This window comes from Streptomyces nymphaeiformis, from assembly GCF_014203895.1.
Taxonomy (GTDB): domain Bacteria; phylum Actinomycetota; class Actinomycetes; order Streptomycetales; family Streptomycetaceae; genus Streptomyces; species Streptomyces nymphaeiformis.
This window is the reverse complement of record NZ_JACHJY010000001.1, coordinates 1,138,686-1,194,433: the sequence shown is the minus strand read 5'-3', so window position 1 is coordinate 1,194,433 and position 55,748 is coordinate 1,138,686. Positions and strand designations below refer to the sequence as shown.

At 73.3% G+C, this 55,748-nt stretch carries 49 protein-coding genes and 1 pseudogene (2 of these 50 cut by a window edge); 20 read left to right on the top strand and 30 right to left on the bottom strand.

What is annotated here, in order from left to right; translation table 11 throughout:
* The 3 genes in view from GGE06_RS05320 to uvrC are tightly spaced (each overlapping or abutting the next) and all read right to left on the bottom strand, a layout consistent with a single transcriptional unit that may run on beyond the window.
* Nucleotides 1-820, bottom strand: partial view of a gluconeogenesis factor YvcK family protein gene (locus GGE06_RS05320; protein ID WP_116161604.1) — the 5' portion only. 206 nt of this gene lie to the left of the window's left edge; the window shows 820 of its 1,026 coding nt (coding positions 1-820); the start codon lies at nucleotides 818-820; the stop codon falls past the left edge of the window.
* Nucleotides 817-1,779: an RNase adapter RapZ gene (rapZ, locus tag GGE06_RS05315; RefSeq protein WP_116161603.1), complete on the bottom strand. Its 963-nt coding sequence runs from the start codon at nucleotides 1,777-1,779 to the stop codon at nucleotides 817-819. The genes GGE06_RS05320 and rapZ overlap by 4 nt, the downstream gene beginning before the upstream one ends.
* Nucleotides 1,776-3,764, bottom strand: coding sequence for an excinuclease ABC subunit UvrC (uvrC, locus tag GGE06_RS05310; RefSeq protein ID WP_116161602.1), 1,989 nt, complete (start codon nucleotides 3,762-3,764; stop codon nucleotides 1,776-1,778). The genes rapZ and uvrC overlap by 4 nt, the downstream gene beginning before the upstream one ends.
* A gap of 58 nt (nucleotides 3,765-3,822) precedes the next feature.
* Between uvrC and GGE06_RS05305 the strand changes: the two genes are divergently transcribed.
* On the top strand, nucleotides 3,823-4,575 hold the full coding sequence (locus GGE06_RS05305; RefSeq protein ID WP_116161601.1) for an SDR family NAD(P)-dependent oxidoreductase: 753 nt from the start codon (nucleotides 3,823-3,825) through the stop codon (nucleotides 4,573-4,575).
* Nucleotides 4,576-4,875: 300 nt separating this feature from the next.
* Here the strand turns inward: GGE06_RS05305 and GGE06_RS05300 are convergent, their stop codons facing one another.
* A complete protein-coding gene (locus tag GGE06_RS05300) occupies nucleotides 4,876-5,613 on the bottom strand; it encodes a hypothetical protein (protein ID WP_221517849.1) in 738 nt (245 codons plus the stop codon).
* A gap of 5 nt (nucleotides 5,614-5,618) precedes the next feature.
* Nucleotides 5,619-6,212, bottom strand: coding sequence for a papain-like cysteine protease family protein (locus GGE06_RS05295; RefSeq protein WP_184930107.1), 594 nt, complete (start codon nucleotides 6,210-6,212; stop codon nucleotides 5,619-5,621).
* Nucleotides 6,213-6,442: 230 nt separating this feature from the next.
* Here GGE06_RS05295 and GGE06_RS05290 point away from each other — a divergent pair, with 230 nt between their 5' ends.
* Nucleotides 6,443-7,372: a hypothetical protein gene (locus tag GGE06_RS05290; RefSeq protein WP_184930106.1), complete on the top strand. Its 930-nt coding sequence runs from the start codon at nucleotides 6,443-6,445 to the stop codon at nucleotides 7,370-7,372.
* 4 nt (nucleotides 7,373-7,376) lie between these two features.
* Here GGE06_RS05290 and GGE06_RS05285 read toward each other — a convergent pair whose 3' ends face one another.
* Together GGE06_RS05285 and uvrA are read right to left on the bottom strand one after the other, a co-directional pair.
* Nucleotides 7,377-7,814, bottom strand: coding sequence for a Rieske (2Fe-2S) protein (locus tag GGE06_RS05285; RefSeq protein WP_184930105.1), 438 nt, complete (start codon nucleotides 7,812-7,814; stop codon nucleotides 7,377-7,379).
* Nucleotides 7,815-7,964: 150 nt separating this feature from the next.
* Nucleotides 7,965-11,015, bottom strand: coding sequence for an excinuclease ABC subunit UvrA (gene uvrA / locus GGE06_RS05280; protein WP_184930104.1), 3,051 nt, complete (start codon nucleotides 11,013-11,015; stop codon nucleotides 7,965-7,967).
* A 213-nt stretch (nucleotides 11,016-11,228) separates the two neighbouring features.
* Between uvrA and GGE06_RS05275 the strand changes: the two genes are divergently transcribed.
* From GGE06_RS05275 to GGE06_RS05265, 3 genes are all read left to right on the top strand, one after another.
* On the top strand, nucleotides 11,229-11,918 hold the full coding sequence (locus GGE06_RS05275) for a maleylpyruvate isomerase family mycothiol-dependent enzyme (RefSeq protein WP_184930103.1): 690 nt from the start codon (nucleotides 11,229-11,231) through the stop codon (nucleotides 11,916-11,918).
* Nucleotides 11,919-11,953: 35 nt separating this feature from the next.
* Entirely contained in the window at nucleotides 11,954-12,610 is a 657-nt protein-coding gene (locus GGE06_RS05270; protein WP_116161594.1) for an MBL fold metallo-hydrolase, read from the top strand.
* A gap of 118 nt (nucleotides 12,611-12,728) precedes the next feature.
* Nucleotides 12,729-14,015 (top strand): MFS transporter, encoded by a 1,287-nt coding sequence (locus GGE06_RS05265; protein ID WP_184930102.1) that lies wholly within the window; start codon nucleotides 12,729-12,731, stop codon nucleotides 14,013-14,015.
* Nucleotides 14,016-14,087: 72 nt separating this feature from the next.
* Here the strand turns inward: GGE06_RS05265 and GGE06_RS05260 are convergent, their stop codons facing one another.
* From GGE06_RS05260 to GGE06_RS05240, 5 genes are all read right to left on the bottom strand, one after another.
* The gene (locus GGE06_RS05260) at nucleotides 14,088-15,092 is read right to left on the bottom strand and encodes a TerC/Alx family metal homeostasis membrane protein (protein ID WP_184930101.1); all 1,005 of its coding nucleotides are present in this window, start codon (nucleotides 15,090-15,092) and stop codon (nucleotides 14,088-14,090) included.
* 245 nt (nucleotides 15,093-15,337) lie between these two features.
* Nucleotides 15,338-17,218 carry a TerD family protein gene (locus GGE06_RS05255; RefSeq protein ID WP_184930182.1) on the bottom strand — a complete coding sequence of 627 codons (1,881 nt, stop codon included), beginning with the start codon at nucleotides 17,216-17,218 and terminating at the stop codon, nucleotides 15,338-15,340.
* Between the two features lie 159 nt (nucleotides 17,219-17,377).
* On the bottom strand, nucleotides 17,378-17,956 hold the full coding sequence (locus GGE06_RS05250) for a TerD family protein (RefSeq protein WP_041128672.1): 579 nt from the start codon (nucleotides 17,954-17,956) through the stop codon (nucleotides 17,378-17,380).
* Between the two features lie 152 nt (nucleotides 17,957-18,108).
* Entirely contained in the window at nucleotides 18,109-20,247 is a 2,139-nt protein-coding gene (gene uvrB / locus GGE06_RS05245) for an excinuclease ABC subunit UvrB (protein WP_184930100.1), read from the bottom strand.
* Nucleotides 20,248-20,318: 71 nt separating this feature from the next.
* A complete protein-coding gene (locus GGE06_RS05240; protein ID WP_184930099.1) occupies nucleotides 20,319-21,230 on the bottom strand; it encodes an MHYT domain-containing protein in 912 nt (303 codons plus the stop codon).
* A gap of 234 nt (nucleotides 21,231-21,464) precedes the next feature.
* On the opposite strand from GGE06_RS05240, the gene GGE06_RS05235 reads away from it, so the two are divergent.
* A complete protein-coding gene (locus GGE06_RS05235) occupies nucleotides 21,465-22,043 on the top strand; it encodes a methylated-DNA--[protein]-cysteine S-methyltransferase (protein WP_116161588.1) in 579 nt (192 codons plus the stop codon).
* Nucleotides 22,044-22,109: 66 nt separating this feature from the next.
* Nucleotides 22,110-23,414 carry an MFS transporter gene (locus GGE06_RS05230; protein ID WP_116161587.1) on the top strand — a complete coding sequence of 435 codons (1,305 nt, stop codon included), beginning with the start codon at nucleotides 22,110-22,112 and terminating at the stop codon, nucleotides 23,412-23,414.
* 26 nt (nucleotides 23,415-23,440) lie between these two features.
* Here the strand turns inward: GGE06_RS05230 and GGE06_RS05225 are convergent, their stop codons facing one another.
* From GGE06_RS05225 to GGE06_RS05210, 4 genes are all read right to left on the bottom strand, one after another.
* Entirely contained in the window at nucleotides 23,441-24,421 is a 981-nt protein-coding gene (locus tag GGE06_RS05225; protein ID WP_184930098.1) for a TolB family protein, read from the bottom strand.
* Nucleotides 24,418-25,749: an MFS transporter gene (locus GGE06_RS05220; protein WP_184930097.1), complete on the bottom strand. Its 1,332-nt coding sequence runs from the start codon at nucleotides 25,747-25,749 to the stop codon at nucleotides 24,418-24,420. Before GGE06_RS05220 ends, GGE06_RS05225 begins: the two co-directional genes overlap by 4 nt.
* Nucleotides 25,749-27,089 (bottom strand): discoidin domain-containing protein, encoded by a 1,341-nt coding sequence (locus GGE06_RS05215; RefSeq protein WP_116161584.1) that lies wholly within the window; start codon nucleotides 27,087-27,089, stop codon nucleotides 25,749-25,751. The genes GGE06_RS05220 and GGE06_RS05215 overlap by 1 nt, the downstream gene beginning before the upstream one ends.
* Nucleotides 27,090-27,401: 312 nt before the next feature.
* The gene (locus GGE06_RS05210; protein WP_116161583.1) at nucleotides 27,402-27,758 is read right to left on the bottom strand and encodes a cupin domain-containing protein; all 357 of its coding nucleotides are present in this window, start codon (nucleotides 27,756-27,758) and stop codon (nucleotides 27,402-27,404) included.
* A 274-nt stretch (nucleotides 27,759-28,032) separates the two neighbouring features.
* Between GGE06_RS05210 and GGE06_RS05205 the strand changes: the two genes are divergently transcribed.
* Together GGE06_RS05205 and GGE06_RS05200 are read left to right on the top strand one after the other, a co-directional pair.
* Nucleotides 28,033-29,043: a pseudouridine-5'-phosphate glycosidase gene (locus tag GGE06_RS05205; protein WP_184930096.1), complete on the top strand. Its 1,011-nt coding sequence runs from the start codon at nucleotides 28,033-28,035 to the stop codon at nucleotides 29,041-29,043.
* Nucleotides 29,040-29,951, top strand: coding sequence for a carbohydrate kinase family protein (locus tag GGE06_RS05200; RefSeq protein WP_116161581.1), 912 nt, complete (start codon nucleotides 29,040-29,042; stop codon nucleotides 29,949-29,951). Before GGE06_RS05205 ends, GGE06_RS05200 begins: the two co-directional genes overlap by 4 nt.
* A 12-nt stretch (nucleotides 29,952-29,963) precedes the next feature.
* On the opposite strand, the gene GGE06_RS05195 is transcribed toward GGE06_RS05200, so the two are convergent.
* A complete protein-coding gene (locus GGE06_RS05195; protein ID WP_184930095.1) occupies nucleotides 29,964-30,599 on the bottom strand; it encodes a nucleoside/nucleotide kinase family protein in 636 nt (211 codons plus the stop codon).
* Between the two features lie 114 nt (nucleotides 30,600-30,713).
* On the opposite strand from GGE06_RS05195, the gene GGE06_RS05190 reads away from it, so the two are divergent.
* From GGE06_RS05190 to GGE06_RS05180, 3 genes are read left to right on the top strand one after another with little or no spacing between them, the layout of a single operon-like run.
* Nucleotides 30,714-31,130 (top strand): VOC family protein, encoded by a 417-nt coding sequence (locus tag GGE06_RS05190; protein WP_181924665.1) that lies wholly within the window; start codon nucleotides 30,714-30,716, stop codon nucleotides 31,128-31,130.
* 47 nt (nucleotides 31,131-31,177) lie between these two features.
* Nucleotides 31,178-31,930 carry an SDR family NAD(P)-dependent oxidoreductase gene (locus tag GGE06_RS05185; protein WP_116161579.1) on the top strand — a complete coding sequence of 251 codons (753 nt, stop codon included), beginning with the start codon at nucleotides 31,178-31,180 and terminating at the stop codon, nucleotides 31,928-31,930.
* Nucleotides 31,931-31,956: 26 nt separating this feature from the next.
* Nucleotides 31,957-32,304, top strand: a complete 348-nt coding sequence (locus GGE06_RS05180; protein ID WP_184930094.1) for a MerR family transcriptional regulator — start codon at nucleotides 31,957-31,959, stop codon at nucleotides 32,302-32,304.
* Between the two features lie 7 nt (nucleotides 32,305-32,311).
* On the opposite strand, the gene GGE06_RS05175 is transcribed toward GGE06_RS05180, so the two are convergent.
* Nucleotides 32,312-32,941: a winged helix-turn-helix transcriptional regulator gene (locus GGE06_RS05175; protein WP_184930093.1), complete on the bottom strand. Its 630-nt coding sequence runs from the start codon at nucleotides 32,939-32,941 to the stop codon at nucleotides 32,312-32,314.
* A gap of 84 nt (nucleotides 32,942-33,025) precedes the next feature.
* Between GGE06_RS05175 and GGE06_RS05170 the strand changes: the two genes are divergently transcribed.
* The 3 genes from GGE06_RS05170 (at nucleotide 33,026) to GGE06_RS05160 (ending at nucleotide 35,477) form a co-directional block, all read left to right on the top strand.
* Nucleotides 33,026-34,237, top strand: coding sequence for a pyridoxal phosphate-dependent aminotransferase (locus GGE06_RS05170; protein ID WP_116161576.1), 1,212 nt, complete (start codon nucleotides 33,026-33,028; stop codon nucleotides 34,235-34,237).
* 78 nt (nucleotides 34,238-34,315) lie between these two features.
* Entirely contained in the window at nucleotides 34,316-34,774 is a 459-nt protein-coding gene (gene kilB / locus GGE06_RS05165) for a plasmid transfer protein KilB (protein ID WP_116161575.1), read from the top strand.
* Between the two features lie 13 nt (nucleotides 34,775-34,787).
* Nucleotides 34,788-35,477, top strand: a complete 690-nt coding sequence (locus tag GGE06_RS05160) for a DUF2293 domain-containing protein (RefSeq protein WP_116161574.1) — start codon at nucleotides 34,788-34,790, stop codon at nucleotides 35,475-35,477.
* A 47-nt stretch (nucleotides 35,478-35,524) separates the two neighbouring features.
* Here the strand turns inward: GGE06_RS05160 and GGE06_RS05155 are convergent, their stop codons facing one another.
* The 3 genes from GGE06_RS05155 to GGE06_RS05145 form a co-directional block, all read right to left on the bottom strand.
* On the bottom strand, nucleotides 35,525-36,349 hold the full coding sequence (locus tag GGE06_RS05155) for a chaplin (protein ID WP_116161573.1): 825 nt from the start codon (nucleotides 36,347-36,349) through the stop codon (nucleotides 35,525-35,527).
* A 208-nt stretch (nucleotides 36,350-36,557) separates the two neighbouring features.
* Nucleotides 36,558-37,838, bottom strand: a complete 1,281-nt coding sequence (locus tag GGE06_RS05150; protein WP_116161572.1) for an SWIM zinc finger family protein — start codon at nucleotides 37,836-37,838, stop codon at nucleotides 36,558-36,560.
* Nucleotides 37,835-40,693, bottom strand: a complete 2,859-nt coding sequence (locus GGE06_RS05145; RefSeq protein WP_116161571.1) for an SCO1167/SCO6262 family helicase — start codon at nucleotides 40,691-40,693, stop codon at nucleotides 37,835-37,837. The genes GGE06_RS05150 and GGE06_RS05145 overlap by 4 nt, the downstream gene beginning before the upstream one ends.
* 171 nt (nucleotides 40,694-40,864) lie before the next feature.
* Between GGE06_RS05145 and GGE06_RS05140 the strand changes: the two genes are divergently transcribed.
* Both GGE06_RS05140 and GGE06_RS05135 read left to right on the top strand, forming a co-directional pair.
* Nucleotides 40,865-41,200: a hypothetical protein gene (locus tag GGE06_RS05140; protein ID WP_116161570.1), complete on the top strand. Its 336-nt coding sequence runs from the start codon at nucleotides 40,865-40,867 to the stop codon at nucleotides 41,198-41,200.
* Between the two features lie 92 nt (nucleotides 41,201-41,292).
* On the top strand, nucleotides 41,293-41,562 hold the full coding sequence (locus GGE06_RS05135) for a DUF6343 family protein (RefSeq protein WP_116161569.1): 270 nt from the start codon (nucleotides 41,293-41,295) through the stop codon (nucleotides 41,560-41,562).
* 13 nt (nucleotides 41,563-41,575) lie between these two features.
* On the opposite strand, the gene GGE06_RS05130 is transcribed toward GGE06_RS05135, so the two are convergent.
* The 4 genes from GGE06_RS05130 to rpsA all read right to left on the bottom strand — a co-directional run bounded on the left by GGE06_RS05130 (nucleotide 41,576) and on the right by rpsA (nucleotide 45,260).
* Nucleotides 41,576-41,944, bottom strand: coding sequence for a tetratricopeptide repeat protein (locus GGE06_RS05130; RefSeq protein WP_116165601.1), 369 nt, complete (start codon nucleotides 41,942-41,944; stop codon nucleotides 41,576-41,578).
* 63 nt (nucleotides 41,945-42,007) lie between these two features.
* Nucleotides 42,008-42,619 (bottom strand): dephospho-CoA kinase, encoded by a 612-nt coding sequence (gene coaE / locus GGE06_RS05125; protein ID WP_116161568.1) that lies wholly within the window; start codon nucleotides 42,617-42,619, stop codon nucleotides 42,008-42,010.
* Between the two features lie 31 nt (nucleotides 42,620-42,650).
* Complete coding sequence (locus GGE06_RS05120) at nucleotides 42,651-43,589, bottom strand: PAC2 family protein (RefSeq protein WP_116161567.1); 939 nt, start codon at nucleotides 43,587-43,589, stop codon at nucleotides 42,651-42,653.
* A gap of 165 nt (nucleotides 43,590-43,754) precedes the next feature.
* Complete coding sequence (rpsA, locus tag GGE06_RS05115; RefSeq protein WP_030692649.1) at nucleotides 43,755-45,260, bottom strand: 30S ribosomal protein S1; 1,506 nt, start codon at nucleotides 45,258-45,260, stop codon at nucleotides 43,755-43,757.
* 346 nt (nucleotides 45,261-45,606) lie between these two features.
* Between rpsA and GGE06_RS05110 the strand changes: the two genes are divergently transcribed.
* Nucleotides 45,607-46,446, top strand: coding sequence for a class I SAM-dependent methyltransferase (locus tag GGE06_RS05110; RefSeq protein WP_184930092.1), 840 nt, complete (start codon nucleotides 45,607-45,609; stop codon nucleotides 46,444-46,446).
* Between the two features lie 81 nt (nucleotides 46,447-46,527).
* The gene (gene hrpB, locus GGE06_RS05105) at nucleotides 46,528-49,116 is read left to right on the top strand and encodes an ATP-dependent helicase HrpB (protein WP_184930091.1); all 2,589 of its coding nucleotides are present in this window, start codon (nucleotides 46,528-46,530) and stop codon (nucleotides 49,114-49,116) included.
* Here the strand turns inward: hrpB and pgfA are convergent.
* From pgfA to GGE06_RS05090, 3 genes are all read right to left on the bottom strand, one after another.
* A complete protein-coding gene (pgfA, locus tag GGE06_RS05100) occupies nucleotides 49,100-50,095 on the bottom strand; it encodes a cell envelope lipid trafficking protein PgfA (RefSeq protein ID WP_184930090.1) in 996 nt (331 codons plus the stop codon). The genes hrpB and pgfA overlap by 17 nt on opposite strands.
* A gap of 10 nt (nucleotides 50,096-50,105) precedes the next feature.
* Nucleotides 50,106-50,246 carry an SPW_0924 family protein gene (locus tag GGE06_RS05095; protein ID WP_116161564.1) on the bottom strand — a complete coding sequence of 47 codons (141 nt, stop codon included), beginning with the start codon at nucleotides 50,244-50,246 and terminating at the stop codon, nucleotides 50,106-50,108.
* A gap of 181 nt (nucleotides 50,247-50,427) precedes the next feature.
* Entirely contained in the window at nucleotides 50,428-52,236 is a 1,809-nt protein-coding gene (locus GGE06_RS05090; RefSeq protein ID WP_116161563.1) for a lytic transglycosylase domain-containing protein, read from the bottom strand.
* A gap of 241 nt (nucleotides 52,237-52,477) precedes the next feature.
* On the opposite strand from GGE06_RS05090, the gene GGE06_RS05085 reads away from it, so the two are divergent.
* Nucleotides 52,478-53,374: a DUF4184 family protein gene (locus GGE06_RS05085; RefSeq protein WP_184930089.1), complete on the top strand. Its 897-nt coding sequence runs from the start codon at nucleotides 52,478-52,480 to the stop codon at nucleotides 53,372-53,374.
* A 343-nt stretch (nucleotides 53,375-53,717) separates the two neighbouring features.
* On the opposite strand, the pseudogene GGE06_RS42235 reads toward GGE06_RS05085, so the two are convergent.
* Together GGE06_RS42235 and polA are read right to left on the bottom strand one after the other, a co-directional pair.
* A pseudogene (locus tag GGE06_RS42235) lies at nucleotides 53,718-54,014 on the bottom strand (serine hydrolase); the annotation flags it as partial.
* Between the two features lie 528 nt (nucleotides 54,015-54,542).
* On the bottom strand, nucleotides 54,543-55,748 hold the final stretch of the coding sequence (polA, locus tag GGE06_RS05080; RefSeq protein ID WP_184930088.1) for a DNA polymerase I. The gene runs 1,509 nt beyond the window's last position; the window shows 1,206 of its 2,715 coding nt (coding positions 1,510-2,715); its start codon lies beyond the right edge, outside the window — the gene reads right to left on this strand; its stop codon occupies nucleotides 54,543-54,545.

Here is a 55,748-nt window from a genome sequence, read left to right as displayed (position 1 = left end):
TAGGGGCGTGTCGTCCCAAAACCTCCAAATGACGCTGCGGGGAGAAGCCCTCGGTTTCTCCGGGCTGCGGCGCGAGGTTCAGCGAGAGCACCTTCCGGGCCTTCGTCTCGGCCAGGGCGTCGAGGAGCTCGGGGACCAGCAGGTGCGGGATCACCGAGGAGAACCAGGAGCCGGGACCGAGCACCACCCAGTCCGCGTCCAGGACCGCCGCGACCGCCTCGGGCACGGCCGGCGGGTCGTTCGGCACGAGGTGCACGGACTGCACCTCGCCGGGCGTGAGCGCCACGGTCGCCTGACCGCGGACGGTGTCCACGTCGTCGGGCCGCTCCGGGTCGTGGCCCCTGACCAGGGCCTGGAGCTCCAGGGGCACGGCGGACATGGGCAGCACCCGGCCCTGGGCGCCGAGCAGTCGGCCGACCAGGTCGAGGGCCTGCACGGGGTCGCCGAGCTGCTCCCAGAGGGCGACGATCAGCAGGTTGCCGACGGCGTGGCCGCCCATCTCGCCCTTGGACTGGAAGCGGTGCTGGATGACCCGGGCCCAGGTCTGGCCCCAGTCGTCGTCGCCGCACAGGGCGGCGAGCGCCTTGCGCAGGTCGCCCGGGGGCAGCACGCCGAGCTCCTCCCGGAGCCGGCCGCTGGAGCCCCCGTCGTCGGCGACGGTGACGACGGCGGTGAGGTCGCCGGTGATCCGGCGGAGCGCGGCGAGGGAGGCCGACAGGCCCATGCCGCCGCCGAGCGCGACCACCTTGGGCTGGGCGCCGCGCCTGCGGAGCGTACGCCGCACCGAGAGGGTGGAGGCACGCCGACGGTACGGCTTCACTCGCGCCCCATGTCCCGGTGGACGACGACGGTCTCGACGCCTTCGGCGGCGAGGCGGGCGGCGAGGCGCTCGGCGGTGGCCACGGAGCGGTGCTTGCCTCCGGTGCAGCCCACGGCGATGGTCACGTACCGCTTGCCCTCGCGGCGGTAGCCCGCGGCGATCAGCTGGAGGAGCTCCGTGTAGCGGTCGAGGAACTCCTTGGCGCCGGGCTGGTTGTAGACGTAGTTCGACACCTCCTCGTTGAGGCCGGTGAAGGGGCGCAGCTCGGGGACCCAGTGCGGGTTCGGCAGGAAGCGCATGTCGACGACGAGGTCGGCGTCGACCGGCAGGCCGTACTTGAAGCCGAAGGACATCACGGTGGCCCGGAGCTCGGGCTCCTCGTCGCCGGCGAACTGGGCGTCCATCTTGGCGCGCAGCTCGTGCACGTTGAGGCTGGAGGTGTCGATCACCAGGTCGGCGTCGCCGCGCAGCTCGCGCAGCAGGTCGCGCTCGGCGGCGATGCCGTCGGTGATGCGGCCGTCGCCCTGGAGGGGGTGCGGCCTGCGGACCGACTCGAAGCGCCGGACGAGGGCCTCGTCGGAGGACTCGAGGAAGACGATCCGCCGGGTGACCTGCTTGGCGTCCAGGTCGGCGAGGGACTCCCTGAGGTTGTCGAAGAACTGCCGGCCGCGGACGTCCACGACGACGGCGATCCGGGCGACGTTGCCCTGGGAGCGGGCGCCGAGCTCCACCATGGTGGGGATCAGCGCGGGCGGCAGGTTGTCGACGACGAACCAGCCGAGGTCCTCCAGACACTTCGCCGCGGTGGACCGGCCGGCTCCGGACATGCCGGAGATGATCACCAGCTCGGGAATGGCCGCCTCGGCGCCGTTGTCGCCGGGGGTCTCCTTCGTGCCCGTACTCACGTGTCCTGCTCCGTCTTCTCGGTCGTGCTCGTGGTGCGTGTGGCGCTCGGTCATGCGGTGGTGCCCCCGTCGTCTTCCATGATCTCTCCTGTGGCCGTGTTCACGGCGGGTGCGGCGGGGGCCGCCTGGGCCAGGGCCACGGCGACCGCCTCCGCGGTCTTCCGGCCGAAACCGGGGACCTCACAGATCTGCTCGATTGTCGCCTGCTTCAGCCGCTTCACCGAGCCGAAATGCTTGATCAAGGCCTGCTTGCGCGACTCCCCGAGGCCGGGGACGGCGTCGAGAGGGCTGGTCCGGATGCGTTTCGTCCGCTTGGACCGCTGGTAGCGGATGGCGAAGTCGTGAGCCGTGTCACGCACCCGCTGGAGCAGATAGAGGCCCTCGCTGGAGCGGGGCAGCACCACCGGGTCGTCGTCGCCCGGCAGCCAGACCTCCTCCAGGCGCTTGGCGAGGCCGCAGACCGCGACGTCGTCGATGCCGAGCTCGTCGAGGGCGCGGCGGGCGGCGGCGACCTGCGGCTGCCCGCCGTCGACGACGACGAGCTGCGGCGGGTACGCGAACCGCTTGGGCCGCCCGTCGTCCTCGGGGGTCTCCGCCGGGACCTCGCCCTCCGCGACCGGTTCCCACTCCCCCGTACGGTCCTTCTCGGCCAGGTAGCGCTTGAAGCGGCGGCTGATCACCTCGTGCATGGACCGGACGTCGTCCTGGCCCTCGAAGCCCTTGATCTGGAAGCGGCGGTACTCGCTCTTGCGGGGCAGCCCGTCCTCGAAGACGACCATGGACGCGACGACGTCCTCGCCCTGGAGGTGCGAGATGTCGAAGCACTCGATGCGCAGCGGCGCCGAGTCCAGGTCCAGGGCCTCGGCGATCTCCTCCAGGGCCCGGGAGCGGGTGGTCAGGTCGCTGGCGCGCTTGGTCTTGTGCAGCACGAGCGCCTGCTGCGCGTTGCGCGCGACCGTCTCCATCAGGTCCTTCTTGTCGCCGCGCTGCGGGACGCGCAGCGAGACGAGGGACCCGCGGCGGCCGGACAGCCAGGCGGAGACGGACTCCGCGTCCTCGGGGAGCGCGGGGACCAGGACCTCCTTGGGGACCGCTTCGCCGCTCTCCTCGCCGTACAGCTGCTGGAGCGCGTGCTCCACGAGCCCCGCCGTGTCGACGGCCTCGACCTTGTCCGTGACCCAGCCGCGCTGGCCGCGGACGCGTCCGCCGCGCACGTGGAAGATCTGGACGGCGGCCTCCAGCTCGTCCTCGGCGAGGGCGATCAGATCGGCGTCGGTGGCGTCGGCGAGGACGACGGCGCTCTTCTCCATGGCCCGGCGCAGGGCCTCTATGTCGTCACGGAGCCGGGCGGCCTTCTCGTACTCCATGTCCTCGGCCGCGATCATCATCTGCTTCTCGAGCCGGCGGATGTACGTGCCGGTGCGGCCGGCCATGAAGTCGCAGAAGTCGTCGGCCAGTTCGCGGTGCTCCTCCGGCGTGACCCGGCCGACGCAGGGCGCGGAGCACTTCCCGATGTAGCCGAGGAGGCAAGGCCGACCGGCCGACGCGGCGTTCCGGAAGACGCCCGCCGAACAGGTCCGCACCGGGAACACCCGCAGCATCAGGTCGACGGTCTCGCGGATCGCCCACGCGTGCGCGTACGGCCCGAAGTAGCGCACGCCCTTCTTCTTGTGCCCGCGCATGACCTGGACGCGCGGAAACTCCTCGTTCATGGTGACGGCGAGGTACGGATAGCTCTTGTCGTCCCGGTACTTCACGTTGAACCGGGGATCGAACTCCTTGATCCAGGAGTACTCCAGCTGCAGCGCCTCGACCTCGGTGGACACCACGGTCCACTCCACGGACGCGGCCGTCGTCACCATGGTGGCCGTGCGCGGGTGCAGGCTCGTGAGCGGCTGGAAGTAGTTCGCCAGCCGCTGACGCAGGGACTTCGCCTTCCCCACGTAGATCACCCGGCGGTGCTCGTCGCGGAACTTGTAGACCCCCGGGGAGTCGGGGATCTGCCCCGGCTTGGGGCGGTAGCTGGAGGGGTCTGCCATGCTCCCCACCCTACTGGCGGGGACCGACACTCAGGGCGGGCGCGCTCGTTGGCCTGACATGGCTCAGGACACTTCAGGACGGCTGGCGGACCGGGTGTGCGTGATCACCGGCGCGGCGAGCGGAATCGGGCGGGCGACGGCGGAGCGCTTCCTCAGGGAGGGGGCGCGGGTGGTGGCGGCGGACGTGGACGGCGACCGCCTCGCGACGCTGAAGGGGGTGATCCCGGTGGTCGGCGACGTCTCCGTCGAACAGGACGCCCGCCGGATGATCGACACGGCCGTGGAACGCTTCGGGTGGCTGGACGTCCTGGTGGCGAACGCGGGAGTGATCCCGCTGCTCTCCGTCACCGAGGCGGAGGCCGCGGACTTCGACCAGGTGATGGCCGTCGACGGCCGGGGCATGTTCCTGACCTGCAAGTACGCGATCGAGGCCATGCTCGTCTCGGGCGGCGGGGCCATCGTGTGCACCTCGTCGATCTCCGGCCTGGCCGGCCAGGCGAGGCAGGCGGTGTACGGCCCGGCGAAGTTCGTCGCGACCGGCCTGACGAAGCACCTGGCGGTGGAGTGGGCGGAGCACGGCATCCGCGTCAACGCGGTCGCCCCCGGCACCATCGAGACCGAACGCGTCGCCGCGGCGCGCGTGGAGCCGGGCGGCCCGGAGTACCTCACGGAGATCGTCCGCGCCCACCCGATGGGCCGCTTCGGCGCACCGGAGGAGGTGGCGTCGGCGATCCTGTTCCTGGCGTCGGACGAGGCGTCGTTCATCACGGGCGCGATCCTCCCGGTGGACGGCGGCTACCTGGCCCGCTGACCCGCGCCCGTGTGGGCCCGCGCCCCGCGCCGTGTGGGCAATCGTCCCGCAGGGCGAGGGGGTCCCCCCTGCTCGAGCGAAGCCGAGAGCTCGGGGGAGGGTGGGCACACGGGACGGCGCCCTCAGCGGCGCCTCCGCGTTCCGCGCCTGGACCCGCACCACCAGTGCGGCGCACCACGCGGTGCGGGTCCAGGCTCGGGAGCCTCTGGCGCCGGCAAGGGCGCCGTTCCGTTGTGCCCACCCGTTCCGCCCCGTCGGAACGATTGCCCACAACGGGCGGGGCGCGGGCCCACAACAGGTTCAGGGGCGTCGGGTCCCGCGTCGGCGGCGGAGCGTCAGCGCGGCCGTCAGGGCGAGGGCCAGCCCCGCACCAACACCCACCGCCGCGACCGCCGGCGTCTCCCGGGGCGCGGGCTCGTCGTAGCCCCCCGCCACCCCCCGCCGCGCGTAAGACGACCCCGGCAGCTTGTCGCCGTACGCCCGTACCACCCGCTCCCGATAGGCCGCGAGGCTCGTCCCGCCCCGCCCCACGGCCCGTACCGCGTCCTCGTCCAGCGGCAGCACCTTCGCACCCCGAAGGACGTACCACGCGTCGATCTGCGGCTCGCGGAAGACGAAGCCGTGGCCGAGTTCGGCGTAGCGGATCTCGTCGTCGCCGGTGGCGATGTTGACCACCTGCCAGCCGCCGCCCGGCTGCTTCACTGTCCACAGCGAGGCCTTCTGCCCGTCCGACGCCACGGCCCTGCTGGCGCGGAACTCGACGCGGGCGACGGGAGCGCCGGGCTTCCCGGCGACGAAGTCCGGGGAGAGGACGCGCACGGGGACGGAGGCGCCGTCGACGCGCGGCGCGGCCGCGCCGCGGGTGAGGGCCCCGTCGCGGGCGAAGAACCGGGACAGGGTGTCCAGCGTCCCCGGCGCGGAGGCTGCCTGTTCGGGGGTCGGCGCGGACGGCAGGCCCTCGGCGGCGTCCGCCGGGACCACCCCGAGGACCGTGAACGCCACCGCGAGGAGACCCGCGGCCGTGGCTCGTGCGTTCATCGTCGTCACGCCCCGATCCGGTAGAGCGAGTGGGTCCAGGAGAAGGACCCGTTGTCGACGTACCAGGCGTGGGAGGCCCAGTTGTAGCGGTCGCTGGAGGGCCAGGGGTCGCCCCAGTAGACCCAGCTGTTCGCGTCGTCGTAGCCGTAGATCACGTGCATGTGGCCGCCGCCGCTCGACCATTGGATCCGCGTCTCGACGGGCCGGTTCGCGTTGATCTCGGTCTGGACGGTGGAGTAGCGCAGCCAGCCGTCGACGTACGAGCCGGGGCTGATGCCGGCCCAGCTCAGTCCGGTCTGGACGTTGCCGAGCGTGGCCTGCCAGTTGGGGCAGTCGTAGCCCTGCTGACGGTTGAAGGCGGCGTTGCAGAACTGGTTCTGGCTGTAGTTCCGCCCGTACCAGGTGGCGATGGTGTTGCCGCTCCCCGCCCAGCACCAGTTGGTCTTCTGCTGGGCCTGCATGGTGATGTTCAGGCGCTTGGAGCCGAGGACGGAGACGTCCTCACCGACCGGCGCGGGCGCGGCGGACGCCGACGTGGCGGGGACGAGGAAGACGGCGGCCGCGGCGAGCACCGCGAGGTTCAGCTTTCTTCTGCGCATCGCGTTCCTCCCAGGAGCTGGGGATGAGGGGGGTGGAGGAGCGCGTCCGGACGCTGGTCAGGAGCATCTTCCGTTGTCCGGACCGGGTCAACACGCTTCAATGCGGGGTGACATCGGACTGTGAACGGTGTGACCCGGGTGTGAACGGACTCCCACGGCCCACCAGCCCGCCCACCCCTCGCGGCGCGACGGTCCGTGCCCCCGTCGTGAACGTTCACCGAGGAGTCCTCGTGAGCCACACCGAGGCGGATCTGACGCAGCTGCTGCAGACCGGCCCCTTCCATCTGGCGCTGCGCACCGCGCTGGCCGTGCGCGGGCTGCCGCTCCAGCGGGTCCAGCACCATCTGGCGCACCGGGGCGTCAGGGTCGGGGTGACGAGTCTGAGCTACTGGCAGCAGGGCGCCAGGCGTCCGCAGCGGCCGGAGTCCCTGAAGGCCGTCCGGGCCCTGGAGGACGTGCTCCAGCTGCCGGGGAACTCACTGCTGCGGCTCCTGACGGGGGACGCGGCCGCCCGCTCCGAGGTGGAGCGCCCGGCGGCCCGCTCGTACCGCTCGCTGGTGGAGGCCTCGGGCTCGGTCGAGGAGCTGCTCGCGGAGCTCGAGTCCCCGACGGACGGCGGGCTGCACACGGTGGGGCACCAGGAGCGGGTACGGATCGGGGCGGCGCGGGAGCTGGTGGGGCGCGAGTCGCAGCACGTGGTGCGGGCGCACCGGGACGGCGTGGACCGCTACCTCGCCATCCACCACGGCGACCCCGGCTGCGACCCGTCCCGGGTGGAGGTGCGGGCGGTGGAGAACTGCCGGACGGGGCGGGTGCGGTGGCACGCGGGGACGGGCGTGCTGGTCGCGGAGCTGCTCTTCGACGCGCGGCTGCGGGCCGGGGACACGTACCTGTTCTCGTACGGCTTCGAGGACGGTACGGCGGGCCCGAGCGGGGAGTACGTGCGCGGGTTCAGCTTCGCCGGCGGGCTGTACGCGCTCCAGGTCCGCTTCGACGAGGCGGCGCTCCCGGTGCGGTGCCGGAGGTTCGCGCAGGCCTCGGCGGGCGCGCCGCGGGGCGGCCGTGCGGAGCTGACCCTGAGCGGCCGGCACCGCACGGTGCACCTCGTGGAGCAGGGGGTGCGCCCGGGGATCCTGGGGATCGACTGGGACTGGGCGTGAGGCCTCAGGCCTTGGGGGCGGCCTCGGGTCCGGCGACCAGCTTGCCGTTCTCGACGCGGATCGGGACCGCGGGGAGCGGGACGGTGGCGGGGCCGCGGACGGCCTTGCCGGTCGTCACGTCGAAGCGGCTGCCGTGGCAGGGGCAGTTGCCCTCGTTGTCCTCGACCTTGTCGAGGACGCAGCCGGCGTGGGTGCACTGGGCGCTGAAGGCCTTGTACTGGCCCTTGGCCGGGCAGCTCACCACGAGCCGCTGCTCGCGGTAGAGCTTGGAGCCGCCGACCGGCACCTCGTCCGGGGCGCCGAGCGGGACGGGAGCGGTCGGGGTCGGGGTCTCGGCGTGGCCGAGCTTGGAGTCGGTGGAGCAGGCGGCGACGCCCAGCCCGGCGGCTCCGGCGAGGGCCGCGCCTTTCAGTACGGTGCGGCGGCTGGACTGGCCGGACATGAGCGCTCCACGGTGAGATCGGGGACAAGACACCCCGGGGGTGACCGAACCGACGATACCGGCGCCCGTCTGGAGGCCGTCGCCCGGGCCTGACGTGCAAGGCGGGGCCCCGATCGGGACCCCGCCTCCGTCACTGCACGTGCCCGGCCGTCACGCCTTGCGCGTCCTGGCCGTCGCCTTCTTGGCGGTGGCCTTGGTGGCCGTCGCCTTCTTGGCGGTGGCCTTGGTGGCCGTCGCCTTGGTGGCCGTGGCCTTGGTGGCGGCCGTCTTCTTCGCGGCAGCCTTGGCCGGAGCCTTCGCCGCCGTCTTCCTCGCCCCGCGCGCCGCCGGGATCTTCCCGCCCGCGTCGCTGATCCGGTCGGTGTCGAGGATGTCCCGGAGGAACTTGCCGGTGTGGCTCTCGGGGACCGAGGCGACCTCCTCCGGCGTGCCCTCGGCGACCACCAGGCCGCCGCCGCTGCCGCCCTCGGGGCCCATGTCGATGACCCAGTCCGCGGTCTTGATGACATCGAGGTTGTGCTCGATGACGATCACCGAGTTGCCCTTGTCGACCAGGCCGGACAGGACCTTGATCAGCTTCGAGATGTCCTCGAAGTGCAGACCGGTGGTCGGCTCGTCGAGGACGTAGACCGTGCGGCCCGTCGAGCGCTTCTGGAGCTCGGAGGCGAGCTTGACGCGCTGCGCCTCGCCGCCGGAGAGCGTCGGCGCGGACTGGCCGAGCCGGACGTACCCGAGGCCGACCTCGTTGAGCGTGCGCAGGTGGCGGGAGATGGTCGGGACGGCCTCGAAGAAGTCGAGGGCCTCCTCGATCGGCATGTTCAGGACTTCGGCGATGGACTTGCCCTTGTAGTGGACCTCCAGGGTCTCCCGGTTGTACCGGTCGCCGTGGCAGACCTCGCACGGGACGTAGACGTCCGGGAGGAAGTTCATCTCGATCTTGATCGTGCCGTCGCCGGAGCAGTTCTCGCAGCGGCCGCCCTTGACGTTGAAGGAGAAGCGGCCGGGCAGGTAGCCCCGGACCTTGGCCTCCATCGTCTCGGCGAAGAGCTTGCGGACGTGGTCGAAGACGCCGGTGTACGTCGCCGGGTTCGACCGCGGGGTGCGGCCGATCGGCGACTGGTCGACGTGCACGACCTTGTCGACGAGGTCGTCGCCGTCCACGCGCGTGTGCCGTCCGGGCACCGACTTGGCGCCGTTCAGCTCGCGCGCCAGGTGGGTGTAGAGGATGTCGTTGACCAGGGTCGACTTGCCGGAGCCCGAGACGCCGGTGACGGCGGTGAGGACGCCCAGCGGGAAGGAGACGTCGATGTCCCGCAGGTTGTTCTCGCGGGCGCCGTGCACCGTGAGCCGGCGTCCGGGGTCGACCGGGCGGCGGAGGTCCGGGGTGGTGATCGCCCGGCGGCCGGACAGGTACTGCCCGGTCATCGACTCCTCGTTGGCGAGGAGCTCCTTCAGGGAGCCGGAGTGGACGACCTTGCCGCCGTGCTCGCCGGCGCCGGGGCCGATGTCGACGACCCAGTCGGCGACCTTGATCGTGTCCTCGTCGTGCTCGACGACGATGAGCGTGTTGCCCATGTCCCGGAGCCGGACGAGGGTCTCGATCAGGCGGTGGTTGTCGCGCTGGTGGAGGCCGATGGACGGCTCGTCGAGCACGTAGAGCACGCCGACCAGGCCGGAGCCGATCTGGGTGGCGAGCCGGATGCGCTGGGCCTCTCCGCCGGAGAGCGTGCCGGCCGCCCGGTTGAGGGAGAGGTAGTCGAGGCCGACGTCGACGAGGAAGCGGAGCCGCTCGTTGACCTCCTTGAGGACCCGCTCGGCGATCTTCTTGTCGCGGGCGTTGAGCGTGAGCCGGGAGAGGAACTCGGCGCAGTCGCTGATGGACATCGCGGAGACCTCGGCGATGGACCGGTCCATGACCGTGACCGCGAGGACGATCGGCTTGAGGCGGGTGCCCTCACAGGTGGGGCAGGGCACCTCGCGCATGTAGCCCTCGAAGCGCTCGCGGCTGGAGTCGCTCTCGGCCTCGGTGTGGCGCCGCTTGACGAAGGAGACGGCGCCTTCGAAGGCCGGGGTGGTGTACGCCCGCTCGCGCCCGTACCGGTTGCGGTAGCGGACCTCGACCTGGGTCTTGTGGCCGTGCATCAGGGCCTTCTTGGCGCGCTGCGGCAGCCCGGCGTACGGGATGTCCGTGCGGAAGCCGAGGGCCTGGGAGAGGCCGCCGATGAGCCGGCCGAAGTACTCCTTGGTGTGGCCGTGCGACCAGGGGTGGATGGCGCCCTCGTCGAGGGACTTCTCCTCGTCCGGGACGATCAGCTCCGGGTCGACCTCCATGCGGGTGCCGATGCCGGTGCAGTCCGGGCAGGCGCCGAAGGGCGAGTTGAAGGAGAAGGAGCGGGGCTCCAGCTCCTCGAAGGACAGGTCGTCGTACGGGCAGTAGAGGTGCTCCGAGTACATCTTCTCGCGCTCGGGGTCGTCCTCCGCGAGGTCGACGAAGTCGAGCACGACCATGCCGCCGGAGAGTCCGAGCGCGGTCTCGACGGAGTCGGTGAGCCGGCGCTTGGCGCTGTCCTTCACCGTGAGGCGGTCGACGACCACCTCGATCGTGTGCTTCTCCTGCTTCTTCAGCGTCGGCGGCTCGCTGAGCTGGATGGTCTGGCCGTCGACCCGGGCGCGGCTGTAGCCCTTGGTCTGGAGGTCGGCGAAGAGGTCGACGAACTCGCCCTTGCGCTCGCGCACGAGCGGGGAGAGCACCTGGAAGCGGCTGCCCTCGGGGAGCTCCAGGACCTTGTCGACGATGGCCTGCGGCGACTGGCGGGAGATGGGGCGGCGGCACTCGGGACAGTGCGGCTTGCCGATGCGGGCGAAGAGCAGGCGGAGGTAGTCGTAGACCTCGGTGATGGTGCCGACCGTCGAGCGCGGGTTGCGCGAGGTCGACTTCTGGTCGATGGAGACGGCGGGCGAGAGACCTTCGATGAAGTCGACGTCCGGCTTGTCCATCTGCCCGAGGAACTGCCTGGCGTACGAGGAGAGCGACTCGACGTACCGGCGCTGCCCCTCGGCGAAGATCGTGTCGAACGCGAGGGAGGACTTGCCCGACCCCGAGAGCCCGGTGAAGACGATGAGGGAGTCACGCGGGAGGTCGAGCGAGACGTTCTTGAGGTTGTGCTCGCGAGCGCCACGGACGATGAGACGGTCGGCCACGCCGGTCCGCACCTTTCTTGAGAGAGCGGATGTCCTGACACACCCAACAACCAAGGATGCCGGATGCTTCCGTCGAGCCTATAGCACGCACATTCGATTTCCGGCCGCGTGGAGACCTCTTCACCCGAACGAGTGGCGACGCCGGGGGTGCGTTGACGGTCGGGCGTGATCGGCCCTGGCCCGACCGGCACGGCACCCCCTAGGGTCGGCGCCATGATCGACCACGAACTCGACCTTGCCTCCGTCCGCGAAGCGACCGACCGGCTGATCGCCGCGGTCGCCTCCTGGGACAACGCCACGACGGCCGAGCCGTCACGGCTTCCCGGCTGGACCCGCGGCCACGTCCTCGCCCACGTGTCCCGCAACGCCGACGCCCTGGTGAACGTCCTCCAGGGCCGTCCCATGTACGCCGACGCCGCCACCCGGGACGCCGACATCGAGCGCGACGCCGACCGCCCGCTCGACGTCCACCTCGCCGACCTGCGCGAGACCGCCGACCGCTTCCAGGCCGCCGGCGACGAGCCCGCCGACTGGAACCGCACGGTCGAGCTCCGCAACGGCGTCACCGACAGCGCCTCCCGGATCCCCTTCCGCCGCTGGGTCGAGGTGGCCCTGCACCACGTCGACCTGGGCGTCGGCTACGAGCTGGAGGACCTGCCGGAGGAGTTCGTCCAGCGGGAGATCGACTTCCTGACGGAACGGTTCACCGGCAACGCGTCCGTCCCGCCGACCCGGGTCCTGGCCGAGGACGGCTCGGGCAGCTGGACCACCGGCTCCGCGGAGGGCTCCGCCGTCACCGTGAGCGGCTCCCCCGCCGAGCTCCTCGGCTGGCTCGCCGGCCGCCGCGACGGCTCCGCCCTGAAGACCGAGGGCGGCTCCCTGCCGGAACTGCCCCCGCTGTAGGCGCCGCTGTCACTCTCCGGGGCTAGTCTGAGGCCATGACGTACAGCGGAGTGGTGAAGGTCGGCGGCGCGGCGGACGTGCACGAGCTCACGGACCTGATGATCTCGAAGGTCGCGGTCGGCCCGATGGACAACAACGCGTATCTGCTGCGCTGCCGGGCCACCGGCGAGCAGCTGCTGATCGACGCGGCGAACGAGGCCTCGACGCTGCTCACGCTGATCGGTGACGACGGCATCACGGCCGTCGTCACCACGCACCGGCACGGCGACCACTGGCAGGCGCTCGCGGAGGTCGTCGCCGCGACCGGTGCCCGGACGTACGCGGGCGCGTACGACGCGGAGGGCATCCCGGTCGGGACCGACGAGCTGGTGGAGGACGGCGACACGATCCGGGTGGGCCGGGTCGAGCTGACCGCGCGCCGCCTCGTCGGGCACACGCCGGGCTCGATCGCCCTGGTCTACGACGACCCGCACGGCCACCCCCACGTCTTCACCGGCGACTGTCTCTTCCCCGGCGGCGTGGGCAACACGTGGAAGGACCCGGAGGCCTTCGCGAGCCTGCTCCACGACGTGGAGACCAAGCTCTTCGCGGTCCTGCCCGACGAGTCCTGGATCTACCCCGGCCACGGCCGTGACACCACCCTCGGTGACGAGCGCCCGCACCTCGCGGAATGGCGCGAGCGCGGCTGGTGACGCCGGGCGCGCGGCCCCGGAGCTGCGCACCTCCGCACGCCCCCATAACCCGGACGGCGGCGGGGTAGTTGGCGCGACATGCGCCAAAGTCACTCCGTCGCCGTCCCGGCCGCCCTCGATGGTCCGGCTCGCCGCCGCCTCGCTCGTCGGCACCGCCATCGAGTTCTTCGACTTCTTCGTCTACGGGACCGCCGCCGCCCTCGTCCTGGGGCCGCTCTTCTTCCCCACGTTCTCGCCCCTGGCCGGGACCCTCGCCGCGTTCGGCACCTTCGCCGCGGGCTTCCTCGCCCGTCCGCTCGGCTCGATGCTCTTCGGGCACGTCGGCGACCGGTACGGCCGGCGGCCGGTCCTGTTCGCCTCGCTGCTCCTGACCGGCTGCGCCACGGTCGCGGTCGGCTTCGTCCCGACGTACGCGACGCTCGGCATCGCCGCCCCGGCGCTGCTCCTCACCCTCCGCTTCCTCCAGGGTCTCGGCCTGGGCGGCGAGTGGGGCGGCGCGGTCCTGCTCACCGCCGAGCACGCCCCCGCGCACCGGCGCGCGCTGTGGTCGAGCTTCCCGCAGATCGGCCCGTCGATCGGCTTCCTCCTCGCGAACGGGGTGATGCTGGCGCTCACCGCGGGGCTGAGCGACGCCGAGTTCCGCGCCTGGGGCTGGCGGGTGCCGTTCTGGGCGGCGGGGCTGCTCGCGGCCGGCGGCCTGCTGCTGCGGTCCTCCCTCGCGGAGACCCCGCAGTTCGAGGAGCTGTCCGCGTCCGGGCGGCGCGCGGGCACTCCGCTCGCGGAGGTCTTCCGCGACCACTGGCGGCTCGTACTGCTCACGGCCGGGGCGCTCGCGGTCGGGTACGCCGTCTTCTACTCGGTCTCGACCTGGGCGCTGGCGTACGGCACCGAGCGGCTCGGGGTGAGCAGCACGGTGATGCTGAGCTGTGTCATGGCGGCGGTGGCGGTCATGGGCGCGCTCACCCCGCTCGTGGCCCTGCTCGGCGACCGCTGGGGCCGCCGGCCGCTCTGTCTGGCGGGGTGCGCGGCCTCCGCGCTGTGGACGTTCCCGATGGTGGCGCTGCTGCACACGGCGCGGCCGCTGCTGATGTTCCTCGGCTTCCTGGGCTCGCTGCTGGCCTTCATCACCATGTTCGCGGTGATCGCCGCGTACCTCCCGGAGCTGTACGAGCCCCGCGTGCGCTGCACCGGCGCGGCCGTCGGCTACAACCTGGCGGGCGTCCTGGGCGGCGCGCTGACGCCCGTGGTCGCGACCACCCTCTCCGACGGCGGCTCCGGCCCGCCCTGGGGCGTCGCGGCCTACCTGACACTGCTCGCCCTGGTGAGCCTCGGCTGCTTCGCACTCCTCCCGGAGACCCTCCCGGACCGCGCCGGGCGTCCGGCGCCGGAGCCGGCGGCCGCCTGAGCTCGCGGCACCGCACGGCGACGGCCGACCGGAAGGGGATCCCGGTCGGCCGTCGCCGTGTGCGGAAGGACGTCAGGCCTCGACGCTGTCCTTCGAGGTGTCCTCGGGGAGGGTCGGCGACGCGGCGGCCTCCGCGGCCTCGCGCTGTGCCTGCTTCCTGGAGGCGATCAGGCTGGTGATGGTCGTGACGACCAGGACACCGCCGATGACCGCCAGCGAGAACGGGATGGTGATCTCGGGGACGTGCACCCCGGACTCGTGCAGCGCGTGCAGCACGAGCTTGACTCCGATGAAGCCGAGGATCACCGACAGGCCGTAGCTCAGGTGGACCAGCTTCTTGAGCAGGCCGCCGATGAGGAAGTACAGCTGCCGCAGGCCCATGAGGGCGAAGGCGTTGGCGGTGAAGACGATGTACGGGTCCTGGGTGAGACCGAAGATCGCCGGGATGGAGTCGAGGGCGAAGAGGATGTCGGTGGTGCCGATGGCGAGCATGACGACCATCAGCGGGGTCAGCACCCGCTTGCCGTTGTTGACGATGAAGAGCTTGGTGCCGTGGTACCGGTCGGCGACGCCGAACTTCTTCTCGACGGTCTTGAGGAGACGGTTCTCCTCCCAGTCGTCCTCCTCCTCGTCGGAGCGCGCCTCCTGGATGAGCTTCCAGGCGGTGTAGATCAGGAACGCGCCGAAGAGGTAGAAGACCCAGGAGAAGCTCGCGATGATCGCGGCGCCCGCGGCGATGAAGATCGCGCGGAGCACCAGGGCGATCAGCACGCCCACGAGCAGCACCCGCTGCTGGAGGTGGGAGGGGACCGAGAACTTCGCCATGATCAGGACGAAGACGAAGAGGTTGTCGACGCTGAGCGACTTCTCGGTGACGTAGCCCGCGAAGAACTCTCCGGACGCCTGGCTGTTGCCGAAGACCAGCAGGCCGAGCCCGAAGAGCGCGGCGAGCACGATCCAGACGACGGTCCAGATTCCGGCTTCCTTGACCGACACGTCATGGGGCTTGCGCCCGATGAAGAAGTCGGCACCGATGAGGGCACCCAGACCGAGAATGGTCAGCACCCACAGGGTCATTGAAACGTCCACTGCGCCTCCGGCGTCGTACGGCAACTGATCAGCGTCGTCGCTGCCGGAGGTCTCTTCCACCCGGGCGGCGGACGGGCCGCGCCGGGCCGACGCCCCGGGATCGGATCGATGTCGATCCGTCCGTATTGACGGGTGCGCCGCGCAATGGGGAGTACTCCCCTCCGCAGGAAGAAGAGTACCCGAAAGACCAAGAGAAGGTAAAGGGGTGGGTAAAGAAGGACCAAGTGGCCAGGTCAGGCCTGCTTTCCATGGCGAGCGGACGCCACCTGCGTCAGGACCTGACGCAGGATCGAACTGCCCGGCGGGACGAGCGGCGGCTCGTACGACCAGGCGTGACCGACCCACGGATCGGCCAGGTGGTCGTCGGGCACGGGGGTGAGGCGCAGCAGCGAGCGCCACAACGGGTCGAGCAGCGGCCCGTACGCGGCCGCGTCCTCCCGGGCCGCGACCATCAGCAGATGCACACCGACCGAGGGGCCCTCGTCGGCGAGGTACCGCAGCCGGGTGACCGCCCGGTCGTCGAAGCCGTGCGGGAAGTCGTGCACGATCAGCAGCTGCCGGGCCGTGTCCAGGCCGGGCGGCAGCGCGTCCGTCGCCCCGCTCCGCAGCGCCATCTGGAGCAGGTCGACCCGCTCCGTGAGCTGCTCCAGGGCCGCCGAGACCCCGGCCGCGCCCCGGGCGGGCGGGGCGGCCGCGCCCGTCTCCACGAGGGGCGCGAGGGCCGCGGCGCCCGCGCCCGCCGGGTCGATCAGATGGACGGCGAACTCTCCGGCCGGGTGCGCCGCGAGGAGCCGCGCCGCGTGCGCCACCGCGCAGTCCAGGGCGAGCCGCCGCAGCTCGGCCTCGTCGAGGAGCCCGGCCGCCTCGGAGTGGCCGCGGCCGGAGTCCACCCACAGCCCGCGCTCGAGGGGCAGCCGGACGAGCATGGGGATCCTCAGGTCGGTGCGCTCGGGGAGGTGGAGGTCGCCGAGGCGGACGGCCATCGGCTCCTCGGCCGGGACGCGGTAGGCGTGCCAGACGGGGTTGTCCCAGCGGGCGTAGGCGATGGGCAGCGCCGGCTCGACGACCTCGGACTCGGCGGCGAGCTGGGCGAGGTCACGGTCGAGCACCTCCCGGGCGCGCTCCACGAGCTCGTCGTGCCGGGCGCGGGCGGCGGCCCGCGCGGCGTCGTTCGCGCCGCCGGCCCGGGAGCGGTAGTCGGTGAGCGCCTCGTCGAGCTCCCGGTCGAGCCGGGACTCCGCGAAGTCGCAGGCGCTGCGGTAGGCGGCGGCGGTGCGGGCCAGGTCCTCGAACATGCCCCACACCTGGTTGTAGAGCCGCTCGTCCATCGACCAGCCCGAGGCGTCCCCGGCGACCGGCACGGGCGGGGCCTGCCGCGGCTCGGAAGCGGGGGCGGAGTCCTGGGCGGGGGTCGTCCGGCGCCCGGGGTGGGAGTAGTCGACGGGACCGCCCGTGCCGATGCCCGTCGCGGGGGTGGGAGGCGGCGGCGCCGGTGCCGGGTCCGGGGCGGTGGGCGGCGCGGTGTGGAGCACGCGCTCCGGCTCGGGGACGTGCGACGGGGCGGCGGGGGCGGAGTCCTGGGCCACCGTCGCCAGGATCGTGGCGGCGAGATCGGCGGGGCGCTCCAGGCCCTGGTCGCCGAGGAGGGCGGCGAGCCCGCCCTCGTACCCCTGCCCCATGGCGCGGACCTTCCAGGCGCCCTGGCGGCGGTAGAGCTCCAGGGCGACGACGGCGGACTCCGTGTCGAGGCCGGTGATGGTGTAGCTGGCGATCTCGGTGCCGTCGGGGCCGGTGACCGCGACGAACGGGGCGGCGAGGGCGCCGAAGCGGGCGGCCGGGCCGGTCAGCGCGAGGAGGACCGAGACGCGGTGGACGGCGTCGGGGACCGCGTCCAGGTCGACGGCGAGGCGGTGGTCGGCGGCGGTCCCGCCGGGCACGTCGACACCGGGGAGGGAGGGTGCGCCGGGGTGGGCGATCCACTCCGCGCCCGCGACCCGGCCCTGCTCGTCGCCGAGCGCGGCTCCGGCGAGGACGGGATGACCGGCCGACACGCGGATCTCCAGTCGGGTCTCGGGCAGGGGGTGGTTCTGCCCCCGGACCAGCTCGGCCGTCATCGTCTCTGTCCCCTCGGGTGTTTCCATGCGCGGAATCAACGGGTGCGGATCACACGGGTGCGGATCAGGCAGGTGCGGATCAGGCAGGTGCGGATCATGCGGACAGCTCCCGGTGGCCTGCCGCCTCCGGGAGCTGTGGGTGTGCCGTGCCGGGACCTTCTACAGGTGCGGCAGGATCGCGGGCATCAGGTCCTGGAAGGTGCGCCCGTTGGCCGGGTTGCCCAGGGCCGTCATCTGCCAGCCGGAGCCGACCCGGTGCACCTTCGCCATGATCTGCGCGGTGTAGTTGCCGCCGCCGTCGAGGGTGTAGCGCGCGAGCTCCTGCCCGTTCGTCTCGTCGACGATCCGGCAGAAGGCGTTCTGCACCTCCTGGAAGGTCTGGCCGGTGAAGGAGTTCACCGTGAAGACGATCTGGTCGATGTGGACCGGCACCCGCTCCAGGTCCACGAGGATCGCCTCGTCGTCGCCGCCCTGGCCCGCGCCGCCGACGAGGTTGTCGCCGGTGTGCTTGACCGAGCCGTCGTCGCTGACCAGGTGACGGAAGAAGACCACGTCGACCGGCTGCTTCTCGGCGAAGAGGACGGCCGAGGCGTCCAGGTCGATCTCCCGGGTGCGCGAGCCGAAGAGACCGCGGCGCGGCGCCGCCTGCCAGCCGAGCCCCATCCGCACCTGGCTGAGGCTGCCTCCGCCCCGCTTCTCCAGGCTGATGGCCTGGCCCTTGGTCATGTTGACCGACACGCGTCTGCCCCTCTCGTTGGCGTTTCCCCGCGCCCGCTGTCCGGTGCGTGCGGTTGTCGAGCACCCTACGCAGCGGCACCGACACCGCGGCGGCGCGGTCCGGTTTTGTGTCGGTCTTGCAACACACCGGACCGCCCGCCGGCCCTCGCCGGTCAGGCGAGTCCCGCCTCCTTCATCTGGCGCAACTCCTTCTTCAGCTCCCCCACTTCGTCGCGGAGCCGGGCCGCCACCTCGAACTGCAGCTCGGCCGCCGCCGCGCGCATCCGGTCGGTCATCTCCTCGATGATCGCGGCCAGTTCGGTCGCGGGCCGGTCGCCGAGTTCGACGGTGGAGCCGGCCTTGCCGCCCTTGCCGCGGGCCGCGGGCCCGTGCGCGGCGAGCGAGGGCACGGGGGCCTTCGCGCCCTTGCCCTCCTTCACCTGCCGGTAGCCGGTGCCGAGCAGTTCCTCGGTGTCGATCTCCTCGCGCGCGATGGTCGCGACGATGTCGTTGATCTTCTTGCGGAGCGGCTGCGGGTCGATGCCGTGCTCCGTGTTGTACGCGATCTGCTTCTCGCGGCGCCGGTTGGTCTCGTCGATGGCCTTCTCCATCGCCGGGGTGATCTTGTCGGCGTACATGTGGACCTGGCCCGACACGTTGCGCGCGGCGCGGCCGATCGTCTGGATGAGGGAGGTCCCGGAGCGCAGGAAGCCCTGCTTGTCGGCGTCGAGGATGGCGACCAGGGACACCTCGGGCAGGTCGAGGCCCTCGCGGAGGAGGTTGATGCCGACGAGGACGTCGTACTCGCCGGCCCGCAGCTCGCGGAGGAGCTCGATGCGGCGCAGGGTGTCGACGTCGCTGTGCAGGTAGCGCACCTGGATGCCGAGCTCCAGGAAGTAGTCGGTGAGGTCCTCGGCCATCTTCTTGGTGAGGGTGGTGACGAGGACCCGCTCGTCACGCTCGGCGCGCAGCCGGATCTCGTGGACGAGGTCGTCGATCTGGCCCTCGGTGGGCTTGACGACGACCTCGGGGTCGACGAGTCCGGTGGGGCGGATGATCTGCTCGACGAAGCCGTCGCCGCGCGAGAGTTCGTACGTCCCGGGGGTGGCGGAGAGGTAGACGGTCTGGCCGATCCGCTCCTGGAACTCCTCCCACTTCAGCGGGCGGTTGTCGAGGGCGGACGGGAGCCGGAAGCCGTGGTCGACCAGGGTCCGCTTGCGGGAGGCGTCGCCCTCGTACATGGCGCCGATCTGCGGCACGGTGACGTGCGACTCGTCGATGACGAGGAGGAAGTCCTCGGGGAAGTAGTCGAGGAGGGTGTTGGGCGCGGAGCCGGGGTCGCGGCCGTCGAAGTGCATCGAGTAGTTCTCGATGCCGGAGCAGGAGCCGATCTGCCGCATCATCTCGATGTCGTACGTGGTGCGCATGCGCAGGCGCTGGGACTCCAGGTGCTTGCCCTGCTTGTCGAGCTCGGCGAGGCGGCCCTCCAGCTCGCGCTCGATGTCGTTGACCGCCCGCTCCATGCGCTCGGGGCCCGCGACGTAGTGGCTGGCGGGGAAGACGTACAGCTCGCGGTCCTCGCTGATGACCTCGCCGGTGAGCGGGTGGAGGGTGGAGAGGGCCTCGATCTCGTCGCCGAACATCTCGATGCGGACGGCCAGCTCCTCGTACACCGGGAAGATCTCGATGGTGTCGCCGCGCACCCGGAAGGTGCCGCGGGTGAACGCCAGGTCGTTCCGGGTGTACTGGATGTCGACGAAGCGGCGCAGCAGCTGGTCGCGGTCGATCTCCTCGCCGACCTTGAGCGGGACCATCCGGTCCACGTACTCCTGGGGCGTGCCCAGGCCGTAGATGCAGGAGACGGAGGCGACCACGACGACGTCCCGGCGGGTGAGCAGGGAGTTCGTCGCGGAGTGGCGGAGCCGCTCCACCTCCTCGTTGATCGAGGAGTCCTTCTCGATGTACGTGTCCGACTGCGGGACGTACGCCTCGGGCTGGTAGTAGTCGTAGTACGAGACGAAGTACTCCACCGCGTTGTTCGGCAGGAGCTCGCGGAACTCGTTCGCCAGCTGGGCGGCCAGCGTCTTGTTCGGCGCCATCACCAGGGTGGGGCGCTGGAGCTTCTCGATCATCCACGCGGTGGTCGCCGACTTGCCGGTGCCGGTGGCGCCGAGGAGGACGACGTCCTTCTCGCCCGCGCGGATGCGCCGCTCGAGGTCGGCGATGGCGGTCGGCTGGTCGCCGCTGGGCTTGTACTCGCTGACGACCTCGAAGGGCGCCATCGAACGTTCGATCTTGGAAACGGGCCGCATGCAACCACCGTACGACCCGGCACTGACACTCGGGCGGCGATCGGCTCACCGCCCGGTCGCGAGGTGTCCCGTCACCAGTCCTGGGAGCGGTGTCCGCCGCGCGGGACGGTCCTGCGGGCGGCCCGTCCGACGGTCCGGCCGGCGGGGCGCGCGGTCCAGTTGGCGGGCTCGCCGTAGTAGGACGGGACGTGGCGCGGGGCGGGCACGCCGGGGCGGTGCGGGATGCGGGCGGGCCGCTGCCAGTCCGGGTCGCCCATCACGAGCAGCGGGTCGAACATGACGACGACGGCGGCCAGGATCAGGAAGACCGCCGGGCCGATCAGCATGGGCAGCAGGAGCGAGGTCGCGGTGTCGCCGGAGCCGCCGGTCGCCCCGGTGCCGTGCAGGTGGACGCTGACGGCGGCCATGGCGGTGTAGTGCATACCACTCACGGCGACGCCCATCACCAGGCTCGCACCGAGGCTGGCCAGAAATCCATGCACGGAGACGGCCGCCCAGAGGGCCGCCGTGGCGGCCACGACGGCGATGACCACGGAGAGCGCCACGGTGAGCGTGTCGTACTCGATCCGGCCCTGGAAGCGCATACCGGCCATGCCGAGGTAGTGCATGGTGGCGACGCCGAGGCCGGTGATCGTGCCGCCGGTGACCAGCGTGAGGGTGGTCGCCCCGCGGTAGCCGACGATGAAGATGCCGATGCCGACCATGAGGACGGCGACGCCCAGGCTGGCGAAGGTGATGGGGCGGTCGTAGTTGATGGGCGCCTGCGTGACGGAGAAGCCCATCATCGCGATGAAGTGCATCGTCCAGATGCCGGTGCCGATCGAGGTGGCGCCGAGGGCGAGCCAGCCCGCCTTGAAGGTGTCGTCGTGCCGGAGCGATCTGGTGGTGCACCTCAGACCGAGGGCGCCGCCGAGGCAGGCCATGAGAAAGGCGGCCACCGGCGTGACGAGCCCGTAGCTGAATCCGTCGACCGTGCCCTGCATGAGCGTGTGCCCTCCACCCCTGGTGCAACGTCGTCCGAAAACAGTCGGTACCGCTGGGTAGTACTACCGGGGCGAGATTATGGCGCGCCGGGGGCCCCGCGACCATGTGACCGGGGAATTTCCGCTCGCGAGACCGGAGCGAGACCGGTCCGTGATCTAGGTGACCGTTCCGGACCGGGTTGTCGGGTGCCGTTCCGGACCGGCTTGTCGGTGGCGGGTCGTACGGTGGGCGGCATGGACATCGACACGGGGGCGGAAGCGGGACCGGACCGCCGGGAGCGGGCCGCCACGGTGGAGTGGACGGTCGTGGAGAGCGCCATCGGGCCGCTCCTCCTCGCCGCGACCGGGCGGGGGCTCGTGCGGGTCGAGTTCCACGCCGACGCGGCTCGGCGGGAGCGGATGCTCGACCGGCTCGCGGGGCAGCTCGGCGCGGAGCTCGTGGAGTGCGCCTCGGGCCGGCTCGCGGAGGCGATGCGCCGGCTCGACCGGTACTTCGCGGGCGAGCCGGACGACCTCGACCTGCCGCTGGACTGGAGCCTGACGACCGGCTTCAACCGGCAGGTGCTGCGCGAGCTGGCGGCGGGCGTCCCGTACGGCACGGTCGTGGGGTACGGGGAGCTGGCGAGACGTGTGGGACAGCCGGGGGCGGCGCAGGCGGTCGGGGCGGCGATGGGCGCCAATCCGCTGCCGGTGGTCGTGCCCTGCCACCGGGTGGTGGAGAGCGACGGCGGGCTCGGCGGCTTCGGGGGCGGCCTGGAGACGAAGCGGCAGCTCCTCGCGCTGGAGGGCGTGCTGCCGGCTCCGCTGTTCTGAGCGTCTCGGGACCCTCGGCGAGAGGTGGCGTTCCCATCAGTTGGGACGGCTGGCACACTCACGTAAGTGACCCACAGCCCCAGTGCCCCTGACGCCACCGTGCCCGACGAGATACCCGGCGGGACGACCGCTCCCGTCACCCCCGCCGAGCTTCCGGCGCTCCGACGGCGCATCCAGGCCGCGCTGATCGCCACCCAGATCCTGGGAGGCCTCGGCATCGCCATCGGCTTCGCCCTCGCCGCCGTCCTGGCGAGGGACGTGAGCGGCACCGAGGCCCTGTCCGGTCTCGCCTCGACGGCCTCGGTGGCCGGTTCCGCACTGGTCGCCATGCCGCTGGCCACGCTGATGGCCTCGCGCGGGCGCCGGACGGGACTCCTCCTCGCGTACCTCGTCGCGGCGGTCGGCGCCGGTGTGGTGGTGCTCGGGGCGGTCGTCGACAGCTTCCCCGTCCTGCTCGTCGGCCTGGTCGGCTTCGGTGCCGGGTCCTCGGCGAACCTGGCGGCCCGCTTCGCCGCCGCCGACCTCGCCGAACCGGACCGCAGGGCCCGGGCCATCTCCACGGTGGTGTGGGCGACCACGATCGGCGCGGTGCTCGGCCCGAACGTCGCCGCGCCCGCCGGGAAGAGCGTCGCGGGCCTCGGCATCCCCGCCACCGCGGGCCCGTTCGTCTGGGCCGCCGGCGTCTTCGTCCTCGCGGCCGCCGTGGTGGCCGTGCTGCTGCGCCCGGACCCGCTGCTCACCGCCCGCGCGCTGGCGGACTCCGGACCGGGCGGGGCGGCGGAGGGCCGCTCGCTGCGGGCCGGGATGGACGCCGTACGGAAGTCGCCGCGGGCCCGGCTCGCCCTGGTCACCATCGCCGGCTCGCACACCGCCATGGTGTCGATCATGTCGATGACACCGGTGGCGCTCACCCATCACGGCGCGGACATCCAGCTGATCGGCCTCGTGATCAGCGGTCACATCACGGGCATGTACGCCTTCTCGCCGCTCATGGGCTGGCTGTCCGACCGGCTCGGCCGGCTCGCGGTGATCGGGCTCGCGGTGGGTCTCATCGGTACGGCCGCGCTCGTGGCGGGCACCGCCGGAGCGTCCCACGGCCGCACCGCCCTGGGCCTGTTCATCCTCGGTCTGGGCTGGTCGGCGGGGCTCGTGTCCGGTTCGGCGCTGCTCACCGACTCGGTGCCGCAGGCCGCGCGCGCCGCCGTCCAGGGCCTCTCCGACTTCGTCATGAACACCGCCGCCGGGGTCGGCGGCCTCATGGCGGGCCTGATCGTCTCGCAGGCGGGCTACGGACCGCTGAACGCGATCGCCGCGTGCCTGCTGCTGCCGATGGCGGCGCTCGCGCTGCGGGGCGCCGTCCGCAGGGCCTGAGCGGACCGCTCCGGGCCCCGGCGGCCTCAGCGCGGCACCGCCGGGGACGAGGCCCCGCCGGCCAGCCGCCGCGGGGCGCCCGTGCCGTCGGCGGGCACCGACCAGACCGCTCCCCCGTATCCGTACGCGAGGGTCCTCGGGTCCGTCCACAGCGCCTGGTCGTCGATGCCGCGCCGCTCGGCGACCGGGTGCTCGCGTCCGCTGCGGAGGTCGTACACGTACAGCCGCCACGGCTCGCGCGGGCCGTCGGACACCCGCTTCTTGAAGGCGATCCGGGTGCCGTCCGGGGAGAGCGAGGGGCATTCGACGTTCTCCCGCAGGGTGCGGGCGGACCAGTTCCGCATGTCGCCCTCGACGAGGTGCGTGCGGCCGCCCGTGGAGACGGTGGCGTAGAAGCGGTTGTCGTCGGCGGCGAAGCTGACGCCCCAGTAGTTGACGTCGGGGGCGTGGTGGCGGCGGCCGTCGAGGGTCAGCGGGATCTGCTCGATGCTCTTCACCAGGTAGCCGGTGCGCAGGTCGAGGATCGACGTGCGGGTGGAGAAGGCCGAGCGCGCGTACGAGTCGCCGGTGGCGAACATCGTCCAGGACAGCATGTGCCCCGAGGCGGAGACCCTGGCCCGGCTGGGGATGCCGGGCAGGGCGATGCGGCGGACCTCGCGGAGCCGCCCGTCGAGCACGAGGACGTACGAGCGGGCCGGTACGCCAGGCCGCCGCTGGAGGCAGAGGGCGGTGGAACCGGCCGCGTGGAAGCGGTCGCAGGAGGGTCCGCCCGCCACCCGGCCGCCGGGCGCGGCCGGGTCCACGCGCGCGACGCGCCCGCTCGCGGTGTCCCGGACGTACAGCGCCCCGGTGCCGCCGTCGAGGGTGAAGCCGGGTGCGGCGGTGCCGGCGGTCGGGGCCCGTCCCCCGGCGGCCCGCAGCGTGTAGGCGGTGGCTCCGCCGCCGAGCAGCAGCAGGGCGAGGACGAGGATCGCCGCACGCGCCCGCGTGGAGGCGGTGGTGTTCATGTCGTGGTCCCTTCGGGGGTCGGCCCGGACGGCAGCAGACGGGCGGCGCAGCCCAGGGCCGCCGCGAGGGCCAGGAGCGCCGTGACGAGGGCCGTCTCCGGCCCGCTCGCCGTCCAGAGGGCGCCGAAGCCGACGGCGGCGCCGAGCCGTGCGAGGGCCTGTGCGGTCTGGACGACCGCGAGGCCGCCGGCCTGCCGTCCCTCGGCGAGGAACGGTCCGGTGAGGGCCATCAGGACGCCGTCGGTGGCGGCGTAGAAGACCCCGAGCAGCCCGAGGACGCCGGCGAGGGCCGCCGGGCCCGGCACGGGGGCCAGGAGCAGTCCGTAGGCGAGGAGCAGGGCCCCGTGCCCGTACAGGAGCGGCCGGCGGCGCCCGAGGCGGTCGGCGAGGCGGCCGACCGGGACGGCGAGCAGCAGATAGACGGCGGCGGCGCCGAGCGGCAGGAACGGGAACCAGGTGGCGTCGAGGTCGAGCCGCCGCTGGAGCAGCAGGTAGAGGAAGGAGTCGCCGACGGTGGCGGCGCCGAGGAGGACGGCGGCGAGCACGATCCGGCGGTACGCGGGCGAGCGCGGGACGGCGAGGAGTCCGCCACCCGCGCGTGCCGCCGCAGCCGGGGCCTCCCGCCGGGCGCCCGGCGGCCCATCGGGGTCCTGCGCCTCTGGGGCGCGCGGCCGCCCGGAGTCTCGGAGCCGCCCGGGGCCCGCGTTCCGCCCCGGGACGAGGAGCAGCCACAGCAGGACGCCGAAGGCCCCGGCACACGCGCTGACGGCGAAGACGGCGTCGTACGCGTCGGCCGTCGCCCACAGCAGGGCGAAGGCGGCGAGGGGGCCGAGGAGGGCGCCGGTGGTGTCCATGGCGCGGTGGACGCCGAAGGCGCGGCCGAGGTCCTCGGGCGGGCTGTGCAGGGTGATGAGCGCGTCGCGCGGGGCGGTGCGGACGCCCTTGCCGAGCCGGTCGGCGGCGAGGGCGCCCGCGATCCAGCCGGTCGCCCCGCCGGCGAGGAGGAGGCCGAGCCGGGAGCAGGCGGAGAGGGCGTAGCCGAGTCCGGCGACCTGTTTGTGGCGGCCGCCCCGGTCGGCGCCGGCGCCGCCGAGGAGCCGTACGAGCGCGGTGGCGCCGGTGGTGAGGCCGTCGAGGAGTCCGAACTGGAGCGGGGAGAGGCCGAGTCCGAGGACCAGGTAGAGCGGCAGGACGGCGGTCACCATCTCCGAGGAGACGTCGGTGACGAGGCTGACCGCGCCGAGGGCGAGGACGGTGCCGGGGACGCGCCGCCGGGCCCCGGTGGGGCGGGGCGGCGCGTCGCGGCGACCGGTGGTCGCGAGGTACATCAGTGGCAGGTGTAGGTCGGGCCGGAGTCCTTGACCTGGTCGTCGGTGCCGACGTACTGCCAGGTGTAGGTGGTGTCGGTGAGGTCCAGCTTGAGGACGCCGTACGTGCCGCTGATCCGCTTCTGGCTGTTCGGCTGGACCGTCTCGATGGGGTAGGGCTCGGCGCCGCCCATGCCGCCGACGATCTCGACGATGCCGTCGGCGGTGGCCCGTCCGTCGGGGTCCTGCGGGGCGAAGCGCTCGTAGTGGTGGTCGTGCCCGTTGAGGACGAGGTCGGCCTTGGCGCCGTACAGGATCTGCCAGACGGGCCTGGAGACGGGGTCGTTGCCGTGGCCGCCGGAGGAGTACAGCGGGTGGTGGAAGTAGGCGGCGAGGCAGCCCTTGGTGTTCCGCGCGAGGTCGTCCTTGAGCCACTGGATCTGCGCGGCGTCGTCGAAGCTGTTGGAGTCGAGGGCGACGAAGTGCCAGTTGCCCTGGTCGTAGCTGTAGTAGGGCTTGCCCTGGGGGTAGGCGATCGCGCCGAAGTACGACTTGTAGCCGGAGAACGCGCCGGCGGGGTCGTAGGACTCGTGGTTGCCGGGCACGGGCCGGGTCCGCGCCTTGAAGGCGCCCCAGGTCTTGTCGTAGTAGTTCCGGAAGTCGGAGAGACGGGCGTCGTCGTACTGGTTGTCGCCCATCGTCAGGTAGAAGGACGGTGCGATCCGCTGGGCGAGCGCGGCGGTCTTCGGGTGCGCGCAGGAGCTGCTGGACGCGGTGCACTGGGCGGCGATGTCGCCGGCCGCGACGACGGTGAAGGCGCCGGTGGGCGGGGGTGTGGTGGAGGTGGTGCCGTAGACCTCCACCGTGTAGAGCGAGTAGCCGTACGAGGTGCCGCGCGCGGTCCCGTAGACGCGCAGGTGGCGGCCGGTGCCGGTGAGTCCGGTCCAGTCGTCGGTGCCGCCGTTGCCCGCGGTCTCGGTGGCGAGCCGGGTCCAGGTGGTGCCGTCGGCGGAGATCTCGACGCGGTAGGCCTTGGCGTAGGCGGCCTCCCAGACGAGCTTGACGCGGGAGACGGTGGCCGAGGGGCCGAGGTCGACGCGGATCCACTGCGGGTCGGAGCCTTCGGCGCTGGCCCAGCGGGTGGTGGAGAGGCCGTCGAAGGCCTTCTCCGGGCCGAAGGTGGAGTCCTCGACGGAGGAGGACGTGGCCGGCCTGCCCTGGGAGATCAGGGTGTCGGCGGCCGCTCCGGCCCGGTCCGGGAGGACGAGCAGGAGTCCTACGACGAGCAGCAGCACGGCGGCGAGGACGAGGGGCGGTCGGTCGGTGGTGCGGCGAGGTGGGGCGGAGGCGAACAGGCGCATACCCGGGCTCCCTGGCCTGAGGGGTGGCGAGAGCTGGACACCGGTGCGGCGCACCACGGACCGGCCGCGGGAGCGCGGGCCGGGGCGCCCGTGCCGTGGGGGACGGACACGGGCGGCCGGCCGGGTGGCGATTCGGGCGCCACGCGGCGGGGTGGTGCTCGGCGGCCGGGTCAGAGCTCTCGCTGAGCGCGTCACGCCCCTCGGGTGGGGCGCCGCGCCGAGCCGCTGCCCGGGAGGATAGCGGACAGGAAGGTTTCCTACCAGACTCCCAACAGCTCCAACGCCCCGCCGCTCGGCGCGACTTCAGGGCCCTCAGAGGCTGATGTGGTACGCCTTGCGCAGGGTCTCGTGCACGGTCCAGGTCGTCCGGTCGCCCTCGCGCAGCACGCACGCGTCACCGGGGCCGATCTCCAGGGTGTCTCCGCCCTCGACGGCGACGGTCGCGCGCCCGGAGACGACCACGAAGAGCTCGTTGGCCTCGGTGTCGGTGACGACGCCGGGCGTGATCTGCCAGATGCCGCGCAGCTGCTTGCCGTCGGCCGACTCCCACAGCACCTTGCCCGTCACCTCGGGGGTGCCGGAGACGATCTGGGAGGGGTCGAGGGGCTCGACTTCGAGCTCCGCGTCGGGGATGTGCACGGCGAAGGAGGGGAGGTCATGAGTGGTCATGGGCGGTGACTGTAGCGGGGCCCCGAAGGGCCTCCAAGGCCGGGATTGGATGGAAGAACGGCCTCCGTTTCGGCCCCCACCAGGCACGATGCCGAGGACCCGCGACGGCGACGGAATCCGCACCTGGCCTCCGTCCCAGCGTCCCAAGGGTGCCGCGGCCGTCCCCGCCACTGCCGTGCGGCCTCCCGTCACGGATTCCGCAGGCGCCCCCGGCGGGTGGCGGGAGCTCGCCGACGAGGTTTGCGGGGCCGGTGCTCGCGCCAAGGAATGGAACATGTCCACACAGGTGTCCGAAGAGGTGCGGGAGGCGCTCCACGAGGGCCGGCCCGTCGTCGCGCTGGAATCGACGCTCATCGCCCACGGCCTGCCCCGCCCGCGCAACCTCGCCGTCGCGGCGGAGCTGGAGGAGTCGGTACGGGCCGGGGGCGCCGTCCCCGCCACGATCGCGGTGATCGACGGCACGGCCAGAGTCGGGCTCGACGAGGCGGCCCTGACCCGGATCGCCGAGGACCCGTCGGTGCGGAAGCTGGGCCACCGCGACCTGGCCCCGGCCCTGGCGACCGGCGCGACCGGGGCGACGACCGTCTCGGCGACGGCCTGGCTGGCGGACGCGGCCTGCATACGGGTGTTCGCGACGGGCGGGCTCGGCGGCGTGCACCGCGAGTGGCGCGAGACGCAGGACGAATCCGCCGACCTGCGGCTGCTCGCCCGGGTCGGGATCACCGTGGTGTGCGCCGGGGTCAAGTCGATCCTCGACGTGCCCGCGACGCTCCAGCGCCTGGAGACCCTGGGGGTGACGGTCGTCGGGTACGGCACGGAGCACTTCCCCGGCTTCTACCTCTCCTCCTCGGGCGAACCGGTCGACTGGACCCTGCGCACCCCGGAGGAGGTGGCGGGGGTGATACGGGCGCAGGACCACCTGGACGGCCCCCGGGCCGCGCTCGTCGTGGCCAACCCGGTGCCGGAGGCCGAGCAGTTGGATCCCGCGCTGCACGACCGGGTGCTCGCGGGGGGCCTGGCGGCGGCGAAGGAGAAGGGGATCACCGGGCAGGCGGTGACGCCGTTCCTCCTCGAATACCTGATGGTGCACACGGGGGGAGCGTCCCTGGAGGCCAACCTCGCGGCGGTACGCGGCAATGTGCGGCTCGCGGCGGCCGTCGCGGGCGCGTACGCGTCGGGGAGAGGGCCCGGCGGTGCGGCGGCGGGCGGTGCGGCGGCCGTGGGGCCGGGTTCGCGCGGTCCCGGGTCGCACCGCGCTGCGGCGGCCGGCGCAGACGGCCGGTGAGCCGGGCCGGGGGCGCGCTGCTCGTCGTCGGGGACGTGGTCACGGACGTCGTCGCCCGGCACCGGACCCCGCTCTCCCCCGCCACGGACACGGCGGCGGAGATCCGGACCCTGCCGGGCGGTGCCGGGGCCAACGCGGCCTGCTGGGCGGCGCGTTCGGGCGCGGGTGCGGTGCGGCTGCTCGGCCGGGTGGGGACGGACGCGGCCGGCTGGCACGAGCGGGCGCTGCGCGGGGCGGGGGTGCGGCCGCTGCTCGTCCAGGACCCGGACGCGGCGACGGCCACGGTGATCGCGCTCGTGGACGGCTCGGCGGAGCGCACCTTCCTGACGGACAGCGGCGCCGCGCTGCGCCTCTCCCCCGCCGACTGGTCCGCGGGACTGCTCGACGGCGTGGCCCGGCTGCACCTCTCGGGGTACCTGTTCTTCGCCGCGCCGAGCCGTGAGACGGCCTGCCGGGCGCTGCGGGACGCGCGGGACGCGGGGGTCCCGGTGAGCGTGGACCCGGCCTCGGCGGGGTTCCTGGCGGAGCTGGGGGCGGACCGGTTCCTCGCGGCGGCGGAGGGCGCCGAGACGCTGCTGCCCAACGCCGACGAGGCCCGCTCGCTCACCGGGTGCGGCGAACCGGAGGCGGCCGCCGCGGAGTTGAGCCGGCGTTTCCCGCTGGTCGTGGTCACCCTCGGGGCCGCGGGCGCGCTGGTCGCCGAGGGCGGGGCGGTCACGGCGCGGGTTCCGGCGCCCCCGGTGCGGCCGGTGGACTCGACGGGCGCGGGCGACGCGTTCACGGGGGCGTTCCTGGCGGCGCGACTGGCCGGCGCGGACCCGGTGCGTGCCGCGGAGGCGGGCTGCCGCGCGGGCGCGGAAGCGGTCACGGTGGTGGGAGGGAGACCGGAGGGCCTGGCGGAGCCGTAGAAGCAGACGGCCCTACGCCCGGAATCCCGTCCAGGCCGGGTGCCGCGGGTCGTCGGCGCGTACGACGGCGTCTGCCAAGTCCGTGGGGCCGACCTCCATCTCGTACCGGGCGAAGGCGGGCAGGGTCCAGGACTCCTCCGTGCGCCGGACGAGTGCGCCGGGCGAGAGGCGCAGGTGCACGGTGAGGTCGAAGGGGAACCAGTGGCCGAGCAGGAAGGGGCCGTGCAGCACGAGCACGCCGCGCGGTGGCAGCGTGACGTACGGGCTGCGGGTCGCGCGGTCCCTGACCGGGTCCCACAGGTCGGGCAGCACCCGCCCGGTGCCTCCGGGGTCCAGCGGCCCGAAGACCTCCCGCCACAGGGCCCCGGTGTCGGTCCACCCGCTGTAGTACGCGTCGGGGTCCTGCCTCCCGTACTCGTACCGGAGGGACGCCGGCCGCAGGAAGCCGCCGGTCCCCACGACCTGGACCGCCCGCCCGCGCGTGCGCAGCGCCTCGGCGAGGAGTCCGGCGAGTTCGCCGCCGGGCGCTGCGGGCGGCCCGTCGATGCCCACCTTGAGCCAGTCGTCCCCCGCGGCGGCGGGGGACGCGTCGAGGTGGCCGGCGAGTTCCTCCGCCAGCCGGTCCCAGGTGATCGCCTCGTATCGCATCCCGCTCATCCTGCCCGTCGCTGCCCCTGACGTGTACCGGCCGACACCCCCGGCATTACGGTGACCTGGCCGCGCGACCGCACGGCACCCCGCGGAGGAGAGGACTCGCTTCCCATGAGCCGGCGTCAGGAACCCCTGCCCTACGAGACCACGGGGACGACGACGCCCTTCGGCCTCGGGCTGCACCACGTGCAGCTGTCCCTGCCGCCGGGCGAGGAGGAGGTGTGCCGCCGATTCTACGTGGACGTGCTCGGCATGACCGAGATCCGGAAGCCGCCGGTCCTCGCGGCGCGCGGCGGCCTGTGGGTCCGCTCGGACGCGCTGGAGATCCATCTGGGCGTCGAGGAGGACTTCCGGCCGGCCCGCAAGGGGCACCCGGGCATCCTGGTCGCCGACCTGGACGGCCTGGCCGGGCGGCTGACCGGCCAGGGGGTCGAGGTGACGTGGGACGACGACTTCCCGGGCCACCGTCGCTTCTACGTCGCCGACTGCCACGGCAACCGGCTGGAGTTCCTCAGCCCCGGGCGGTGAGCCGGACTTGACCTTGTCACTGGCGTCAGGGTTCGAGCATCGGCGCCATGGACACCACCACACCCACCAGGGTCGTCGTCGTCACCGGCGCGGGCACCGGCATCGGCCGGGCCACCGCGCGCTCCTTCGCCGCGCAGGGGGCGACGGTCGTCGCCGTCGGCCGCCGGGAGGAGCCGCTGCGGGAGACCGCCGAGGGACACCCGGGCATCCACCCGTTCGCCGCCGACATCACGGCGGAGGGCGCGGCCGAGGAGATCGTCCGTGCCTCGCTGACGGCCCACGGCCGTCTCGACGTCCTCGTCAACAACGCCGGGATCTCCGCGGGCGGCCCGCTGGGCACCCTCGACCGCTCCGTGATCGCCCCGCTCCTGGAGACGAACCTCGTCGCCCCCGTCCTGCTCACCCAGGCGGCCGTGCCCGCGCTCCGGGAGTCCCGGGGCGTCGTGGTGAACGTGACGACGACGATCGGCCAGCGCGGCTGGCCGGCCAACTCCGTGTATCCGGCGACCAAGAGCGCCCTGGAGACGCTGACCCGCTGCTGGGCGGTGGAGCTCGCGCCGGCCGGCGTCCGGGTCGTCGCGGTCGCGCCCGGGGCGATCGAGACCCCGATCGCGGAGCACATGGGCCTCACCCCCGAGCAGCGGAAGGCGGTGCGGGCGTGGCAGCTCGCGCACACCCCGCTGGGACGGGTCGGCAGGCCCGAGGAGGTCGCCTGGGCGATCACCGCGCTCGCCGCTCCGGACGCCGCCTTCCTGACCGGCACCGTCCTGCCCGTCGACGGGGGCGCGCTGGTGTCGTGATACGACTGCGCGAGGAGGTGGCGTCCTTGCGCATCGGTGAACTGGCCCGGCGGACCGGTGTGTCGGCCCGCGCGCTGCGGCACTACGAGCAGGCGGGGCTGATCGCGTCGGTCCGCGCGGCCAACGGGTACCGGGTGTACGAGGAGATCGCCGTCGCGCGGGTGTCGAACATCCGGTACCTCCTCGACGCGGGGTTCACGCTGGACGACGTGTCGGCGTTCCGCACCTGCCTCGACGGCGACGTCTCGGCGGTCCCGCCGTCCGCCCGCGCCCTGGAGATCGCCCGCGAGCGCCTCGCCGTGATCGACGCGCGCATCGCGGCCCAGACGGCGGCCCGCGACCGCCTGGCGAGGGCGCTGGCCGCGCAGTCGTGACCTGACCTCAGGCCCGCGCGACCACCGACGTGGCCCGCTCCAGCGTGGCGCGGCCCGACGCCACCGCCGCGTCCAGGGTCAGCTCCCCCGCTGCGAGGGCCCGGCAGGTCGAGGAGTCGGTCCGCAAGCGGGCGTCGGGGGCGTCCACCCCGCCGTCGCCGTGGGACACGCTCCCGTCGACCCCGATCCGTACGTGGAACTCGCCTTCGTCGAGGGTCACCTGGACGACCCCCGCGCCGAGTTCCGCGAGCGCCCCGAGCAGCGGGATCGCGTACCAGTGGGCGCGGACGGCGTCGGTGGGACGCGGCTCCCCGAGCTCGGGCGCGCCCCAGGCGGCGAGGGTGCGCAGGACGGGCAGCAGCTCGCGTCCGCGCGGGGTGAGTTCGTACACGTACGCCGAGGCGGGCGGGGGCAGCCTGCGCCGGGTGACGAGCTCGGCGCCCTCCATGTCCTTGAGGCGGCCGGCGAGCATGTCGGTGCTGACGCCGGGCAGGTCGGCGTGGAGGTCGGTGTAGCGGCGCGGCCCGGCGAGGAGTTCGCGGACGACGAGCAGGGTCCAGCGGTCGCCGACGAGGTCGAGGGCGCGCGCGGCGGCGCAGTGCTGGTCGTAGCTGCGGCGGCGTGGCTGACGTGGCATGCGACGCAGTCTAGACATGTTGTTGGACTTTCCAAGCTCGAACTTGGTAAAACCAAGCATCAACAATTCTGGGGAGGTCGGCACATGGAGTTCCGGCAGTCGAGCAAGCTGAGCGAGGTCTGCTACGAGATCCGCGGCCCGGTCATCGAGCAGGCCAACGCCCTGGAGGAGGCGGGCCACAGCGTCCTGCGCCTCAACACCGGCAACCCCGCGCTCTTCGGCTTCGAGGCGCCCGAGGAGATCGTCCAGGACATGATCCGGATGCTCCCCAAGGCCCACGGCTACACCGACTCCCGCGGCATCCTCTCCGCCCGCCGCGCCGTCGCCCAGCGCTACCAGTCGATGGGCCTGCCGGACGTCGACGTCGACGACGTCTACCTCGGCAACGGCGTCTCCGAACTCATCTCGATGGCCACCCAGGCCCTCCTGGAGGACGGCGACGAGGTCCTGATCCCGGCCCCCGACTACCCGTTGTGGACCGCGGTCGTGACGCTCGCCGGCGGAAAGCCCGTGCACTACCTGTGCGACGAGTCGGCCGACTGGTACCCGGACCTCGACGACATGGCGTCGAAGATCACCGACCGGACCCGGGCCCTCGTCGTCATCAACCCCAACAACCCCACCGGCGCGGTCTATCCGAAGGAGATCGTCGAGGGCATCCTCGACCTCGCCCGCCGCCACAACCTCATGGTCTTCGCCGACGAGATCTACGACCAGATCGTCTACGACGAGGCCGTCCACTACCCGGCCGCCTCCCTCGCCCCCGACGTGGTCGTCCTCACCTTCGGCGGCCTCTCCAAGACCTACCGGGTCGCGGGCTTCCGCTCCGGCTGGCTGGTCGTCACCGGCCCGAAGCAGCACGCGAAGAACTACCTGGAGGGCCTCACGATGCTGGCCTCCATGCGGCTCTGCCCCAACGCCCCCGCCCAGTACGCCATCCAGGCCGCGCTCGGCGGCCGGCAGTCGATCCACGAGCTGTGCGCCCCGGGCGGCAGGCTGCGCGAACAGCGCGACCGGGCCTGGGAGAAGCTCAACGAGATCCCCGGCGTCTCCTGCGTGAAGCCGAAGGGCGCGCTGTACGCCTTCCCGCGCCTCGACCCCGCCGTGCACAGGATCCACGACGACGAGAAGTTCGTCCTCGACCTGCTGCTCCGGGAGAAGATCCAGGTCGTCCAGGGCACCGGCTTCAACTGGCCGCGGCCGGACCACTTCCGCATCCTGACCCTGCCGTACGCCGACGACCTCGACGCCGCCGTCAGCCGCATCGGCCGCTTCCTGAGCGGCTACCGGCAGTGACGTCCGGCCCCCCGTGCTGTCATGATCTACGGGTCTGAAGGCCTCTGACGGCTGAGGGAAACGGGAGGGCGGCCGGTCATGGATGCGGCGCTGATAGCCGTGGCGGGAACGCTGCTGGGCGTGATCTTCACGCACTGGTTCCAGGCGCGGACCACCGAGCGCACGGCCGCGCTCGCCCGCAACGAACAGCTCCGTCAGGAGCGGATCGAGACGTACAGCGCCTTCGCGGGCGCGGTCGTCGACTACCGGCACAGCCAGAACGACCGCTGGTTCCGGGCCCGTTCGCATCCGGGCTCGGAGGAGGCGGAGGAGTCCCGCCACGCCTCCTACCGGCAGCGCACCGCCGCCCGACAGGCCCTCTTCCGCGTCCAGTTGGTCTGCGACGACCCGGAGATCCGGCGCCTCGCCGAGGCGGCCTTCGTGGAGTCCCACTGCATGCACGAGGCCGTCGACGAGACGGACCGCGCCCTCCGCTCCGAGCAGGCCAAGGAGGCGCTCGCCGTGTTCATCGCCGCCGCCGCGCCCGGCGTCCGCTGAGCGGGGACCCGCCGTGGACCTCGTCGCGCCCGTCGTCGTCGAGCCGCTCCGGCGCCGCCGCTGCTCGGAATGCCACCGGGGGCCGCTGGAACGGATGATCGTCGAGTTCAACGCGCCGGTCTGTCTGGACTGCGCCGACCTCGGCCACCTGGTCTTCCTCCGCCGGGGCGACACGGCGCTCACCCGCCGCGCCCGGGAGGCCAGCACGCTCTGGGCCGTGGTCGTACGGCACAACCGGCGCCGCACCCGGTACGAGCGTCAGGGCCTGCTCGTCGAGGAGGCCGCCCTCGCCGAGGCGGAACGGGCCTGCCTGGCGGACGCCGACGCGCGGGCCGCGCGACGGGCCCGGGACGCGGTGCGGCGGGCGGCCCTCGACGCCGAGATCACCGCGGTCCTCCTGGCGGAGATCCTGCGGCTCTTCCCGTCCTGCCCGGTGGACCGGGCCACGGAGATCGCCGTCCACGCCTCGACGAAGGGCAGCGGACGGGTGGGGCGCACGGCCGCGGGCCGCTCGCTCGACCGCGGCGCGGTCACCGCCGCGGTACGAGCCTCCGTACGGCACGTCGACACGCCGTACGACTCCCTGCTGATGCAGGGGGTCCCCCGGCACCAGGCCCGGACGAGGATCGCGCCCGCCATCGAGGCGGTGCTCCGGACCTGGCGCCAGGACGTCGGGACCGCCGGCGACCGGGAACGCGGCTGACGGCTCGGGCGTCGGCCCACGTCGACCGGGCCGCCGGGGCCCGGTTCTCAGGCCTGGTCGCCGCCGCGGCGTCCACGGCGGTACAGCACGGCGCCGCCGAGGAGCAGCGCGGCGCTCGCGGCACCGGTGTAGCCCATGGCGACCGAACCCGTGCTGGCCAGCGAGGCCGTGCTCGCCTCGCCCTGCGGCGCGGGGGCCGGGGCGGCGGGGGTCACGGTCTCGGCCTGCGGCACCGGCACGTTCCGCACGGGGGTCTGCGGGCGCGGCGTCGGCGTCTCGATCGGCTGCTGGGGCTTGGCCGGGCCGTTCACCGAGGTGTTGCCGAAGACCGGGTTGAGGATGCCGACCACGTTGACCGAGTTCCCGCTGACGTTCGCGGGGAGGTCGACGGGCAGCTGGAGGCCGTTCCCGGAGAGCACGCCCGGGGATCCTCCGGCGTGGGTCTCGGCGGTGGCCCCACCGCCGTTGGAGGAGCCGCCGTTGGAGGAGCCGCCGTTGGAGGAGCCGCCGTGCGAGGAGCCGCTCTGGGAGCCGCCGGCCTGCTCGCCGCCGCGCGGGGTGGCGGGCTGGTCCTTGTGGGAACGGACGCCGCCGCCCTCGTCCCCGTAGCCCCCGGTCCCGTGCTCGGCGGAGCGGTTGGCACAGCTGTTGCCGAAGGCCGGGTTGAGCAGCCCGACGACGCTGACCGTGTTGCCGCAGGCGTTGACCGGCGCGTGCACCGGCAGCTGAATCGTGTTGCCGGAACCGACTCCCGGCGAACCGACCGCGGCGCCCTGGGCGCCGGCGTCGGCGTGCGCGGCGCCCGCCGAGAGGGCGAGCGCGCCGCCCGTGACCAACAGTGTGGCCAGACCACTTCGGCGAATCTGCCTCATGGCTTCCTGCCTTCCGGAGGTGTGCACGGGCAAGTGCCCGTACCGGAATCAACGCGACAAACGTGCGTGCCGGATCCGGCCGTTGACGGGTTTCACCCCATCGAGTGGGAATCCGTTCGAGTGTCGGGTCAACTCCGGTCGACGCCCGCCAGCGCCTCTCGACTCCGTTCCGTGTTCTCCCTCACTCTCCCTCGCTCTTCAACGCCCTTCAACGACCGAGGAGATCGGTGAGGGCGCCCACCGGGTCCGGGTCGGGGGCGCCGCGCGGCCACCAGTCCTCGCGGCCGGCGTCCGACTCGTACCCGTACCAGAGACCGTCCCTGCCGAGCCGGAGCTGGAGGGACTCCCCCGAGAGCCGGTTGCGCCAGGGGCGGAAGGCGGGGAAGTCGGCGGCGAGCAGCGCGGGTCTGGCCCGGTCGAACGGACCGGCCGGCGGATCCCAGGGCTCCTCCAGGACGGCGAGGCCCGCGGCGCCGCCCTGGCGCCAGGCGGCGACGGCGCGGGCGAGGTCCGTGGGGGTGCGGTCCAGGGCGTGGGCCAGGTCGCGGTAGAGCGCGCGCGACGAGGCGGTGAGTCCGGAGCCGGGGTGCGCGGCGGCCAGCCGGACCGCGTCCTGCCAGGGGGTGAGCGCGGCGACCGGGTCGTGGCCGGTGGCGAGGAAGACGTGGGCGCGGGCGGCCGCTTCGGTGGCGAGGAGGTCGAGGGCGAGCGGATCGGGGGCGTCGGGGTCCGGCGGGAAGACCGCCGGACGGCCGGGCCGGTCCGGGACGGGCAGCTCGGGCGGCAGCGGCGGGAGCCCCGGCCCGGTGGCCGCGTCGAGCGCGATGCGCGCGGGGACCGTGGGCATCGGCGGGGCGGCGGCGCCCGCCTCGGCCGCGGCCTGGGCGGCGTTCCGCCGGGTCAGCTCGGCGAGGAGCTCCTGCTCGCCGCGACCGCGCATCAGGAAGAGGACGAACGGGTCCTCGTCGAGGAGGCGGGCGGCCTGGTAGCAGAGGGCTGCGGCGTGCTTGCAGGGGTAACCGTCGTCCGGGCAGGAGCAGTCGGGGACGAGGTCACCCGGTGCGGGCAGCAGTCCGGTGACCGCCTCCAGGGCGTGCGGCACGTCCTTGTCGAGGAGGGCGGCGATGTGGTCGGGGCGGGCGGCGGCCTCGTCGAGGAACCGCTCCCAGCCGTCGTCGCCGAGGGTCCGCATCCTGATCTCGGTGCGGTACGGGCGGGGCCGGGTGCCGTGGACGTAGGCGACGACCCGGCCGGGGGCGACCGTGATCGCGTCGACGTGGCCGCGCCCCGCGTACGCCTTGCCGCGCGCGAGCCGGGCCGGGTCGAGGGCGGTGTTCTCCAGGGCCGTGACCCAGGCGTTCCCCCACCAGGTGGCGGCGAACCGGCCGTCGGGGGCCGACCGCGGCGCGAGCTGCGGGAAGGTGCGGCGGCGGTCGTCGTGGCGGGGAGCGGCGCCCCGTGCGCCCCGTGCGCCCCTGGCGTGGTTCACGAGGGCCTCCTGAGGGACACCAGGTCGGCGAGCTCCCGGTCGGTGAGTTCGGTGAGGGCGGCCTCGCCGGAGCCGAGGACGGCGTCGGCCAGGGCCCGTTTGGCGCGGAGCATCTCGGCGATGCGGTCCTCGACGGTGCCCTCGGCGACGAGCCGGTGGACCTGCACCGGCTGGGTCTGCCCGATGCGGTAGGCCCGGTCGGTGGCCTGCTCCTCGACGGCCGGGTTCCACCAGCGGTCGTAGTGCACGACGTGGCCGGCCCGGGTGAGGTTGAGGCCGGTGCCGGCGGCCTTCAGGGAGAGCAGGAAGACGGGGACCTCGCCGGCCTGGAAGCGGTCGACCATCCGCTCCCGCTCGGCCACCGGGGTGCCGCCGTGCAGGAGTTGGGCGGGGATGCCGCGCGCGGCCAGGTGGTCGGCGAGGAGCCGCGCCATCGACACGTACTGGGTGAAGACGAGCACGGACCCGTCCTCCGCGAGGATCGTGTCGAGGAGCTCGTCGAGCAGGGCGAGCTTCCCGGAGCGGCCGGCGAGCCGGGCGGTGCCGCTGCCGCGCGGGGCCTGCTCCTTGAGGTACTGCGCGGGGTGGTTGCAGATCTGCTTGAGGGAGGTGAGCAGGCTCATGACGAGGCCGCGGCGGGCCATGCCCTCGGCTCCCTCGATCCGCGTCATGGTCTCGCGGACGACCGCCTCGTAGAGCGAGGCCTGCTCCCGGGTGAGGGCGACGGGATGGTCGGACTCGGTCTTCGGCGGGAGCTCGGGGACGATGCCGGGGTCGGACTTGCGGCGGCGCAGCAGGAAGGGCCGCACGAGCCGGGCGAGCCGCTCGACGGCCTCCTCGTGCTCGATCTCCTCGTGGTTCTCCACGGCCCGCGCGTGCCGGGAGCGGAAGGCCTTGAGCGGGCCGAGGAGCCCGGGGGTGGTCCAGTCGAGGAGCGCCCAGAGCTCGGAGAGGTTGTTCTCCACGGGGGTGCCGGTGAGGGCGACCCTGGCGGGCGCGGGGATCTCGCGGAGCGCCTTGGCGGTCGCGGAGAACGGGTTCTTGACGTGCTGCGCCTCGTCGGCGACGACCATCCCCCACTCCCGCTCGGCCAGCCGGGCGGCGCTGGTGCGCAGGGTGCCGTAGGTGGTGAGGACGAAGCCGCCCTCGGTGCCGCCGAGGTCCCGGTCCGTGCCGTGGAAGCGCCGGACGGGCACGTCGGGGGCGAACCTCCGTACCTCGCGCTGCCAGTTCCCGAGGAGGGAGGCCGGACAGACGACGAGGGTGGGGGCGCGGCGGGCGCGGCGGAGGTGGAGGGCGATGAGGGTGACGGTCTTGCCGAGTCCCATGTCGTCGGCGAGGCAGCCGCCGAGGCCGAGGGAGGTCATCAGGTCCAGCCAGGCGAGGCCGCGGAGCTGGTAGTCGCGCAGGGTCGCGGTGAGGCCGGGCGGGGCCTGCACGTCCTCGGGGCCGGCCAGGAGCCGGTCGCGGAGCGCGGCGAGGGCCCCGACGGGGACGGCGGGGACGGACTCGCCGTCCACCTCGGCGGTGCCGGTGAGCGCGGCGGCGAGGGCGTCGACCGGTTCGAGCAGGCCGAGTTCGCGCTTGCGGGCCTTGCGGACGAGCGCGGGGTCGACGACGACCCACTGGTCGCGGAGGCGCACGATCGGCCGGTGGGCCTCGGCCAGGAGGTCCATCTCGCGCTCGGTGAGCGGATCGCCGTCGAGGGCCAGCTGCCAGTTGAACCGCAGGAGCTCCTCGCTGTCGAAGAAGGAGGTGCCGTCGGTGGCGGAGCCGGGCGCGGCCTGGGCGGGGCGGACGACGGCGGAGGCGCTGAGCGAGCGGGCGAGTTCGCGCGGCCAGTGGAGGGCGACCCCGGCGTCGGCGAGCCGGGCCGCGGCCGGGCCGAGCAGTTCGTACAGCTCGTCCTCGGTGACGGCGAGGACGTCGGGCACGTCCCGCTCCAGGAGCCGGGAGAGCGGGGGCCAGACGCGGGCGGCCCGGCGCAGGGCGAGGACGGCGTCGATCCGGGCGCGGGGCCCGAAGTGCTCGCCTTCCCCCGCCCACAGGTCCGCGGCGTCGATGACGAGGGTGGGGTCGGCGAGGCTGTGGATCTGGAGGAGCGCGGCGGCGGCGTGCCGCTCCCCGCCCTCCCCCGCGCCGCTCATGGCGTCCGGGGTGTCCGTACTGTCGAAGAGTTCGTACGGCGAGAGGTCGAGGCGGAGCGAGACCCGCACCCCGGCGTCCATCCCGGCCGCCGCCTCGGCGGCCCAGGCACGCGCGCGGGGCAGGTGCTGCGGGGCGCGCGCCGCGAACGGCGCCCCGACCGCGTGGGCGGCGGCCGGGGTGCGGGGCAGGACGTCGGCGACGGCGTCGAGGAAGGCGCGCACGAGGGCCTCGGGCTCGGGCAGCCGCAGCGGACCGCGCCCCGGCACCGGCACCGCGTACCCCTCGTACGGCAGGGCGGCGGCGACGGCCCGCAGATGGGCGATGTCCTCGGCGTCCAGGGGCCCGGCGCGCCATGCGTCCAGGTCGTCGGCGGTCAGCCCCGGCAGCATCCGCCCGCGCGCGGCCAGGTGCAGGGCGTGGAGGGCGGCGGCGCCCCAGCCGGCGGTGGCGGGGTGCGCGGCCGGGTGGTGGCGGGCCGCGACGAGGTGCGGCAGGGCGGCCTCGACGGGCAGGGTCACGGCGGGCACGGAGCGGCCCCGGGCGCCGCTGCCGTGGCGCCGGGCGACGGTCAGCTCGATCCGCTCGGCCCCGCTCGCCTCCGGGTCCGGGAGCGCGCCGCCGTCGGGGGCCCAGAAGGCGACCCGGCCCTCGCGGGGAAGGGCGGCCGGCAGGAAGACGGCGGCGCTGGTCGTCCAGGTGTGTGCCACGGCTCTGTCTCCCTCCCCCTGTGTGTCGTTCCCCGACCGGACCTCCGACCTTACGGGTGGGGTCTGACAACGGGCTTCGGCCGGTTCCCCCGGACGGCCCAGCACAGGATGCCGGCGGTCGCCGGGGGACGGCATGGTGGCCTGAAACGACACGACAGAAGAGGATCCGCCATGTCCGTTCGCCGGCGTCTCACGACCGCCACCGGGGCCGTGCTCCTCACCCTCGCCGTCGCCGGCTGCTCGGGCCTCGGCCGCACCGCCGTGGGCACGATCAAGTCCGAGACGCAGCACAGGTTCGTGGTGACCGTGACGAGTCCCTTGGTGAAGGGCTGCCACCGCCTGGCGCCCTCGGGCGTGACCAGGGTCGAGAACAACGCCCTGACCGACATCATCATGTACCGGACCCGCGACTGTAAGGGCGAGAACTCCACCTACGTGGCCACCAACTCCGCGAACTGGATCGCCCCGGGCACCCTGCCCTGGCGCAGCTACAGCATCGTCCACTGAGCCGCCCGTGCCTCCTGGCGGCCGTTCCGTTTCCCCCACCCTGGGTACATGCTGGAAGTGGCCTCGGGGTTCCGAGGGGAGATGCGACCGTCATGCGTACCGGGAACGAGCCTGAGAACGCGCGCAGCGCGCTGCGCCTAAGGTTCTGGCTGAGCATGTGGGGGCTGCTCTGGGCGGCCTTCGGCACGACCGTGTTCGCCCTGGTGGAGCGCCCCGGCTGGGCGGCGGCCTGCGGGGTGCTGTTCCTGGTGGTCACGGTCGATCTCGTAGTGGTGCTGCACCACATCCACCAGGGCCCGCACTGGCAGCCGGGCCGGAACATCCCGCCGTACGAACCCGATCACGGCGGCCCGCGACGCTGACGCCCCCGCCCGCTCAGTTCCGGGTGTCGAAGCCCGCCGCCTGGAGGTACTCCGGCTTCGGGTCGAGCGCCGCGGCGAGGCGGAAGTGGCGCGTGGCCTGGGCGGTCTTCCCGGCGCGCTCGAAGGTGCGGGCCAGCGCGAAGTGCGCGAAGGCGTTGTCCGGCTCGCGCTCCAGGACCAGCTCGAACTCCAGCTGCGCCGGACGGAGCTGGGCCGCCGCGAAGAACGCGCGGGCGCGCAGCAGGCGCGCGGCCGTGTTCTCGGGGTGGGCGGCGATCACCGAGTCCAGCAGCTTCACGGCCCCGCGAGGGTCCCGCGCGGCCAGCAGGTGCTCGGCGGCGCGGAAGTCGATGACGTGCGTTTCCGGGTTGCTGTCGGCCACGATGGCATCCTTCCCCTCGATCCGGTGGTTGAACACCGGATCGAGGCGGCCGCATTCCGCCGCTTATTCCCCGGCGGCGGCCTTCGCGCGGCGCTCCAGGTCCTCCCAGACCTTCCGCACCTGGGGTTCGAGCGCGTCGAGCGGCCCGTCGTTGTCGATCACGAGGTCGGCGACGGCCAGCCGCTGCGCGCGCGTGGCCTGGGCCGCCATCCGGGCCTCGGCCTCGGGCGCGGCCATGCCGCGGAGCCGTACGAGCCGGTCGAGCTGGGTCTCCGGGGCCGCGTCCACGACCACGACCAGGTCGTACAGCGGCGCGAGCCCGTTCTCGGTGAGCAGGGGGACGTCGTGGACGACGACGTCGCCGGCGCCCGCGCGGCTCTCCAGCTCCGCCGACCGGGCCCCGACCAGCGGGTGCACGATGGCGTTGAGGGTGGCCAGGCGGTCGGCGTCGGCGAACACGATGGAGCCGAGCTTGGGCCGGTCGAGCGTCCCCTCCTCGGTGAGGACGCCGTCCCCGAAGGCCGCGACGACGGCCGCGAGCCCCGGGGTCCCGGGCTCGACGACCTCGCGCGCGATCCTGTCCGCGTCGATCAGCACGGCTCCGTACGAGACGAGCAGCCGCGACACTTCACTCTTGCCGGCGCCGATCCCGCCGGTCAGGCCCACCTTCAGCATGAGCGGCAGCTTAGGGCCTGGGGCGGCGGGGCTAGGAGTCGCCCTCTCGCTCCGCGAGGAAGCGCTCGAACTCACGGCCCAGCTCGTCGGCCGACGGCAGGTCGACCGGCTCGGCGACCAGGCTGCCGCGCGTCTCGGCGCCGGCCGCCGCGTCGTACTGGTGCTCAAGGCCCTGCACGAGCGCGACCAGCTCCTCGTCGCCCTCGCCGATCTGGCGGTCGATCTCGGTCTGGGTGCGGCGGGCCTCGGTCCGCAGGGAGTGGGCGACGCCCGGGAGGACGAGGCCGGTGGCGGCGGTGACGGCCTCCAGGGCGGTCAGGGCCGCGTCCGGGTACGGGGACCGGGCCACGTAGTGCGGGACGTGGGCGGCGACGCCGAGGGTGTCGTGGCCGGCCTCGGTGAGCCGGTACTCGACGAGGGACTCGGCGCTGCCGGGGACCTGGGCCTCGTCGAAGGGGCTGCGGTGGCCCGGCATGAGGTCGGTGCGGCTGCCGTGCGGGGTGAGGCCGACGGGGCGGGTGTGCGGCACGCCCATGGGGATGCCGTGGAAGTTGACGGCGAGACGCACCCCGAGGCGCTCGACGATCTGCCGGACGGCGACGGCGAAGCGCTCCCACTCCACGTCCGGCTCCGGGCCGGAGAGGACGAGGAAGGGCGCTCCGGTGGCGTCCTGCACGAGGCGGACCTCGATGGACGGCGTCTCGTACGCGGTCCAGCGGTCGCGCCGGAAGGTCAGCAGGGGACGGCGGGCGCGGTAGTCCACGAGCCGGTCGTGGTCGAAGCGGGCCACCAGTTGGTGCGGGAGGGTGTCGAGCAGCCCGTCGATGATCTGCTCACCGGTCTCGCCCGCGTCGATGTAGCCGTCGAAGTGGTACAGCATGACCAGCCCGGCCGACTCCTGCGCCAGGGCGAGGTCGACGACGGCCACGCCCTTCGCGTCCCATTCGTACAAATCCTGGGGATCAAGCACGATTACCGCTCCTCCTCGTGTTCTCTCTGGAAACGCCGGGCGCGGCACGGCCATTCCCGGGTCGCGCGATCTTCCGAGGACGAGCGCGGAAACGACCGAGGCCCGCTCCCCCGAAGGGGAGCGGGCCTCGATTCGCTAGCGGCTAGCGCTCAGCGGAGAGCCTGTTCAGCTCTGGCCGCCGGCCAGCTTCTCGCGCAGGGCGGCGAGGGCCTCGTCCGACGCCAGGGCGCCGGAGTTGTCGTCCGACTCCGAGGAGTACGAACCGCCCGAGATGCCCGCACCGGCGTTGCCGGCGGCCGGGGCGGCAGCGCCCTCGGCAGCGGCGGCCTCGTCGGCCTCGCGGGACTTGATGACCTGAGCCTGGTGCTGCTCGAAGCGAGCCTGCGCCTCGGCGTACTGGGTCTCCCAGGCCTCGCGCTGAGCCTCGTAGCCCTCGAGCCAGTCGTTGGTCTCGGGGTCGAAGCCCTCGGGGTAGATGTAGTTGCCCTGGTCGTCGTAGGACGCGGCCATGCCGTACAGGGTCGGGTCGAACTCGACCGAGGCCGGGTCGGCACCGAAGGACTCGTTGGCCTGCTTCAGCGAGAGGCTGATGCGACGACGCTCGAGGTCGATGTCGATGACCTTGACGAAGATCTCGTCGTTGACCTGGACGACCTGCTCCGGGATCTCCACGTGGCGCTCGGCCAGCTCGGAGATGTGGACCAGACCCTCGATGCCCTCGTCCACGCGGACGAACGCACCGAACGGAACCAGCTTGGTGACCTTACCCGGGACGACCTGGCCGATCTGGTGGGTCCGGGCGAACTGCTGCCACGGGTCCTCCTGCGTCGCCTTCAGCGACAGGGAGACACGCTCGCGGTCCATGTCGACGTCGAGAACCTCGACGGTGACCTCCTGGCCGACCTCGACAACCTCGGACGGGTGGTCGATGTGCTTCCAGGACAGCTCGGAGACGTGCACGAGGCCGTCGACGCCACCCAGGTCCACGAAGGCACCGAAGTTGACGATCGAGGACACGACGCCGGAGCGGACCTGACCCTTCTGGAGGGTCGTGAGGAAGGTCTGGCGAACCTCGGACTGGGTCTGCTCGAGCCAGGCGCGGCGGGACAGGACCACGTTGTTGCGGTTCTTGTCCAGCTCGATGATCTTCGCCTCGAGCTCCTTGCCCACGTAGGGCTGGAGGTCGCGGACGCGACGCATCTCGACCAGGGAGGCCGGGAGGAAGCCGCGGAGGCCGATGTCGAGGATGAGACCACCCTTGACGACCTCGATGACGGTACCGGTGACGATGCCGTCCTCTTCCTTGATCTTCTCGATGGTGCCCCAAGCGCGCTCGTACTGGGCGCGCTTCTTCGAGAGGATCAGGCGGCCTTCCTTGTCCTCCTTCTGGAGAACCAGGGCCTCGATCTCGTCGCCGACCTTGACGACCTCGTTCGGGTCGACGTCGTGCTTGATCGAGAGCTCGCGGCTCGGGATGACACCTTCGGTCTTGTAACCGATGTCGAGCAGGACCTCGTCCCGGTCGACCTTCACGATGACGCCGTCGACGATGTCGCCGTCGTTGAAGTACTTGATCGTCTCGTCGATCGCGGCGAGGAAGGCTTCCTCGTTACCGATGTCGTTGACCGCAACCTGCGGGGTGGTGGCGGTGGTCTCGGTGCTGCTCGTCATGTGGGAAAGGGCTCCGGTTACGGACAGAAAGTCGTAGGTACTGCTACGCCGAGAGCCCGTATCGCACCAAGAAGCCGGACAGCCAATGAAGCACCCTTCCGCGAACGGCAGGGAACCTCGAAAACCGAGGGGACATACAACAGGTACGAGCGCGGCCTGCTCCGTCTGAGGCGCGCAGGCCCGCAGCGCAACCTTTAGCATACGGGGGCGGCCGGACAGGGTCAATGCGCGAAGCGCGCACCCGGGGCAGATCTGAGCAATTCCGGCACCAGTCATGCCTCTTGCGCCACCACGGCGGGGGTCCGCCGCACGCCGGCACTGAGCGCAAACTACATCGGCGGGCGAGATGAACCAAGAGTACGGACACGAAGACGCGGTCGACGGGGACGATGACGGGGCCGAGGCGACCCGGCGTGACGCGGGGGAAGCGGAGAGCAGCCGGGCGAGCCGCGGCTGGTGGGACCGGAACGCCGACGAGTACCAGAGCGAGCACGGCTCCTTCCTGGGCGACGACCGGTTCGTGTGGGGTCCCGAGGGGCTCGACGAGGCGGAGGCCGGACTCCTCGGGCCGGCCGCCTCGCTGAAGGGCCTCGACGTCCTGGAGATCGGCGCGGGCGCGGCACAGTGCTCGCGGTGGCTGGCGGCCCAGGGGGCGCGGCCGGTGGCCCTCGACCTCTCGCACCGGCAGCTACAGCACGCGCTCCGGATCGGCGGGGAGGTGCCGCTGGTGGAGGCGGACGCGGGGGCCCTGCCCTTCCGGGACGGCTCCTTCGACGTGGCGTGCTCGGCGTACGGCGCGGTGCCGTTCGTCGCCGACCCGGTGCGGGTGTTCCGCGAGGTGCGCCGGGTGCTGCGGCCGGGCGGCCGCTGGGTGTTCTCGGTGACGCACCCGATCCGCTGGGCGTTCCCGGACGAGCCGGGTCCCGAGGGCCTCTCGGTCGCCGCCTCCTACTTCGACCGCACGCCGTACGTCGAGCAGGACGAACAGGGGCGGGCGGTGTACGTGGAGCACCACCGGACCCTCGGGGACCGGGTGCGGGACGTGGTGGCCGGCGGCTTCCGGCTCGTGGACCTGGTCGAGCCGGAGTGGCCGGCCTGGAACGGCCAGGAGTGGGGCGGCTGGTCCCCGCTGCGGGGGAACCTGATCCCGGGAACGGCGATCTTCGTCTGCGAGCGGGACGGCTAGCACCGCTCGCTTGTCCTACTTACAGAGGGCCCTGTGGATGACGGGGCCCTCCTTTTTCTTCGCGCGTACGAGACTGAGTGCGTGATCCGAAACGACGCTCTCGACCGTCTCCCCGTCCGCCATGCCGTCCCCGAGCTGCTCGCCGCGCTCGCGGAGCGCGGCACGGCGGTGCTGTCCGCCCCTCCCGGCACCGGCAAGACGACGCTGGTGCCGCTGGCGCTGGCGGGGCTCATAGGGGACGGGCCGGCGCGGCGGGTGCTGGTGGCCGAGCCGCGGAGGATGGCGGTGCGGGCGGCGGCCCGGCGGATGGCCTGGCTGCTCGGCGAGGAGGTCGGCGGCGCGGTCGGCTTCTCGGTGCGCGGCGAGCGGCGGACCGGTGCCGCGACGCGGGTCGAGGTGGTGACCACGGGCATCCTGCTCCAGCGGCTCCAGCGCGACCCGGAGCTGGCGGGCGTGGACGTGGTGCTGCTCGACGAGTGCCATGAGCGGCATCTCGACGCCGACACGGCCATGGCCTTCCTGGTGGACGTCCGGGCGACGCTGCGGCCGGAGCTGAAACTGATCGCGGCCTCCGCGACGAGCGACGCCGAGGCGTGGGCGGAGCTGCTCACGGTGCTGGACGGCGGCGGGCCCGCGCCGATCGTGTGGAGCAAGGGCGAGGGCCATGGGTACGCGGTGAGGTTCGCCGCGCCACCGGCCGGGATCAGGCCCGCGCACGGCACCTGGGTGGACCCGGCCCTGCTGCGGCACGTGGCGTCGACGGTCCGGCTCGCGCTGGAGCGGCACCGGGGCGACGTCCTCTGTTTCCTGCCGGGGACGGGGGAGATCGCGCGGACGGCGGGGCTGCTCGACGGCGTCGACGCGGAGGTGCTCCAGCTGCACGGTCGGGCTCCCGCCGCCGTGCAGGACGCGGTGCTGCGGGGTGCGGGGCCGGACGGGCGGAGGCGGGTGGTGCTGTCGACGTCGGTGGCGGAGTCGAGCCTGACGGTTCCGGGGGTGCGGATCGTGGTGGACTCGGGGCTCGCCCGGGAGCCCCGCACGGACCATGCCCGGGGTCTCGGCTCCCTCGCGACGGTGCCGGTGTCGACCGCGGCGGCGACCCAGCGGGCGGGACGCTCGGGCCGTGAGGAGCCCGGCGTGGTCTACCGCTGCTGGTCCGAGGCGGAGGACGGCAGCCGGGCGCGGTTCCCCTCGCCTGAGATCAGGATCGCCGACCTGGCGGACTTCGCGCTGCGGGCCGCCTGCTGGGGCGACCCGACGGCGGAGGGGCTCGCGCTGCTCGACCCGCCGCCGGCCGGGGCGATGGCGGCGGCGCGCGCGGTGCTCGGGTCGATCGGTGCGGTGGACGGGGACGGCCGGGCCACGGAGCGGGGGGTACGGATGTCCCGGCTCGGGCTGCACCCCCGGCTGGGGCGCGCGCTCCTGGACGGTGCGCCCGAGGTCGGGGCGCGTCGGGCGGCGGAGGTGGTGGCCCTGCTCAGCGAGGAGCCGCCGCGCGACTACGGCGACGATCTGGCGGCGGCCTGGCGCACGGCCCGCCAGGGCGCCGACGGGTACGGCGCCCGCTGGAAGACGGAGGCCCGGCGGCTGGAGCGGTCGGCGGGGGAGGTGGTGGGCGCGGGCACGGCGGCAGGTGCCGGGGGCGGGGCCGGGTCCGCGACCAGGGCCGGGAGCGGGCCCGCGGGCGGCGACGATGCCGTGGCCGGGCTTGTGACCGCGCTGGCGTTTCCCGAGCGGGTGGCCAGGGCTCGGGAGCAGGGTGGGTATCTGATGGTGTCGGGGAGCGGGGCGCGGCTGGCCGAGGGGTCGCGGCTGCGGTCCAGTCCGTGGCTCGCCGTGGCGGTGGCGGACCGTACCGCGCGGGACGCCACGGCGCGGGTGCGGCTCGCGGCCGTGGTGGACGAGGAGATGGCGCGGCGGGCGGCGGGGCATCTGCGGAGCACCGGCGAGGAGGTGCGCTGGGAGGACGGGGACGTGGTCGCGCGGTCCGTGGACAGGCTGGGGGCGGTCGAGCTGACGGTCCGCCCGCTGGGTGCGGGGGCCGAGTCGGCTCTCGTGCGGGAGGCCCTTCTCGACGGCCTGCGGCGCGAGGGGCTCGGTCTGCTGCGGTGGCGCAAGGAGGCCGGGGAGCTGCGCGAGCGGCTCGCCTTCCTCCACCGCGAGCTGGGCGAGCCCTGGCCGGACGTGTCGGAGGGGACGCTGGTCGACCGGGCCGAGGAGTGGCTGGAGCCGGAGCTGTCCCGGGCGTCGCGCCGGGCCGATCTGGGGCGGATCGACGCCGGGGAGGCGTTGCGGCGGCTGCTGCCGTGGGCGTCGGGCGAGGCGGTGCGCCTCGACGAGCTGGCGCCGGAGCGGATCGAGGTTCCGAGCGGTTCGCGGATACGGGTGGAGTACGGGGGTGAGCGGCCGGTGCTCGCGGTGAAGCTCCAGGAGATGTTCGGGCTGGCCGAGACGCCCCGGGTGGCCGGGGTCCCGGTGCTCGTCCACCTCCTCTCCCCCGCCGGCCGACCGGCCGCGGTGACGGCCGACCTGGCGTCGTTCTGGCGGGAGGGCTACCGGGCGGTGCGGGCGGAGCTGCGCGGGCGGTACCCGAAGCACCCGTGGCCGGAGGATCCGTCGGCCGCGGTGCCGACCCGGCACACCAGCGCGCGGCTCAGAGGGGAGCGCTGACCGGGATCGGGGCCGGGGCGGCGGGCGGCTCGGGCTCGGGGCGCCGCGAGCGGGCCTCCAGCCAGAGGGAGAGGGCGAGGAGGGCCAGTGCCAGGAAGGTGAGGGTCCACGGGACGTAGGAGACGAGCATGAGGACCATCAGGCGGTTGGAGGAGACCATCGCGCCGACGCTCTCGAGGTAGTCCTCGCGCATCTTCACGTGCCCCGCGAAGACGGTGAGGGTGTCCTGTCCCATCAGCTTCTTGGCGTTGCGGAGCTCCTCCTTGTGGATCTCCTCGCCGTTGACGGGGGCCCCGGTGACCGGCTCGATCCAGAACATCCGCTTGGTCGTGTACCAGCGGGTGAGGCCGGAGTCGGCGAGGATCTTCGGGGTGATGCCCTTGACCGGCATGGCCTTGGGCATGGGGACCTTGGTCCAGGGGATGGTCTGCTCGAAGTAGTAGACCTCCATGCCGCGGAAGGTGCGGGTGCCCTTGTAGTGGATGGGGGCGGCGGTGCGGGTCTGGGCGTCGAAGTACTGGTAGTCGCGCTTCTCGGTCAGGAAGGGGAACTTGAACTCGATGCCCTCGCGCCGGACCGGATCGCCGTCGACCGATTCGCCGGTGGCGTGGACAGGGTCCTGGGTGTGGGCGTCGAAGACGTACCGCTCCGGGACCTTGGAGACCATCTTGCCGTCGGGCCCGGTGACGTAGGCGAGGGCGTCCCAGACGACGACGTCGCGGCCGGCGTCGCGTTCGATGCGCCGCGACTCCTCCACGTTGCCCTTGAGGGTCTGGATGATCGTGATCTTGTCGACCTTCTCGGCCTTGAGCGTGGAGTAGTTGAGGAGGGTCGCGGGCCGCGCCTCCAGGACGGTCTCCTGGTACTGGTTGGCCGGGATCTTCGCCAGGCGCGGAAAGGCGTACCAGCGCAGGGTCGGGGCCATCGCGGCGCAGAAGACGGCGAGGGCGAGCAGGACGAGACTGGCTCGGCGGCGCACGGTCGGCCCCCTACTTCTTGACGCCGGGATCGGCGGTCAGGAGGGGCTTGGGCGAGGTGGGGCCTTCCGGCGGCAGATCGACCACGGAGAGGAGCAGGACGAAGAGGAGGACTGGGGCGAGTCCGATGGCGGCGGCGACGAGGGCGCGCATGGTCGGCCTCCCGGGTGCGATCTGATAGGTCGTCAGGGCGGGGGCACCGTAGCAACGCGGCCGCGAGATGAGAACACGTTGCACCCGGGTAACGCGAAGCGCCGTCCCCCCGCCCGGTGCGGGCGAGGGGACGGCGCGGAGGATCGCGGCGCGGAAGGGCGGGGCGCGGAGGCCCTGACCGTCAGGCCGAAGGGGAGGTGCTGGGCGAGGGGGTGGCCTCGGGCGTGCCGCTGCCGGAGGGCGTCGGCTCCGGGGTCGGCTGCGGGTCCGTCGTCGCGGGCGCGGTGACCGTCAGGTCGATGAAGGTCGTGCCGCCGCCCGGCGCGGTCAGCTGAAGGTAGTACGTGCCCGCCTCGGCTCCCGCGAGGAGGTCGCCGGAGGCGAAGGTGAGCAGTCCGTCCGCCCCGGTCTTCAGGGTGACGGTACGGACCGTGGTGCCGTCCGAGGTCTTGAAGGACGGGCCCGCGGTGCTCTCCTTGGGGTCCGTCTTCGAGGTGACGATCACCGCGGTGACGGTCACGCCGGGGGCGAGGGCGCCCTTGTCGGTGGCCTTCACCTGGATCTCCTGGGCGAAGGAGGTGCCGGTCGCGGCCGTCAGCGGGTCGCCGGCGACCCGCGCGAGGGTGTCCGCCGTGCGCGCCGTGACGGTCGCGGCGAACTTGGCCGCGTCCAGGGTGCGGCCCACGACGGTGGCCTTCACGGTGAAGGAGCCCGTCTTCTCGCCGGCCCGGAGGACGGGCGAGGCGGCGAGGCCGGTCGAGCCCGTGGTGACGGTGGCGGTGGTCCCGCCGCCGGCGAAGCGGGTGTCGGTGGTGCCGAAGATCTCGAAGCGGACGCTCACGCCGGAGACCGGCTTGCCCGAGGCGTCGAGCGCCGCGACCCGCGGGGATCCCGCGAAGGCGTTGCCGGTGGTCGTGGTCAGCTCCTCGTTGGCCACGATCGCGAGCCGTGCGACCCGGGCCGCCGGCGGAAGGGTGGGCGGCGTCACCGGCGGGGTGACCGGGGGCTTCTCGGGGACGGTCGGCGGCTTGGGCGTGACGGGGCGGCTCTCCGAGGGCTTCGGCTTCGGCGCGACCGGGGTCGGCGACGGAGTCGTGGGGGTCGTCGGGAGCGGGGTGGCCGGGTGGAGGCCGTTGCCCCTGTTGCCGCCGTCGCTGCGCGAGCCCGGCAGCACGCCCGTGCCGTCCGGGACCTGGTGGGTGCCGCGCTGGTAGAAGGCGACCCAGGACATGACCGTGTTCAGGTACTCCCTGGAGTGGTTGTAGCTGAGGATCGCCTGGTCGAGGTCGGCCTGGAGCGCGAGGTTGCGGTCGTTCGCGCAGAGGTAGAGGCCGGCGGCCTGCGCCGCGTCGTAGATGTTGTTCGGGTCCTTCTTCCCGTCGCTGTTGGCGTCCTGGCCCCAGGTGGCCCAGGTGGACGGGATGAACTGCATCGGGCCGACGGCCCGGTCGTGGACCTTGTCGCCGTCGAAGGCGCCGCCGTCGGTGTCGGTGATCTTGGCGAAGCCGACGCCGTCGAGCACGGGCCCGAGGATCGGCGGGGACGCGGTGCCGTTGGCGTCGACCCGGCCGCCGCGCGCCTGCCCGGACTCCACCTTGCCGATGCCGGCGAGCACCTGCCACGGCAGGTTGCAGCCGGGGTCGGTCGAGCGTATCGACAGCTCGGCGCGCTTGTAGGCGGCGTAGACGGACGCGGGTATGCCGGCCTCGGCGGGGCCGGTGATCACCGGCAGATTGGTGCTCACCCCGGGCTTGTTGGGCGTGTTCAGCGGCGGCAGGTCCGTGTAGTACGGGGAATTGCCCGTCACCGAGCCGTCCGGGGACGGCGAGGCCGAGTCACCGGCGCCGACGGCCTGGTCCCCGCCGGTGTTGTCCGCGGCCGGAGTGGTCGCCTCCGGCGCCTGTGAGGCGGCGAGCGCCGCGACCGCCGCGGCCACCACCGCACCACTGGTGGCTCCCCTGCGCAGTCGGCGGCCGATGTGCGCTGCCATATCCGTCGTCCCCTCCCCATCGACGCGGTCCCACGCTCCCCGCGTGAGACCTCAGGCGACCCTATGCCAACTCCGGACCACCGGACACCGGCCCCTGACCGTGTTTCACGGTTTCGTCACCTCTTGGCCGCCTGCCGACCAGGTGAGTCGGGGAACCGACCGGAGCGTCCCGCCCCTCTTGCACTCCGGTCGGCCACGCACCCCGGCCGCCGTCACCACCCGAGCCCTGGGGGAACTCCCGTTGCCGTTCACGCTGAGCCACGCCGCCGCCGTGCTGCCCGCCCTGCGCCGCGACGGGACCGCGCGCGGACCGCTGGTCGCGTCCGCACTCGTCGCCGGGTCCTTCTCGCCCGACATGACCTACTTCGCCGCGACCGCGTTCCCGGGGGCGATGGTCTTCGGGGACGTCACCCACTCCCCCGTCGGGGTCGTCACGGCCGACGTCCTGATCACCGCCGCGCTCGTGGCCCTCTGGCTGACGGTGCGCGAACCGCTCGTCGCGCTGCTGCCCGCCCGGTGGCGCGGCCGGGTGTACGGGCTCGTCCGGGGCCGCCCGTGGCGGGAGCGGCACCCGGCCGCGCTCGCCGGATGGTTCTGCCTCTCGGCGATGCTCGGCGCCACGACCCACGTGGTGTGGGACTCCTTCACCCACCTCGACCGCTGGGGCACCCGCGCGATCCCTCTGCTCGGCGAGATCGTCGCCGGGTTCCCGGTCTATCTCTACGCGCAGTACGGGGGTTCGGCGCTGGCCCTCGGCCTCCTCGGCTGGTGCACGGCGCGGGCGCTGCGCTCCGGCGCCCCGGAGGCGGAACTGCCGTCCGGGGTCGCGGTGCCCGGCCGGCGCGGCAGGCTCCTCGCCGCCGTGCTGATCGGCGGCTGCGTCCTCGCGGGCGTCGCCCACCGGGTGCTGCGCTGGGCCGCGTACTGGGGCTGGGACCGGATCGAGACGCCCCTCGACGTCATCCCGACGGCCTGCTTCGGCGCCGGCGCGGGGCTCGCCGTCGGGCTCGTGCTGTACGGGACGGGGGTGCGGCTCCTCCGATCGTCGCGGGCCCGGACGGCTCCGGCCGCGCCGGTCCACCGGGGGCTCCCGGATCCGGCGCCCCGGCGGGAACGCTCCCGTCCGGGATCTCGGTGATCTTCTCCGGCGGGGTGTAGCCGCGGGCGGCCGCGCCGCCGGAGAGCCTGCGGTGCACGACGAGGGCGACGCTCTCCAGGGTGCGGACCCCGTACTTCATGGTGGGGTTGTCGTGGCTGAGGAGGGCGATCCGGTAGTCGACGGCGGGGTCTTCCGCGCCGGTGTCTGTGCCTGTGGCCGTACTCGTTTCTGCGCTCGTTTCTGCGCTCGTGCCCGTGGCGGGGTCCGTGGTCCTGCTGGGGTCCGTGGCGGTGTTCGTGCCCGTGCCCGTGCCCGTTTCCGGCGCGGGGGCCGCCACCGGGCGCACGATGCCGATGCTGTGCACGCGCCACGCGTGGGTCGCCCGGGACAACCAGCCGTTCTTGAGGTGGACCTTGACCGTGCGCGGCGCACCCGCGGTGACGCCCCAGGCCTGCGAGTGGACGACCTGACCCATCAGGGACAGCGCCTCGGTGCGCCGTGACACCGCGGCAAGGAGGGCGAGTTGGTCGCGTGCGGTGGTGCGGGTGAGGCCCCAGTAGTTGCCGCGACCGAGAACGGTGTCCTGCGCTCCGGCCTCCCGCAGCACCCTGTTCAGCCGGGCGCGGGACAGGCCCTGCCACAGTGCGGTGGCGGCCTTGTTGTCCGAGCGGGTGATCATCGCCTTCAGCCGCCGCGCCTCAAGGCGCGTCGGTGCCCGGCCGAGCTCCTCCGCGCGCCCGAGGACGGCCTGCATGATCAGGACCTTGGCGATGCTCGCGGAGTCGTACGCCAGGGTGTCGGCCAGCCGGCAGCGCAGTCCGCGCCCGGGGTCGTGGATCGCCAGGGAGACCGTGCCCGCGCGGCCCTTGAGCGCCGTCGCGATGTCCCGGGACAGGCGGGCGGCGAGGGCCGGCTCGCGGGACGAGGTGCAGAGGGCGGGCGCCGGGTGTGCCTCGGCGGGCCAGGGCCAGGCGGTGCCGGAGGCGCCGAGCAGGGCGGTGAGGAGGGCCCAGGTGGGGAGGGCCGAGCGGCGGCGCTGGATCATGCTCCCCAGTTTCGGGAGCGGGGGCGCGGGGGCGCGCCTTGACTGGTCCGAGTGGCGCACACCCGCCGGGCCGGGCCCGCACCACTCGTGTCGGCGCACGTGTGGTGCGGGTTCAGGCGCGGGAGCCCAGGCCCGGCGAGGGGCGCCGCCCGCCGTGGAACGTCAGTGCGCTGCCGAGTCCCAGTTCGGGCCCACGCCCACCGAGACGTCCAGGGGGGCTCGGAGGTCGGCGGCGGCTGACATCTGTTCGCGGACCAGGGACTCGACCTGTTCCCGCTCGCCGGGGGCGAGTTCGAGGACGATTTCGTCGTGGACCTGGAGGAGCATCCGGGAGGCGAGGCCCGCGTCGGTGAGGGCGCGGTCCACGTTCAGCATGGCGACCTTGACGATGTCGGCGGCCGTGCCCTGGATGGGGGCGTTGAGCGCCATCCGCTCGGCGGCCTCGCGGCGCTGGCGGTTGTCGCTGTTGAGGTCCGGGAGGTAGCGGCGGCGGCCGAGCATCGTCTCGGTGTACCCGGTGGCGCGGGCCTCGTCGACGACGCGGCGCAGGTAGTCCCGTACCCCGCCGAAGCGCTCGAAGTAGGTGTCCATCAGGCCCCGCGCCTCGCCCGGGTCGATGTTCAGCTGCTGGGAGAGGCCGAACGCCGACAGGCCGTAGGCCAGGCCGTACGACATGGCCTTGATCTTGCGGCGCATCTCGGCGTCGACGGCGGACCGCTCGACGCCGAAGACCTGGGAGGCGACGGTGGTGTGCAGGTCCTCGCCGGAGGTGAAGGCCTCGATGAGGCCCTCGTCCTCGGAGAGGTGGGCCATGACCCGGAGCTCGATCTGGCTGTAGTCGGCGGTCATGAGGGCCTCGAAGCCCTCGCCGACGACGAAGCCGTGCCGGATGGCGCGGCCCTCGTCCGTCCGGACCGGCACGTTCTGCAGGTTCGGGTCGGTGGAGGAGAGGCGGCCGGTCGCGGCGACGGTCTGGCTGAAGGTGGTGTGGATGCGGCCGTCCGCGGCGACGGTCTTGATCAGGCCCTCGACCGTGGAGCGCAGGCGGGCCTGCTCGCGGTGGCGGAGCATGATCACCGGGAGCTCGTGCTCGGTCTGGCCGGCCAGCCAGGCGAGCGCGTCGGCGTCCGTCGTGTACCCGGTCTTGGTCTTCTTCGTCTTCGGCAGGTTCAGCTCGCCGAAGAAGACCTCCTGGAGCTGCTTGGGCGAGCCGAGGTTGAACTCGTGGCCGACGGAGGCGTGGGCCTCCTTCACGGCCTGCTGCACCGCGCCGGCGAACTGCTGCTCCATGGCCTCCAGGTGGTCGCGGTCGGCGGCGATGCCGTGCCGCTCCAGGCGGGCGAGGAGGACGGAGGTGGGGAGCTCGAC

What these genes read in the sequence shown, in the direction of transcription:
- rapZ (WP_116161603.1), bottom strand. Translation starts at nt 1,779, where the DNA reads ATGACCGAGCGCCACACGCACCACGAGCACGACCGAGAAGACGGAGCA.
- uvrC (WP_116161602.1), bottom strand. Translation starts at nt 3,764, where the DNA reads ATGGCAGACCCCTCCAGCTACCGCCCCAAGCCGGGGCAGATCCCCGAC.
- GGE06_RS05305 (WP_116161601.1), top strand. Translation starts at nt 3,823, where the DNA reads ATGGCTCAGGACACTTCAGGACGGCTGGCGGACCGGGTGTGCGTGATC.
- GGE06_RS05300 (WP_221517849.1), bottom strand. Translation starts at nt 5,613, where the DNA reads ATGAACGCACGAGCCACGGCCGCGGGTCTCCTCGCGGTGGCGTTCACG.
- GGE06_RS05295 (WP_184930107.1), bottom strand. Translation starts at nt 6,212, where the DNA reads ATGCGCAGAAGAAAGCTGAACCTCGCGGTGCTCGCCGCGGCCGCCGTC.
- GGE06_RS05285 (WP_184930105.1), bottom strand. Translation starts at nt 7,814, where the DNA reads ATGTCCGGCCAGTCCAGCCGCCGCACCGTACTGAAAGGCGCGGCCCTC.
- GGE06_RS05275 (WP_184930103.1), top strand. Translation starts at nt 11,229, where the DNA reads ATGATCGACCACGAACTCGACCTTGCCTCCGTCCGCGAAGCGACCGAC.
- GGE06_RS05270 (WP_116161594.1), top strand. Translation starts at nt 11,954, where the DNA reads ATGACGTACAGCGGAGTGGTGAAGGTCGGCGGCGCGGCGGACGTGCAC.
- GGE06_RS05265 (WP_184930102.1), top strand. Translation starts at nt 12,729, where the DNA reads ATGGTCCGGCTCGCCGCCGCCTCGCTCGTCGGCACCGCCATCGAGTTC.
- GGE06_RS05260 (WP_184930101.1), bottom strand. Translation starts at nt 15,092, where the DNA reads ATGACCCTGTGGGTGCTGACCATTCTCGGTCTGGGTGCCCTCATCGGT.
- GGE06_RS05255 (WP_184930182.1), bottom strand. Translation starts at nt 17,218, where the DNA reads ATGACGGCCGAGCTGGTCCGGGGGCAGAACCACCCCCTGCCCGAGACC.
- uvrB (WP_184930100.1), bottom strand. Translation starts at nt 20,247, where the DNA reads ATGCGGCCCGTTTCCAAGATCGAACGTTCGATGGCGCCCTTCGAGGTC.
- GGE06_RS05240 (WP_184930099.1), bottom strand. Translation starts at nt 21,230, where the DNA reads ATGCAGGGCACGGTCGACGGATTCAGCTACGGGCTCGTCACGCCGGTG.
- GGE06_RS05235 (WP_116161588.1), top strand. Translation starts at nt 21,465, where the DNA reads ATGGACATCGACACGGGGGCGGAAGCGGGACCGGACCGCCGGGAGCGG.
- GGE06_RS05225 (WP_184930098.1), bottom strand. Translation starts at nt 24,421, where the DNA reads ATGAACACCACCGCCTCCACGCGGGCGCGTGCGGCGATCCTCGTCCTC.
- GGE06_RS05220 (WP_184930097.1), bottom strand. Translation starts at nt 25,749, where the DNA reads ATGTACCTCGCGACCACCGGTCGCCGCGACGCGCCGCCCCGCCCCACC.
- GGE06_RS05215 (WP_116161584.1), bottom strand. Translation starts at nt 27,089, where the DNA reads ATGCGCCTGTTCGCCTCCGCCCCACCTCGCCGCACCACCGACCGACCG.
- GGE06_RS05210 (WP_116161583.1), bottom strand. Translation starts at nt 27,758, where the DNA reads ATGACCACTCATGACCTCCCCTCCTTCGCCGTGCACATCCCCGACGCG.
- GGE06_RS05205 (WP_184930096.1), top strand. Translation starts at nt 28,033, where the DNA reads ATGTCCACACAGGTGTCCGAAGAGGTGCGGGAGGCGCTCCACGAGGGC.
- GGE06_RS05195 (WP_184930095.1), bottom strand. Translation starts at nt 30,599, where the DNA reads ATGCGATACGAGGCGATCACCTGGGACCGGCTGGCGGAGGAACTCGCC.
- GGE06_RS05190 (WP_181924665.1), top strand. Translation starts at nt 30,714, where the DNA reads ATGAGCCGGCGTCAGGAACCCCTGCCCTACGAGACCACGGGGACGACG.
- GGE06_RS05185 (WP_116161579.1), top strand. Translation starts at nt 31,178, where the DNA reads ATGGACACCACCACACCCACCAGGGTCGTCGTCGTCACCGGCGCGGGC.
- GGE06_RS05175 (WP_184930093.1), bottom strand. Translation starts at nt 32,941, where the DNA reads ATGCCACGTCAGCCACGCCGCCGCAGCTACGACCAGCACTGCGCCGCC.
- GGE06_RS05170 (WP_116161576.1), top strand. Translation starts at nt 33,026, where the DNA reads ATGGAGTTCCGGCAGTCGAGCAAGCTGAGCGAGGTCTGCTACGAGATC.
- kilB (WP_116161575.1), top strand. Translation starts at nt 34,316, where the DNA reads ATGGATGCGGCGCTGATAGCCGTGGCGGGAACGCTGCTGGGCGTGATC.
- GGE06_RS05155 (WP_116161573.1), bottom strand. Translation starts at nt 36,349, where the DNA reads ATGAGGCAGATTCGCCGAAGTGGTCTGGCCACACTGTTGGTCACGGGC.
- GGE06_RS05140 (WP_116161570.1), top strand. Translation starts at nt 40,865, where the DNA reads ATGTCCGTTCGCCGGCGTCTCACGACCGCCACCGGGGCCGTGCTCCTC.
- GGE06_RS05135 (WP_116161569.1), top strand. Translation starts at nt 41,293, where the DNA reads ATGCGTACCGGGAACGAGCCTGAGAACGCGCGCAGCGCGCTGCGCCTA.
- coaE (WP_116161568.1), bottom strand. Translation starts at nt 42,619, where the DNA reads ATGCTGAAGGTGGGCCTGACCGGCGGGATCGGCGCCGGCAAGAGTGAA.
- rpsA (WP_030692649.1), bottom strand. Translation starts at nt 45,260, where the DNA reads ATGACGAGCAGCACCGAGACCACCGCCACCACCCCGCAGGTTGCGGTC.
- GGE06_RS05110 (WP_184930092.1), top strand. Translation starts at nt 45,607, where the DNA reads ATGAACCAAGAGTACGGACACGAAGACGCGGTCGACGGGGACGATGAC.
- GGE06_RS05095 (WP_116161564.1), bottom strand. Translation starts at nt 50,246, where the DNA reads ATGCGCGCCCTCGTCGCCGCCGCCATCGGACTCGCCCCAGTCCTCCTC.
- GGE06_RS05090 (WP_116161563.1), bottom strand. Translation starts at nt 52,236, where the DNA reads ATGGCAGCGCACATCGGCCGCCGACTGCGCAGGGGAGCCACCAGTGGT.